Consider the following 57,671-nt stretch of genomic DNA (forward strand, 5'->3'; position numbering starts at 1 on the left):
CAGAGGCCCATCCTCGCGGCACCGGCCGGCCCGGCCCACCGCCCAACCGCGGCACGAGACGAACGACTGGAGCCCTCTGCATGAGCGTGCGGACACCTGCCGACATCGGCGTCATCGGACTCGCCGTCATGGGTCGCAACCTGGCCCGCAACTTCGCCCGGCACGGCCACCGGGTGGCCCTCTACAACCGGACGCCGACCCGGACCCGCGCCCTGGTCGAGGAGTTCGGCCAGGAGGGCGACTTCGTCCCGGCCGAGACCCCGCAGGACCTGGTCGCCAGCCTCGCCCGCCCCCGACGGATCGTCATCATGGTCAAGGCCGGCGCCCCCACCGACGCGGTGATCGACGAGTTCGTGCCGCTGCTGGAACCCGGCGACATCGTGGTCGACGGCGGCAACGCCCACTTCCAGGACACCCGGCGGCGCGAGGCCGCCCTGCGCGAGCGCGGCCTGCACTTCGTCGGCACCGGCATCTCCGGCGGCGAGGAGGGCGCGCTCAACGGCCCGAGCATCATGCCCGGCGGCACCGCCGAGGCCTACCAGAGCCTCGGCCCGCTGCTCGAGTCGATCGCCGCCCAGGTCGACGGCCGCCCCTGCTGCACCCACGTCGGCCCCGACGGCGCCGGGCACTTCGTCAAGATGGTGCACAACGGCATCGAGTACGCCGACATGCAGCTGATCGCCGAGGCCTACGACCTGCTGCGGCACGGCGCCGGCCGCCAGCCCGCCGAGATCGCCAAGATCTTCCAGGGCTGGAACGCCGGCCGGCTGGAGTCCTACCTCATCGAGATCACCGCCGAGGTGCTCAACCACACCGACGCCGAGACCGGCCGGCCGTTCGTCGACATCGTCCAGGACCGGGCCGAGCAGAAGGGCACCGGACGCTGGACCGTGCAGACCGCACTCGACCTCGGCGTGCCGGTCAACGGCATCGCCGAAGCCGTCTTCGCCCGCTCCCTCTCCGGGAGCGTCGCACTGCGCGAGGCGGCCCGCGACCTGCCCGGCCCCACCGAGACCTGGCTGGACAGCGCCGCCTCCGACCGGTTCGCCGAGGACGTCGAACAGGCCCTCTACGCCTCCAAGATCGTCGCCTATGCGCAGGGCTTCCACGAGATCCAGGCCGGCAGCGCCGAATACGGCTGGAACGTCAACCTCGGTGACATGGCCGCCATCTGGCGCGGCGGCTGCATCATCCGGGCCCGCTTCCTCAACCGGATCACCGCCGCCTACCAGGCCGATCCCCAGCTGCCCACGCTGCTCGCCGACGAGTACTTCACCAAGGCGCTCGGCGAGGCCCAGTCCGCCTGGCGACGAGTCGTCACCACCGCGGCCCAGCTCGGCATCCCCACCCCCGGCTTCGCCACCGCCCTCGCCTACTACGACTCGCTGCGCGCCACCCGCCTGCCGGCCGCCCTGATCCAGGCCCAGCGCGACTTCTTCGGCGCCCACACCTACCAGCGCGTCGACCGCGAAGGCACCTTCCACACCCTCTGGGCCGGCGACCGCAGCGAGCAGCGGCAGTGACCGACGCCAGACCCCAGACGGTCAGCACCCCGCTCACCAGCGCCGCGCGGTTCCTGGTGCTGACCGTCCGGCCCGGCGGCGAGGGCGCGGTCCGCGAGCTGCTCCCCGAGCTCGCCGGGCTGCGCCGCGCCGTCGGGTTCCGGGTGCCCGACGGCCGGCTCAGCTGCGTCACCGGGATCGGCTCCGCACTCTGGGACCGGCTCTTCGGCGGACCGCGCCCAGCCGAACTGCACCCCTTCCCCGAACTGCACGGCCCCCGGCACACCGCCCCCGCCACCCCCGGCGACCTGCTGCTCCACCTGCGCGCCGAACGCGCCGACGTCTGCTTCGAACTGGCCGGGCAGATCATGGCCCGCCTGGGCGACGCCGTACGGGTGGCCGACGAGACCGCCGGCTTCCAGTACTTCGACCGGCGCGACCTGCTCGGATTCGTCGACGGCACCGAGAACCCGGAGGACGCGGAAGCCGACGCCGCCGCCCTGATCGGCGCCGAGGACCCGGCGTTCGCGGGCGGCAGCTATGTCATCGTCCAGAAGTACCTGCACGATCTGACGGCCTGGCAGCAACTCGGCACCGACGACCAGGAACGGGCCATCGGCCGCACCAAGCTCGCCGACATCGAGCTGCCCGACGAGCTCAAGCCCGCCGACTCGCATGTCGCGTTGACCAGCCTGGACCCGGCGCCGGACGGCACCGAACGGCAGATCCTGCGCGCCAACATGCCGTTCGGCAGCTTCGCGGACGGGGAGTTCGGCACCTACTTCATCGGCTACTGCCGCACTCCGGCCGTCACCGAGGAGATGCTGCGCAACATGTTCCTCGGCCGCGGCACGGCCGGCCACGACCGCATCCTGGACTTCTCCACCGCGGTCACCGGCAGCCTGTTCTTCGTGCCGCCCGCCGACCTGCTGGACGACCCGCCGCCCGCCGGCGGCGCTTCGGACGGCACGGCGCCGACCGCCGTCGTGCCCGGCGCAGCCGCTGCTGCCACCGCCGAGCCGGCCACCGCACCACCCAGCTCCCGCGCCGACGGATCCCTCGGCATCGGCAGCCTCAGAAGGAGCCCGCACCGATGAACAACCTGCACCGCGAACTGGCCCCGATCTCCAGCGAAGCCTGGGCCGAGATCGAGGAGGAGGCCCGCCGCACCTTCACCCTGCACCTGGCGGGCCGCCGGGTGGTCGACCTGTCCGGACCCGACGGCCCGGAGCTGGCCGCCGTCGGCTCCGGCCACCAGCGGCCGATCGACCCGCTGGTGCCCGGCACCGAGGCCAGGGCCCGTGAATCCCGCCCGGTGGTCGAGCTGCGGGTGCCGTTCACCCTCTCCCGCCAGGAGATCGACAACGTCGAACGCGGCAGCAAGGACTCCGACTGGCAGCCCGTCAAGGACGCCGCCCGCAGCATCGCCCAGGCCGAGGACACCGCCGTCTTCGAGGGCTGGCCGGCCGCCGGCATCACCGGCGTGCGCAGCGGTGCCCAGAGCGGCCCGATCACCCTGCCGCACGACGTCGCCGACTACCCCGACGCGGTCAGCCGGGCGCTCACCACGCTGCGCCTGGCCGGTGTCGACGGGCCGTACTCGCTGCTGCTCGGCGCCGACGCCTACACCGCCGTCAACGAGACCTCCAACCACGGCTACCCGGTGCGCCAGCACCTGGCCCGGGTGGTGACCGGCGAGATCATCTGGGCTCCGGCGCTGGCCGGCGCGGTGGTGCTCTCCACCCGCGGTGGGGACTTCGAGCTCCACCTCGGCCAGGACCTGTCGATCGGCTACCTCTCGCACGACACCCGCGAGGTGCGGCTCTACCTCCAGGAGTCGCTGACTTTCTCGCTCTACTCGCCGGAGGCGGCGGTCGCGCTGACGGCCGCCGGGGCGGTCGAGCTCTGACCGCTTCCGGGGCGGTGGAGCTCTGAAGGGCAGGCCGTCGTCAGGCCGCGGGCGTCCGTAGGCGGTTGAGCGCCAGCTCCAGGGTGGGCGCCAGCTGGGAGTGCAGCGGGGCCGGCAGGGTGTCCGGGGTGAACCAGTCGAGCCGGTCGAACTTGTGCGGCTCGCCGATCGCCGTCTGCGCCGGGTCCACCAGCACCGCGCAGACCACGGCCACCCAGTGCGAGTCGACCGGCTCGCCGCGCAGCACATTGCGCACGCCCAGCACCTCGATCGCCAGCGCGTCGGCGCGGTACTCCTCCCACACCTCGCGGGCCACCGCCGCCTCGAAGCTCTCGCCGAACTCCAGCGCCCCCGCGCCGCAGTCCCAGCGGCCCGGCTCGTCCCGCGCCGCCGCACCCCGGCGGGCCAGCAGCACGCGCCCCGCGCCGTCATGGCACACGAAGACGCAGGAGACCGACGGAGTCAGCTGACGGGCCATCAGAAGTGCTCTCCCAGCTCGGCGAAGGCGTCGAGGTGCAGGACCCCGGTGTCCGCCGGGTCCAGCTCGGCGTGGTCCAGCACCCAGGTGTGCGGGTTGGGGATGAACACGGCGTTCAGCCCGGCGCCGCGAGCCGGCAGGATGTCCGACTTCGGCGAGTTGCCGATCATCCAGGTCTGCCCGGGGAGCAGTCCGTGCTGGTCGATCAGCTGCCGGTAGGTCGCGAGGTTCTTCTCGGCGACGATGTGCACGGACTCGAAGTGGCCGGCCAGTCCGGAGGCGTCCACCTTGGCCTGCTGCTCGGCGGTGTCGCCCTTGGTGAGCAGCATCAGGTGGTGCCGATCGGCCAGGGCGGCGAGGGTGTCGGCCACGCCCGGGATCAGCTCCACCTCGGCGCTGGTGACCGAGGCGGCCAGCTCCGCCAGCCGGGCCGCCTCCCGCGGGACCAGCGACCGCTGGTGCAGCAGCTCGAAGCACTCGCCCATGCTGCGCTGGAAGACCTTGGAGCCGTAGCCCAGCGTCCTGGCGTTGGCCGCCTCGATCCGGTTCAGCTCGGCTTGAGCGGCCTCCCGGCTCGCCGCGGGCGGGACCACCAGGTCCAGGAACAGCTCGGTCGCCCGCTCGAAGCGGACGTTGTTCTCCCACAGCGTGTCGTCCGCGTCGAAGACCAGGACCTGCTTGTCATGTCGCATCCGGTCACCCTATGTGGTGGCCTCGGGCAGCGTCATGTCGTTTTGGTGGAAGCCGGTCCTCGGACGCCGATCTGATGGCACGTCAGGTCAGGCGGGCGCGCAGCGCGGCGATCCGCTCGGCTGCGGCGGTGAACTCGGGGCGGTTCAGGTGCCCGGTGGTGAGGGCATCGGAGAGCGCGGCCGTGGCATCGGCCCCCTGGTTCGCGTCCTGGGCCGAGCAGAGCAGTAGATCCATGCCGGCACCCGCGGCGGCGACGGCCCGGGCGCCGACGTCGCCGAAGCCCGACAGTGCGCCGGCCTCCAGCGCGTCGGTCACCGTCACCCCGGTGAAGCCCAGCCGACCGCGCAGCTCGCCCTGGACCACCGCCGGGGAAAGGCCGGCCGGATGCGCCGGGTCCAGCGCCGGATAGACCGCCCAGGACACCATCACCAAGTCCACCCCGGCCTCGATCGCCGCCGGATAGGGTGCCTCGTCCACCTGGTTGAGTCGGCTCGGCGAGACCGGCAGGGTGACCGGCAGGTTGTCCGTGTTGGCGTCGCCCGCGGCGGTGCCCAGCCCCGGGAAGTGCTTGGCGGTGGCGGCCACTTGGTGCTGCTGCTGCGCCGTGATGAACGCCTGGCCGAGCCTGGCCACGGCCGCCGGGTCCGGCCCGTAGGAGCGTTGGGTCCGGTCGGTGAAGTCGCCGTGCTGGTGCGAGACGTCCAGCACCGGGGCGAGGTTCACGTTCAGCCCGTAGGAGGTGAGGTTGGCGGCGGCCCCGGCGCCGGCGTCCGCCGCGGCCGTGACCGGATCGGGCTGCGCGCCCACCGCCTTCTGGGACAGCTCCGGTGCGCCGGGCAACCTCCGTACCAGGCCGCCTTCTTGGTCGGTCATCAGCAGCAGCGGCAGATGGACCGGGCTCTCCTGCTGGGCCTGCCGCAGCTGGGCCACCGCCTGGCGGAACCGGTCGGGGTCCGCGGTGTTGCCGTGGAAGAAGATCACACCGGCGGCCCGCCCGGCGCGGATCGCGGTGAGCAGCGGCTCCGGCGGGGTCAGGCCCTGGTAGGAGTAGATCACCCGCTGGCCGGCCAGCTGATCGGGCGTCAGCTGGGTGGCGGGGGCTGCCGAAGCCGCGTTGGCGGTCAACCTCGACGGAGGGGAGGCGCTGGCCCCGCTGTCGTCGGGGTGCGGTGCGGCGGAGCTGCAGGAGGTGGCCAGCAGCAGACCGAGGCAGCCGATCAGCCGGCGGGCGGTGGACGGCATGGGGCTGCTCCTTCGATGGCGGCGCCGCGACGCTGACCGGGGGGATCTGCTACACGATGTGATGGATTGCCCTCTTATCGTAGCGCTGCGCGCTGCCGTGCACAGGCTGCTGCCCGGTGACCGAGGGTGTCGGTCGCCGGGCAGCGAGGGGTGAGGGTGTCACCCCACGGGGGAGCCGGTGCGCGGCAGGGGTACTGCGTGCAGGCACTGGTGCTGGTGGCCGTCGTCGGCGTCCAGGCGGCTCGCCACGCAATCAGCGTTGATCGAGACCTGGAATTCACCGGTCTCGTCCGTGTAGACGGAGTTACCGTCGACGGATCTGGGTGTCCAGTGCACCACGACCACGGTCGCGGGCCGGTGCCCGCAGACTGGGCCGGGGAGGGAGACGGCATAGCGCTGGACAGGATCCACGATCCGACCTCCTCGGGGGCTGGGGCCCGGAGCTCGGCCGGGCCGATCTCCTTGCGTGTGCCCGGTTCGCGTTCGCTCAATCATCCGATGGCAAGATCAACTCTTGAAGTTGCCGATCTTGGAGTACCGCCGTGCGGCTTGCCGTGTGGCGGACAGTGCCCTACGCAGGGAAGGCATAGACGGCACTCGCATGCGCGGCCGGGTCGGTGGCGTCGCCGGCGGTGAGATCCACCTCGATGAACGCGAGCTGCCGCCCTAGTTTGGTCACCCGTGCCGTGATCATCACATCGGCCCCCGCCATCGGCCGCTGGAAGCTGGTCGACTGCTGCACGGTGGTCATCGGCCCGAACCCGCCGCGCGCCGAGGTGATTGCCACGGCGCAGGCCGTGTCGGCGGCCGCCATCAGCGCCTGCCCGCAGATCCCGCCGCCCTCCCGGGCCAGCCGGTCCGACCAGGGCATCCGCAGGACCGCGTGCCGCTCGCCGGTCTCGGTGACGGTCAGGCCCAATTCCAGCACCCACGGGGCGAAGTTCTCGGCGAGGATCTTCTCGGCCGCGACGACAGTGATCGGCATGCTCGCCATTGTGCCGCCGGGCCGGGCCGCAAGCCAGAGCGCGACGCGGGGTCGGCCTGGCCGGCAAGGGAACTGACGCGGATTCGGCTGACCTTCGAACCCCAACGGTTCTAGACTGCGGCCTCGATGACATTACCGGTCGGTAGGGATGGGGTTCGCATGGCTCGTACCGCGGAGCAGCGGGTGCACGCATTCGGCGACGACGCGTTGGGTGACCACGACGCGGTGGCGCTGGCCCGGCTGGTGCGAAACGGCGAGGTCAGCCCCGGCGAACTGGCCGAAGCCGCCGCTCAGCGCGCCCGAAAGGTGGAGGACGCGCTGGCCCCGGTCGCGTTCGCGTCCTACCGGACACCGCGAGTCGGGCGGCACAGCCCCGACGCGCTGCTGCACGGCGTGCCCACGTTCCTCAAGGACAACGTCGACCTGCGCGGCATGCCCACCGGGCACGGCAGCGCGGCGTTCCACCCCCGCCCCGCGCGCTACACCTCGGGCTTCGCCGCCCAACTGCTCGCCACCGGCGTGACCGTGCTCGGCAAGACCCGGCTGCCCGAGTTCGGCCTCAACGCCTCCACCGAATTCGGCACCGCCGAGCCGGTGCGCAACCCCTGGCAGACCTCGCACTCGCCCGGCGCCTCCTCCGGCGGAGCGGCCGCGCTGGTCGCCGCCGGCGTCGTGCCGATCGCGCACGCCAACGACGGCGGCGGCTCGATCCGGATCCCGGCCGCCTGCTGCGGGCTGGTCGGCCTCAAGCCGACCCGCGGCCGGCTGGTGCTGAACGACCAGGGCCGGCGCCTGCCGATCGACCTGGTGACGGACGGTGTGCTGACCCGGTCGGTGCGCGACACCGCCGCCTTCTTCGCCGCCGCCGAGCAGCACCACCGCCCGGCCGCGCTGCCCCCGCTGGGCCTGGTCGAGGGGCCGGGCAGCCGGCGGCTGCGGGTGGGACTGGTGGTGGACTCGCCGGTGGCGGCCACCGACGCGCAGACCCGCCAGGCCGTCGAGCGCACCGCCGCCCGCCTGGCCGACCTCGGCCACCACGTCGAGCCCACCACCCTGCCCTTCGACCGGCAGTTCCAGCGCGACTTCACCCTCTACTGGGGCTTCATCGCCTTCCTGATCGCCGCCACCGGAAAGCTGCTGCTGGACCGCAGCTTCCAGCCCCGCCGGCTCGACGGCCTGACCCTGGGCCTGCGCCGCACCTTCCACCGCGAATTCCTGCGCACCCCTGGCGTGTTGCGCCGCCTGCGGGCCACCGAGCATGCCTATGCGTCGGTGTTCGATGGCTACGACGTGATCCTGTCGCCGGTGCTGGCCCACACCACCCCGCTGCTCGGGCACCTGAGCCCCAACGTGCCGTTCGAGGAGCTGATCGAGCGGCTGCAGCGGTACGTGGCGTTCACCCCCGTCAACAACGTCACCGGCGGGCCGGGGATTTCGCTGCCCGCGGGTCAGACGGCGGAGGGTCTGCCCATCGGGGTGCACCTGTCGGCGGCGCACGGGCAGGAGCGGGTGCTGCTGGAGCTGGGGTACGCGCTGGAGGGGGAGGCGGGGTGGCGGCGGATCCAGGGGTGAGGCCCCGGCCCCGGTCGGGACCGGGGCCGGGGGTCCTTGCGCGGCGTCAGCCGACGGTCAGGGGGAACGGCCCGGCCAGCACCGAGTAGCCGTCATTGGCCAGGTAGTACACGTCGTACTTGCCCGCGCCGTTCAGCTTGCCCGTGGCGAGGGTGACCGCGCCGCTCTGGTTCGGCGTGTAGGCCCAGGCGAGCGAGGACTGCGAGCCCGGGGTGACGCCCGCCGGGTAGATGCCGACCCAGTTCTTCGCGCTGACCTGCGAGGTGTCCGGCAGGGCGTAGCGCAGGGTGACGTTGCCGCCGTTCGCCACCGCGTTCAGGTCGCCGGTCAGCGTCGGTGCGGCCGCCGCGGACGGTGCGAAGGCGGCGTTGAGCGGCGTGGCGTAGGTGTCGTTGGCGGTCAGCCCAGGCAGGCCGAGGGCCGACTCGATGGTGCGGCCGATGCTGTAGTGGTCGTAGTGCAGCGGGCTGCTGGTGCCGGCCGGGACGGTGCCCTGCGAGCCGAGGACCACGGTGGCGACGTGGTTGTAGCCCTCGCTCTCGCTCTCGTCCCAGGTCAGGACGAGCAGCGAGCGCTGCTGGGTCCACGCGGGGGAGGACAGCACCGGGGCGAGGGTCTGCTTCAGCCAACCGTCCTGCGTCTGGAGGCTGGTGGAGCTGCCGTTGCCGGAGGCCTCGCCGTCGTAGTAGTCGTCAGCGGCGATCCAGGAGAAGTTGGGTGTGGTGGCTGCCGACCGCAGATCCGTGGTCAGCTGCGAGGTGTCGAACAGGTGGGCCGCGCAGCGGGCCGGATTGCCGCTGATGTCCGTGTAGTTGATGAACGGCGCGTCGTCGGGCATGTACTTGGCGTCGTACTGGGTGGTGGTGTTGCAGGGCGTGCCCATGCCCTGCTCGTACGCCTTCCAGCTCTTGCCGGCCGCCTCGATGGTGTCACCGAGGTTGCGCTGCGGGGAGTTGATGTTGGGCCAGTAGGTGGCGCCCTTGGTGTAGGTGTCGCCGCCGGCGATGGCCAGGTAGTTCTCGTCGCTCGGGTGGTAGACGCCGTGGGCGTCGGTGAGCGTGGCGCCCTGGGACATCAGGCTGTGGATGAACGGCGTGTCCGTCGGGTCGTTCATGATCTCGGAGTAGTCGGTGTTCTCCATCATGACCGTGAACACGTGGTCGTATCCCGGCACGCTCGACGCGGGCGGGGCCACCGGAGCCGGCGCGGCGACCGGGGTGTTGAGGGTGAGCGAGAGGTTGTCCAGGTAGCCGGTCTCGTTCGAGGTGGACAGGAACTGCACCTCGACCTGGATCGACCTCGTGCCGGCCGGGACGGAACCGGTGGTGCTGCGGGAGAGGAACTCGGTGCTCAGGCCCCGGTCGGTCGCGGAGACGGTCGGCAGCTTGGGGGTCGCACCGATCGGCTGGCCGTTGGTGTCCTTGAAGTGCAGGCTGACGGCGACGTAGCCACCGTAGACGGTCCAACCGCCCAGCCAGCCGGAGAGGTTGTAGCTCACCCCGCCGCCGTCGATCGCCGTGGCCGCCGAGGAGACGTCGACGGTCTGCGTCATCGCGCCGTCCCCGAAGTTGCCCGGGCCGAAGAAGGCCTTGCCGGGGGTGTGGCCGTCGTTCGGCAGGCCGAACGAACCGGCCGTGGAGCACATGGCGTTGATGCCGCCGGCCTCGACGGTCCAGCCGGGCACGGTGGTGGCCGCACTCCAGTCGTTGGTGCAGGAGCCGCCGGCCTCCGCGTCTCCGTTGACGATCAGGTTGCCGCTGCCGGCCGCCGCCTGGGCGGGGGTGGCGACGACCAGCGCGCCGAGGAGGGGCAGAGCGGTGAGCAGGCCGCCGAGGGAACTCGAGCGCAGTCGCATGGGGATACCTCGTCCCGTTGGTGGGGGTGATGGCTTGGCAGTGCGTCACTAACGGGACATAGATACCGGTCGGCGCCATCCGGCGGAAGAACGTCGGCCAAACATGATCAGACAACTTCAGGCCTGGTCCTTCCGCCGGCGGGTGGGTGCTACACCTCCAGGTGGGCGGTGATGATCCGGGCGATCTCGGCGATCGGGCCCGCGTTCATCAATCCGTGGTGGGTGGCGTCGATCTCGTGGTCGGCCACGCGGCCGGCGAGGTACCGCTGCCAGCTGGCGGAGCCGGGCGTGCCCTCGGGGCGCTCGCGGAGCGCGGTGAAGAACAGCGCGTCGCCGCGGTAGGGAGCGGGCTGGTACGCCCGCATCATCCCGACGTGGCGCTCCCAGGCCTCGCCCATCGCGAGCAGGTCGTCCGCTGAGAAGGCGGCGGCGGAGCTGTCCACCAGGGCCTGGACCACCTGGTCGCGGGTGAGCGGGGTGCCCTCGGGGGCCGGACGCTCGGCGTTGAACATCTGCAGGAAGACGGCCAGCGTCTCCTGCTCGTCCCGCTCGGTGCCGGAGACGGTGTAGTCGGCGTAGGCGTAGGAGTCCATGATGCCCAGCAGCGCCACCTCCTCGCCGAGCCCCTGGAGGTGCTCGGCCATGGCATAGACCACCAGGCCGCCGAAGGAGTGGCCCAGCAGGTGGTACGGACCGCTCGGCTGGACCGCGCGGATCAGCGCCACGTAGTCGGCGGCCATCTGCTCCACGGTCTCCGGCAGCCCCTCGCTCCGGGTCAGGCTCGCGGCCTGCAGGGCGTAGACCGGGCGGCCGGCCAGATGCGGCAGCAGCCGGCTGTAGCCGAGGCCGACGCCATACCCCGCGTGGACGCAGAACAGCGGCGGCAGTTCGCCGTCCCGGCGCAGCGGCATCAGTTCGGCGAACTTGTCGCTAAGCTCCGCACCGCCGCCGAGCCGTGCGGCCAACCCGGCAGCGGTGGGCGCCTCGAACAGGTCGCGCAGTGCCAACTCCACACCCAGCGAGGTCCGGACCCGGCCCACCAGGCGGGCGGCGAGCAGCGAGTGGCCGCCGAGGTCGAAGAAGTCGTCGTCGACGCCGACCTGGGGGAGGCCCAGGGTCTCGGCGAACAGGACGGCGATCACCTCCTCCTGCGGGGTGCGTGCCGCACGGGTCGAGACCGGGGTGGGGGTGGGGGCGGGGAGAGCATTCCGGTCGAGCTTGCCGTTGACGGTGAGGGGGAGGGCGTCGAGGACGACGATGGCGGAGGGGACCATGTACGCGGGCAGCATCGCGGCGAGGTCGGTGCGTAGCGCGGCCTGGTCGAGGTCGCCGGTGGGAACCAGGTAGGCGACCAGCTTCTCGCCCTGGACCAGCACGGCGGCCTGGGTGACATTCGGGTGGGTGGTCAGGATGTGCTCGATCTCGGGGAGTTCGATGCGGAAGCCGCGGAGTTTGATTTGGCGGTCGGCGCGGCCGGTGTATTCGAGTTCGCCGTTGTGGTTCCAGCGGGCGAGGTCGCCGGTGCGGTACATGCGGGTGCCGGCGGGGCCGTGGGGGTCGGCGGTGAAGCGTTCGGCGGTGAGGTCGGGGCGGTTGAGGTAGCCGCGGGCTTGGCCGGTGCCGGCGATGTAGAGCTCGCCGATGCTGCCGGTGGGGACGGGACGGAGGCCCGAATCCAGCACGTAGAGGCGTGTGTTGTCGAGTGGGCGGCCGATGGGGAGGGGGCCGGTGGGGTTCTCGGTGAGGGTGTGGGTGGCGGCGAAGGTGGTGGTTTCGGTGGGGCCGTAGCCGTTGACGATCACCGTGCCGGGGCAGGCTTCGAGCACGCGGGTGGTGGCGGTGGGGGAGACGATGTCGCCGCCGGTCCAGACTTCGCGGACGCCGGTGAAGGCGTCGGGGTGTTCGTCGGCGACGAGGCTGAAGAGGCCTGCGGTGAGCCAGAGTCCGGTGATCTGGTGCTGCTTGATGAGGTGGGCGAGTACGTCGGTGGTGAGGTCACCGGTGGGGGCCACCACGACCTGACGGCCGGTCAGCAGCGGGACCCAGAGTTCCATGGTGGAGGCGTCGAAGGAGTGGGGGGAGTGCAGGAGGACGCGTTCCATGGCGGTGCTGGTGAAGCGGTGGTCGGTGGCGAGGGTGGTGATGTCGGTGTGGGTGATGGCGACGCCCTTGGGGTGGCCGGTGGAGCCGGAGGTGTACATCACGTAGGCGAGTTGCTCGGGGTGGGCCTGGGCTGGGAAGTCGGCCCCGTCGACGTCCGTGTCCAGGTCGACGTGGTTGGTGAGGAGGACGGTGGCGGGAAGGTGCTCTGCTTCGGCCTGGAGTGCGGTGTCGGTGAGGAGGAGCTTGGTGCCGGTTTCGGTGAGGATCAGCTCGCGGTGGGCTTGCGGGTAGCGGGAGTCCAGTGGCACGTAGAAGCCGCCGGCCTTGACCACGGCGAGGAGGGCGACGACTAGGTCGGCGGAGCGTTCCATCAGCACCGCGACACCGGTCTCCGCGCCGACGCCGTGCGCCACGAGGGCGCGGGCCAGGCGGCCTGCCTGCTCGTCCAGCTCCCGGTAGGTGAGCGTGCTTTCGCCGGCTACGACGGCGACCGCGTCCGGGGTGCGGGCGGCCTGTGTGGCGAACAGCTCGGGCAGGGTGCCCTCGGGTACCACGGTCGCGGTGTCGTTCCACTCGATGAGGATCCGGGCGCGCTCAGCCTCGTCCAGCACCTCGACCTCCCCCACCCGCCGCCCCGGCTCGGCGACCAGCGCCCGCAGCACCCGCACGAAGCGCTCGCCGATCCGTGCGGCGGTCGCGGCGTCGAACAGGTCCAGGGCGTAGGTGAGACTGCCCCATATGCCGTCCGGCGTCTCGCCGAACGTGAAGTTGAGGTCGAACTTGGCAGGCGCCTGCCCACCGGCCAGCGGCGCGGCCGTCAGCCCCGGCAGCTCCAGCACCGGCTGGGCGTTGTTCTGCAGCGAGAGCATCACCTGGAAGAGCGGGTGCCTGGCCATCGAGCGGGCCGGGGCCAGATCCTCGACCAGGCGCTCGAACGGGACGTCCTGGTGCGCGAACGCCCCCAGGCCCGCCTGGCGCACCCGCCCGAGCAGCTGACGGAACGTCGGGTTGCCGGACAGGTCGGTGCGCAGCACCAGGGTGTTGACGAAGAAGCCGACCAGCTCCTCCAGCGCCTCGTCTATCCGTCCGGCGACGGCGGTGCCGATCGGGATGTCGGTCCCGGCGCCCAGGCGCGAGAGCAGCACGGCCACGGCGGCCTGCAGCACCATGAACACCGTGCCGTTCTCCGCTCGGGCCAGCTCCGCCACACCGCGGTGCAGCTCGGCCGGCACGGTGAACTCGACGGTGCCGCCGCGGTGGCTGGCGACGGCCGGGCGCGGCTGCGTGGCGGGCAGCGCCAGCTCTTCCGGCAGCTCGGCCAACGCCTGGCGCCAGTAGGCCAGTTGCTGGGAGAGGACGCTCTGCGGGTCGCTCTCCTCGCCGAGCAGTTCGCGCTGCCAGAGCGCGTAGTCGGCGTACTGGCCCGGCAGTTCCTCCCAGTCGGGGGCCGCACCGGCCAGCCGGGCCGCGTAGGCGGTCGACACGTCCCGGGCGAGCGGGCCCATCGACCAGCCGTCGCCCGCGATGTGGTGCACCACCAGGAGCAGCACGTGCTCGGTCGGCGCGAGGGCGTACAGCCAGGCGCGCAGCGGGAGTTCGCCGGCCAGGTCGAAGGTGTGCCGCGAGGTCTCGGCCACGGCCGCGTGCAGGGCGGCCTCGTCGAGCCCGTCCGCCGGGACCACGGTCAGCAGTGAGCCGACCGTGTCAGCCTCGCGGATCTCCTGCCAGGGCTGCCCGTCGACGGCGGGGAACACGGTGCGCAGCACCTCGTGCCGCCCGACCACGTCCCGCAGCGCGGCGTCCAGTGCCGTGATGTCCAACTCGCCCGTCAGGCGCAGGCAGAGCGGAATGTTGTAGGTGGCGTTCGGACCGTCCAGCTCGCCCAGGAACCACAGCCGCTGCTGCGCGAAAGAAACCGGAAACATCAGAACTCCTACTTCCTACGCATCGGCCGGAAGGCGGGCCGAGCCTTGTGCAGAGAATCGAGTCGCGCGGCCACGCCGGCGACCGTGGGTGCCTCGAAGAGGGCTTGGATCGGCAGTTCGACACTCAGTGCCGTACGGATCCGGCTGACCAGTCGGGTGGCGAGCAGTGAGTGCCCGCCGAGGGTGAAGAAGTCGTCGTCCAGGCCGACCCTGTCCACTCCCAGGACCTGTGCGAACGTCTCGCACAGCAGTTCCTCGCGTGGTGTGGTCGGGGGCCGGTGGGCCACCGTCGCGGTGAGCTCGGGGGCCGGCAGGGCCTTGCGGTCCAGCTTGTTGTTGGCGGTGAGCGGGAGCTTCTCCAGCAGCACGATCGCCGAGGGCACCATGTAGTCGGGCAGCGCGTCGGCCAGGTGGCGGCGCAGCGCCTCGGCCGTGACCGTGGTGTCCGCCGGGTCCGCCAGGACCGCGTAGCCGACCAGGCGCTTGTCGCCGGGGCGGTCCTCGCGGGCCAGGACGGCGGCGTGGGAGAGCGCAGGATGCGCGCTCAACGCGGCCTCCACCTCCCCCAGTTCGATCCGGAAGCCGCGGATCTTGACCTGGTCGTCGGCCCGCCCGGCGAACTCCAGCAGGCCCTCGGCGGTCCACCGGGCCAGGTCGCCGGTGCGGTACATCCGGGTGCCGGCCGGGCCGTACGGGTCGGCGGTGAAGCGCTCGGCGGTCAGCTCCGGGCGGCCGAGGTAGCCGCGGGCCAGGCCGGTCCCGGCGAGGTAGAGCTCGCCCGTGGTGCCCGGCGGGACCGGGCGCAGCGCGGCGTCCAGCACGTAGGCGCGGGTGTTGTCCATCGGCCGGCCGATCGGGAGCACCGCGGGCACCGAGTCGCTGCTCACCAGCGGGATCTGGGTGGCGCACAGGGTGCTCTCGGTCGGCCCGTAGGTGTTGCGCACCACGATGCCCGGGCAGGCGTCGAGCACCCGCCGCGCGGCGGTCGCGGGGACCACGTCACCGCCGGTGCCTACCTCGTGGACGCCTGCGAACGCGGCCGGGTCGTCCTCCGCGAGCACCCTGAACAGGCCTGCCGTGAGGTGGAGTTGGGTCAGCGCATGGTTTGCCACCAGGGTGCGGATCGCCGCCGCGTCCAACCGGCCCTCCGGCGCCACCACGACCGTGCCGCCGGCCGTCAGCGGGACCCACAGCTCGTAGGTGGAGGCGTCGAAGGCGTGCGGCGACTGGAAGAGCACCCGCCGCGGCTCGGTCTCACGCCAGCAGCCGGCCAGCACCAGGTCCACCACACCGCGATGAGTGTTGGCGATGCCCTTCGGAACGCCGGTGGAGCCCGAGGTGTACATCACGTAGGCGCGCTGGTCGGGCAGCGTGCGCACCGCGAGGTTCTCGGCACCGCCGGTCCCGGTGGCCGCGTCGACCAGCAGCAGGTCCGCGCCCGCCGCGTCGGCCCGCTGGACGAAGGGGTGCTCGCGGGTGCCTGCGTCGACCAGCAGCAGGCCGGCGCCGGCCGCCTCGAAGACGGTGCTCATCCGGGCCTCGGGAGCCCGGGCGTCGATCGGCACGTATGCGCTGCCGGCCTTGAGCACGGCGAGCAGCGTGACGACCAGGTCGGCCGAGCGGCGCATCAGCACGCCGACCAGCGAGTCCGGGCGGACGCCGCGCTCGACGAGCAGGCGGGCCAGGTGGTTGGCGCGGGCGTTGAGTTCCGCGTAGCTGAGGCTGGTCTGATCGTGGGCGACGGCGATCGCGTCCGGGGTGCGGGCGGCCTGTGCCTCGAACAGCTCGACCAGGCTGGCGTCGGGCGTGTCGGCGGCGGTGTCGTTCCACTCGCTGAGCAGGGTGTGGCGCCGGTCCTCGGTGAGGACGTCGATCCGGTCGAGCGGCGTCTCCGGGGCGCTCTCCAGCGCAGTGACCAGGCCGCGGACCGCGGTGTCGAACAGTGCGCAGACCAGCTCCGGGTCGATGGGGCCGGCGGCCTGAACCGTGAGCAGGAAGTCGGCACCGAGGTCGTCGACCGAGACGGTCAGCGGATAGTTGGTCCGGTCGTGTCCGTGTTCGGCCTCGACTCCCACCAGGGCACCGCCGTTGCCGTCCTCCCTCGGCTTGCTGTGGCGGAAGTTGAACAGCGCGGTGAACAGCGGCGCCGGGGCGGCGATCCCGCTCGCCTGCTGGGCGAGGGCCAGTGGTGCGTGTTCGTGGACCAGCAGGTCGGCGAGGCGGCGGCGCATGGCGTCGACTGCTTGGGTGACGCTCAGGCCTGCGGTGCGCAGGCGGGCGGGCAGGGTGTTGATGAAGAGGCCGGGGACGCGGTCGGCGCCGGTGCCGGCGTTCATGCGGCCGAACAGCAGGGTGCCGAAGACGATGTCGTCCCGGTTGGCGGTGGCCGCCACCACGCGCGCCCAGGCGACATGGAAGAGCGTGGCCGCGCTGACGCCGAGCCGGCGGGCCTGTTCGCGCAGGCGGGCCGCCAGTTCGGGGGCCAGCGTACGGTCGGCGTCGGTGATCCGGGTGCCGTCGCCGCGTACGTCCAGCATGCCGAACGGTGCGGTGGGCTCGGTGATGTCGCCGAGCAGTTCGGCGAAGAACCGCTCGTGCTCCTCGCGGGAGACGCCGAGACGGGCCTGCGCGACGAACTCGCGGAACGGCAGCGGAGTCGGCAGCTCGTCCTCGCGGTCGGCCAGGATCGCCTGGATCTCGCCCAGCAGGATGTCCAGCGCGGTGTGGTCCATCACCAGGTGGTGCCGCTGGAGCAGCAACAGCCAGCGCTCGCTGCCCGGTTCGGCCGCGACCGTCGCACGGAGCAGCGGCGCGGCGGTGAGGTCGAGCGTCGGGCGGCAGGTGGCCGCCAGCTCGGCGAACGGCTCGGCGGTGCCGGTGAGTTCGATGGTGACCACTGGGAGTTCGGCGTGCCGGGCGACCACCTGGACCGGCTCGGGCAGGCCCTGCCAGTGGACGGCGGTGCGCAGGATGTCGTGGCGGTCCACCACCCGCTGCAGCGCGGCGAGGAAGGCGTCGAGCCGCTCGCGCGAGTCGAAGGTCAACGAGGTGGGCAGCACATAGAGGTCGTCACCGCCCTCTCCATCCGCCATCAGGTGGTGGAAGAAGATGCCTTCCTGGAGCGGGGCGAGCGGGTAGATGTCGGCGATGTTCGCTGCGCCGCCGGGGAACGCCTCGGTGATGGTGGCGAGTTGGCCGGCGGTCAGCTCCACCAGAGGCAGCATCTCCGGGGTGAGCTTCTCGGCACCGGCCGGGACCAGGTTCGGCGGCACCGTGAACCCGTCGCCGCCCGTCGCCGCGGCCAGGGCGGCCACGGTCGGCGCGGAGAACAGCGCCCGGACGTCCACCTGCACACCGCGGGCCCGCAGCCGCTCGACCAGGGCGACGGCGAGCAGGGAGTGGCCGCCGAGTTCGAAGAAGTCGTCGTCCAGGCCGACTCGGTCCAGGCCGAGCACCTCGGCGAAGGCCGCGCAGACGATCTCCTCGCGCGGCGTCGCCGGCGCGCGGTAGGTGGCGTCGGTGGTGAACTCTGGGGCGGGCAGGGCCTTGCGGTCCAGCTTGCCGTTCACGGTGCGCGGCAGCTCGTCGAGGACGACGAGGGCGGCCGGGACCATGTAGTCGGGCAGCGTGGCGGCGAGGTGCTCGCGCAGCTGGGCCTGGTCGAGCTCGCCGCGCGGGACGACATAGCCGACCAGTCGGTCATCCCGGACCAACACGGCAGCCTGGGCGATCTGCTGATGATCCGTCAGCGCATGTTCGATCTCACCGAGTTCGATCCGGAACCCGCGGATCTTCACCTGGTCGTCGGCCCGGCCCAGGTATTCGAGGGCGCCGTCAGCCCGCCAGCGGACCAGGTCGCCGGTGCGGTACATCCGGGTACCGGCGGGGCCGTAGGGGTCGGCGGTGAAGCGCTCGGCGGTCAGACCGGGGCGGCCGAGGTAGCCGCGAGCCAACTGGGCTCCCGCGATGTACAGTTCGCCGGCCACACCGACCGGCAGCGGGTGCAGCGCGGCATCCAGTACGTAGGCGCGGGTGTTCCACATCGGGCGGCCGATCGGCACCACCGACGTTTCGGCGGAGCCGTCGGCCTCCGGCTCGAAGAGGAAGTCGGTGCAGCCCACGGTGGCCTCGGTCGGGCCGTAGTGGTTCACCACTGCGACACCAGGGTTGCGGCGGCGCCACTCGTCGAGCTGGGCGCCGCGCACCGCCTCGCCGCCGACCATCAGCCGGCCGGACGGAATGTGGCGGTCCGTCATGGCATCCAGATAGGCCAGGCCGCTCGGCGTCGCCTTCAGGAAGGTCAGCCGGTCCGCACCGAGTGCGTCCGGCAGTTGCTCGTCCAGCGCGGCGACGTGTACCCGGCCGCCGGAGGCGAGCGCACCGTAGAGCGCGGTCACCCCGGCGTCGAAGGAGATCGAGGCGTGCAGCAGCGTGCTGCCGGCCACCTCGGGATATGCGGTGACCGCACGGGAGACGTAGTTGACCAGACCCGCGTGCGGGAGCACCACGCCCTTGGGCCGGCCGGTGGAGCCGGAGGTGTAGATCACGTACGCCGGGTGCTGCGGCAGCACGGCCACCCCGGGGTCACCCGCCTCCTGCCCGGCCACCGCCGGGTCGTCGACCGTCAGGCGCAGCACATCCGCCGGCACCTCCACCGGCTGCTCCGAGGTGGTCAGCAGCACGGCCGGGTGGGCGTCGCCGATCATGTAGGCGATCCGGTCCGCCGGATAGTCGGGGTCGATCGGCAGATAGGCGCCACCGCTCTTGAGTACGGCGAGCAGCGCGACGACCAGATCGACCGAACGCTCCAGCAGCACGGCGACCAGCGACTCCGGGCCGACGCCCTGGGCAGCAAGGTGGCGCGCCAGCCGGTTGGCCCGAGCGTTGAGTTCGGCGTAGCTCATCTCAACACCCCGGGACAGCACGGCGATTGCCTCGGGGGAGCGGGCGACCTGGGCCTCGACCAGCGCGGTCAGGGTTCCGGCGGGCACGTCGTGTGCGGTGTCGTTCCAGTCGACCAGGAGGCGGTGGCGCTCGGCCTCGGCCAGCACCTCCACGCTCGCGATGGCGCGGTCCGGCTCGGCCAGCACGGCGGCCAGCAGCCGCTGGAAGCGCTCGGCGAGGGTGGCGGCGGCCTCGGCGTCGAACAGGTCGCGGGCGAAGGTGAGGGTGCCGCGCAGGCCCGCCGGGGTGCCGTCGGCGTCGAAGGCCTCGGCCAGCGTGAACGCCAGGTCGAAGCGTGCCGCGCCCTGGCTCGCCGGCAGCGCGGTCACCGCGACACCCGGAAGCTCGACGACCGCCTCGGCGTTGTTCTGCAGCGTCAGCATCACCTGGAAGAGCGGGTGCCGGGCCATCGAACGGGTCGGCGCGAGTTCCTCGACGAGGCGTTCGAAGGGGATGTCCTGGTGGGCGAAGGCGGCCAGGCTCGTTTCGCGGACGCGGGCGAGCAGGTCGGTGAAGGTGGGGTTGCCGGTGAGGTCGGTGCGCAGGACGAGGGTGTTGACGAAGAAGCCGACCAGGTCGTCCAGGGCGTCGTCGGTGCGGCCGGCGATCGGGGTGCCGATCGGGATGTCGGTGCCGGCACCCAGGCGGGAGAGCAGCGCGGCCAGTGCGGCCTGGAGCACCATGAACGGGGTCACGCCCTGGGCGCGGGCCAACTCGGCGAGCTGTGCGTGCAGTTCGGCGGGGATGGTGAGGTCGACGGTGCCGCCGTGGTGGCTGGCTACTGCCGGGCGCTGGCGCGTGGTGGGGAGCGCGAGCTCTTCGGGGAGCTCGGCCAGGGCTTGGCGCCAGTAGGTGAGTTGCTGGGTCAGGACGCTGTTGGTGTCGTTCGCTGAGCCGAGGAGGTCGCGCTGCCAGAGGGCGTAGTCGGCGTACTGCACGGGCAGCGGCTGCCACTCGGGCGCCCGACCGGTGAGGCGGGCGGTGTAGGCGGTGGACACGTCGCGTGCGAGCGGGCCCAGCGACCAGCCGTCGCCCGCGATGTGGTGCACCACCAGGACCAGCACGTGTTCGGTCGCATCGCTGCTGAACAGCCAGGCGTGCATCGGGAGTTCGCTGCGCAGGTCAAAGGCGTGGCGGGCCGCCGCGGTGATGGCCTGCTCGTCGCACCCGTCGACCACCGTCAGCAGCGCACCGAACGCGCCCTCCGGCAGGATCTGCTGGTGCGGCCGGCCGTCGACGGCCGGGAAGACCGTCCGCAGCACCTCGTGCCGCCCGGCAACGTCGTGCAGCGCGGCCTCCAGCGCCTTCAGGTCCAGTTCGCCGGTCAGGCGCAGGCTCAGCGGGATGTTGTAGGTGGCGCTCGGCCCCTCCAACTCGCCCAGGAACCACAGGCGCTGCTGCGCGAAGGAGACCGGCAGCCGCTCCGGGCGGACGCCGGCGGCCAGCGCGGGGCGCCGCTGCCCGGCACCGTCCAGCCGCTCGTCCAGCCGCTCGTCCAGCCGCTTGTCCAGGCGCTCGGCCAACTGCTCTGCCAGCGCGGCGACGGTCGGAGCCTCGAAGAGCGTTCGGATCGGCAGCTCGACACCCAGCACGGTGCGGAGGCGGCTGGCCAGCCGGGTGGCGAGGAGGGAGTGGCCGCCGAGGTCGAAGAAGCTGTCGTCGATGCCGACCACCGGCACCCCGAGCACCTCGGCGAAGACCGCGACCAGCACCTCCTCGCGCGGGGTGCGCGCCGCACGGGCGCTGACCGGCGCGAACACCGGGACGGGAAGGGCCTTGCGGTCCAGCTTGCCGTTGACCGTCAGCGGCATCGCGTCGAGGAGGACGATCGCCGAGGGCACCATGTAGGCGGGCAGCGTCGCGGCCAGGTCGGCGCGCAGCACCGCCGGATCCAACTCGGCACCGTCCGCGGCCACCACGTAGCCGACCAGGCTCCTGCTGCCGGAGGTGTCCTCCCGGACCACCGCGTGCGCCCGGGCCACGGCCGGCTGTGCCAGCAGCGCCGCCTCGACCTCGCCGAGCTCGATCCGGAAACCGCGGAGCTTGACCTGCTGGTCGGCGCGGCCGACGAAGTCGAGCTCGCCGTCGCGGGTCCATCGGACCAGGTCACCCGTGCGGTACAGCCGGCCGCCGGCCGGGCCGTACGGGTCGGCCACGAAACGCTCCGCCGTGAGCCCCGGGCGGCCCAGGTAGCCGCGGGCCAGGCCGGTGCCCGCGAGGTACAGCTCACCCGTGCTGCCCGGCGCGACCGGGCGCAGCGCGGCGTCCAGCACGTAGGCGCGCAGGTTGTCGAGCGGACCGCCGATCGGCAGCGAACCCTGGCCGTCGGTCACGGTGCGCGCGGTGGCGAAGGTCGTCGTCTCGGTCGGACCGTAGACGTTGACGACGCTGGTGCCGGGGCAGGCCGCGAGCACCCGGGCCACGGCGGCCCGCGGCACGATGTCACCACCGGTCCACACCTCGCGGACACCGGTGAAGCAGGCCGGGTCCTCGTCCGCGGCGAGCAGGAACAGGCCGATGGTCAGGAAGATCCCGGTGACCTGGTGCTCGGCGACCAGACGGCCCAGGATCTCCGGCGTGAGGTCGTCCGAGGGCGCGACGACCACCTGACCGCCGTTCAGCAGCGGCACCCAGAGCTCGAAGGTGGAGGCGTCGAAGGAGTGCGGCGAGTGCAGCAGCACCCGCTCCATCGGGCCGCTGAAGCGCCGCTCCGAGGCCAGCGCGGCCACGTCACGGTGGGTGATCGCCACACCCTTGGGGCGGCCGGTGGAACCGGAGGTGTACATCACGTAGACCAGCTGCGCGGGGTCGGCCTCGGCCTCCTCGACCTCCTGGACCAGGAAGTCGGCCTGGTCGACGTCCGCGTCCTCGATCAGGAGGACCGTGGCCGGCAACTGCTCCGCCTCGGCTCGCTGCGCGCCGTCGGTGAGGACCAGCTGCGCGCCGGTCTCCGCGACGATCAGCTCGCGGTGGGCCAGCGGATACCGCGCGTCGAGCGGCACGTAGTAGCCGCCCGCCTTGACCACCGCGAGCAAGGCGATGACCAGATCGGCGGAGCGGTCCATCAGCACCGCCACGGCCGTCTCGGGGCGCACACCCCGCGCCACCAGACGGCCGGCCAGCGCGGTCGCCCGCTCGTCGAGCTCGCGGTAGGTCAGCGCGCGGGCCCCGGCGACCACGGCGACCGCGTCCGGGGTGCGGGCGGCCTGGGCCGCGAACAGCTCGGGCAGGGTGCCCTCGGGAAGCGCGGTCGCGGTGTCGTTCCACTCGACGAGGATCCGGTGGCGCTCGGCCTCGGTCAGCACCTCGACACTCGCGACCGGCAGCTCGGGAGCGGAGACAACCGCGTTGAGGAGCCGGGTGAAGCGCTCGGCGAGGGTGGCGGCGCCCTCGGCGTCGAACAGGTCGCGGGCGAAGGTGAGCATGCCGCGCAGGCCGGCCGGGGCACCGTCGGCGTCGAAGGCCTCGTCCAGCGCGAAGGCCAGGTCGAACTTGGCCGGCAGGTCGGCGATGGGCAGCAGATCACTGCTCACGCCGGGCAGGTCAAGAGTGGCCTCGGCGTTGTTCTGCAGCGTCAGCATCACCTGGAAGAGCGGGTGCCGGGCCATCGAACGGGTCGGCGCGAGTTCCTCGACGAGGCGTTCGAAGGGGATGTCCTGGTGGGCGAAGGCGGCCAGGCTCGTTTCCCGGACGCGGGCGAGCAGGTCGGTGAAGGTGGGGTTGCCGGTGACGTCGGTGCGCAGGACGAGGGTGTTGACGAAGAAGCCGACCAGGTCGTCCAGGGCGTCGTCGGTGCGGCCGGCGATCGGGGTGCCGATCGGGATGTCGGTGCCGGCACCGAGGCGGGAGAGCAGCGCGGCCAGTGCGGCCTGGAGCACCATGAACGGGGTGACGCCCTGAGCGCGGGCCAACTCGGCGAGCCGTGCGTGCAGTTCGGCGGAGATGGCGAGGTCGACGGTGCCGCCGTGGTGGCTGGCTATCGCCGGGCGCTGGCGCGTGGTGGGGAGCGCGAGCTCTTCGGGGAGGTCGGCCAGGGCTTGGCGCCAGTAGGTGAGTTGCTGGGTCAGGACGCTGTTGGTGTCGTTCGCTGAGCCGAGGAGGTCGCGCTGCCAGAGGGCGTAGTCGGCGTACTGGACAGGCAGCGGCTGCCAGGTGGGTTCCTGCTGGTTGAGGTGGGCGGTGTAGGCGGTGGAGAGGTCGCGGGCGAGCGGGTTCAGCGACCAGCCGTCGCCGGCGATGTGGTGCAGGACCACGACGAGCACGTGCTCGTCCGGCCCGTCCTTGAACAGCCAGGTGCGCATGGGGAGTTCGGTGCTCAGGTCGAACGGGTGCCCAGCGGCGCGGATGACCGCCTGCTCGTCGAAGCCGTCGACCACGGTCAGCAGCGAGTCGAGGGTCTCGGCTGCCAGCACCTGCTGGCGGGGCTCGCCGTCGACTGCGGGGAAGACGGTGCGCAGCACCTCATGGCGGGTCAGGACGTCGTGGAGCGCGGCCTTCAGGGCGGGGACGTCCAGGGCGCCGGTGAGGCGAAGTGCCATCGGGATGTTGTAGGTGGCGCTCGGGCCGTCCAACTCGCCCAGGAACCAGAGACGCTGCTGCGCGAAGGACACCGGCAGCAGCTCGGGACGCGGCCCGGCGGTCAGCGCCGGACGCCCCCGCTCGGAGCCGTCCAGCCGCTCGGCCAGGCCGGCGACCGTGGGGGCCTCGAAGAGCGCCCGGATCGGCAGCTCGACACCCAACACCGTTCGGATCCGGCTGATCAGGCGGGTGGCCAGCAGGGAGTGGCCGCCCAGCTCGAAGAAGCCGTCGTCGATGCCGAGTTGCGGCACGCCGAGCACCTCGGCGAAGAGCGCGGCGAGCACTTCTTCACGTGGAGTGCGCGGGGCGCGGGTTGAGGTGGTGGTGAATTCGGGGTCGGGGAGGGCGTTGCGGTCGAGTTTGCCGTTGGCTGTGACGGGGAGTGCGTTGAGGGTGATGTAGGCGGCGGGGAGCATGTAGTCGGGCAGTGTGGTGGCGAGGTGGTCGCGCAACTCGGCTTGGTTGAGGTCGCCTTCGGGGATGAGGTAGGCGACCAGGTGGTCCTGGCGGACGAGGACGGTGGCTTGGTTGATGTTGGGGTGTGTGGTGAGTGCGTGCTCGATTTCGCCGAGTTCGATGCGCAGTCCGCGGATCTTGACCTGGAAGTCGGTGCGGCCGAGGTATTCGAGGGCGCCGTCTGCGTTCCAGCGGGCGAGGTCGCCGGTGCGGTACATGCGGGTGCCGGTGGGGCCGTGGGGGTCGGCGGTGAAGCGTTCGGCGGTGAGGTCGGGGCGGTTGAGGTAGCCGCGTGCCAGCTGGATGCCTGCGAGGTAGAGCTCGCCGGGTACGCCGACCGGGGTCGGCTGGAGGGCGGCGTCGAGCACGAAGAGCTGGGTGTTCCAGACCGGGCGGCCGATGGGGACGGTGGTGCTGTGGTGTCGGCAGTTCCAGGAGGTGACGTCGACGGAGGCCTCGGTGGGTCCGTAGAGGTTGTGCAGTGGGACGTCGAGGGTCGTGAAGAAGCGGTCGCGCAGTTCGGCGGGTAGTGCTTCGCCGGAGCAGAGTACGGCGCGTAGGCCGGTGCAGCCGGCTGCGGTGGGCTCCTGGATGAAGGCTTGGAGCATGGACGGGACGAAGTGCGCGACGGTGATCTGCTCCTGCTGGATCAGCTCGGCCAGGTAGGCGGGGTCGCGGTGTCCGCCGGGGCGGGCGACGACGAGGGTGGCGCCTTCCAGTAGGGGCCAGAAGAACTCCCAGACGGAGACGTCGAATCCGAACGGGGTCTTCTGCAATACCCGGTCGGTGGTGGTGAGTTCGTACTCGTGTTGCATCCAGGCGAGTCGGTTGGCGATGCCGCGGTGCGGCACGGCGACGCCCTTGGGGCGGCCGGTGGAGCCGGAGGTGTAGATGACGTAGGCGGGGTGGTCGGGCAGGATCTCCCGCGGGAGGTTGTCGGCCACCTCGTCGTCGCCCACCGCCAACTGCGGTACCTCGGTGGCCAGTTGGGTGTCCGTCAGTACCAGTGCGGGCGCGCAGTCCGCCAGCACGTAGGCGATGCGCTCCGCCGGGTACTCCGGGTCCACCGGCACGTACGCACCACCGGCCTTGACTACCGCCAGCAACGAGACGACCAGTTCCACCGAACGCGGCAGGCAGACCGCCACCCGTGACTCCGGCCCCACCCCGCGCTCAACCAGCGTGCGTGCCAAGCCATTCGCCCGCGCGTTCAGCTCCGCGTACGAGACCTCCACGCCTTCGAACACCACCGCCACCGCGTCGGGCGTCCGCGCGACCTGCGCCTCGAACCGCTCAGGCAGCGTCGCGGCGGGCACCTCCGCCGCCGTGTCGTTCCACTCGGCCAGGATGCGGCGGCGCTCGGCCGGATCCAGCACCTCGATGGCGTGGACCGGGCGGGTCGGCTCAGCGGCTACGGCGCCCAGGACGCGCACCAGCCGCTCGGCAAGCAGTTCGGCGTCCGTCGTGTCGAACAGGTCGCGGGCGAAGGTCAGCGTGCCGCGCAGGCCGGCCGGGGCACCGTCGGCGTCGACAGCCTCGCCCAGCTCCACGGCCAGGTCGAACTTCGCCGCCGGCTCGCCCGTCGGCAGGACGGCGGTGTCCAGGCCGGGGAGGTCCAGCGCCGCCTGGGCGTTGTTCTGCATCGCGAGCATGACCTGGAAGAGCGGGTGCCGGGCCATCGAACGGGACGGCGCCAGCTCCTCGACCAGCCGCTCGAACGGCACGTCCTGGTGCGCGGACGCGGCCAGGTTGGCCTCCCGCACCCGGCCGAGCAGGTCGGCGAAGGTGGGGTTGCCGGAGAGGTCGGTGCGCAGGACGAGGGTGTTGACGAAGAAGCCGACCAGGTCGTCCAGCGCCTCATCGGTACGACCCGCGATCGGCGTACCGATCGGGATGTCGGTACCGGCGCCGAGCCGGGAGAGCGTGGTGGCCAGCGCCGCCTGGAGCACCATGTGCAGCGTGACGCCCTCGGTGCGCGCCAACTTCGCCAGCTGCTGCTGCAGTTCGGCGGGGATGGTGAGGTCGACGGTGCCGCCGTCATGGCTGGCGACCACCGGGCGGGGCCGCGAGGTCGGCAGTGTGAGCTCCTCCGGCAGCTCGGCCAGGGCCTGGCGCCAGTAGGCGAGTTGCTGTGACAGCACGCTGTCGGTGTCGTCCGCTGAGCCGAGCAGGCCGCGCTGCCAGAGGGCGTAGTCGGCGTACTGCACGGGCAGCGGCTGCCAGGCGGGCGCTTGGTCGTCGAGGCGGGCGGTGTAGGCAGCGGACAGGTCGCGGGCGAGCGGGTTCAGTGACCAACCGTCGCCGGCGATGTGGTGCAGTACCACGACGAGCACGTGCTCGTCCGGGGCGGCCATGAACAGCCACGCTCGCAAGGGGAGTTCGGTGCTCAGGTCGAAGGAGTGCTCGGCGGCGCGGGCGATCGCCTTCTCGTCGAACCCGTCGACCACGGTCAGCAGCGAGCCGACGGTCTCGGCCGCCAGCACTCGCTGGTACGGCTCACCGTCGACCGTGGGAACGATCGTACGCAGCGCCTCGTGGCGGGCCACCACATCGCTCAGCGCGGCCTCCAGCGCGGCGACGTCCAGGGCGCCGGTGAGGCGAACCGCCAGCGGGATGTTGTAGGTGGCGCTCGGCCCGTCCAACTCGCCCAGGAACCACAGGCGCTGCTGCGCGAAGGACACCGGCAGCAGCTCGGGACGCGTGGTGGCGGTCAGCGCCGGGCGCCCCTGGCCGGCGCCGTCCAGCCGCTCGGCCAGACCGGCGACCGTCGGCGCCTCGAAGAGTGCGCGGATCGGCAGCTCGACGCCCAGCACGGTACGGATCCGGCTGATCAGGCGGGTGGCCAGCAGCGAGTGGCCGCCCAGGTCGAAGAAGCCGTCGTCGACGCCGACCTGCGGCACGCCCAGCACCTCGGCGAAGACCTCGCAGAGGACCTCCTCGCGTGCGGTGGACGGGCCGCGGTGGGTGACGGCGGTGGTGAAGTCAGGGGCGGGCAGGGCGCGGCGGTCCAGCTTGCCGTTGACGGTCAGCGGCAGCACGTCGAGCACCACGACCGCCGACGGGACCATGTAGTCCGGCAGGTACTGCTTGGTGTGCCGGCGCAGCTCGCCCGAGTCGGGCAGTTCGACCGTGCCGGACGGCACGACGTAGCCGACGATCCGGCTGTCGCCGGGGGTGTTCTCGCGGACGATCGCGGTTGCCTGGGCGACGGCCGGGTGCGCCATGAGGGCGGACTCGACCTCGCCGAGCTCGATCCGGAAGCCGCGGATCTTCACCTGGTCGTCGGCGCGGCCGACGAACTCCAGTTCACCGTCCCGGTTCCAGCGCGCCACGTCACCGCTGCGGTACATCCGACTGCCCGGGGCGCCGAACGGGTCCGCCACGAAACGCTCCGAACTCAGGCCGGGACGGCCGAGGTAGCCGCGGGCCAGGCCGGCGCCGGCCACGTAGATCTCGCCGGCGGTGCCGGGCGGGCAGAGTCGCAGGCCGTCGTCGAGCACGTGGACGCGCAGGTCGGGGATGGCACGGCCGATCACGCTGCCGGTGGCGCCGGAGCCCACCAGTGCGGCGTCCAGCGCCTTGTAGCTGACGTGCACGGTGGTCTCGGTGATGCCGTACATGTTGACCAGCACGGGCGCGTCCTCGCGGTGCCGGGCGTACCAGGAACGCAGTCGCGGCAGGTCGAGCGCCTCGCCGCCGAAGACCACCGCGCGCAGCGTCAGCTCGGCACCCAGCTCGGGGTGCTGCGCGTCCGCCTGCATCAGCTGGTAGAACGCGGACGGGGTCTGGTTGAGCACCGTGACCCGCTCGCGGACCAGCAGGGCCAGGAAGTCGGCGGGCGAGCGGGAGACATCGGAGGTGACGACCACCAGCCGGCCGCCGTGCAGCAGCGCGCCCCACAGCTCCCACACCGAGAAGTCGAAAGCGAAGGAGTGAAACCAGGTCCACACGTCCTCGGCGCCGAAGCCGAACCAGTGGTCGGTGGCCGCCATCAGCCGGCCGACATTGCCGTGCGGGATCAGCACGCCCTTGGGCCGGCCGGTGGAACCGGAGGTGTAGATGACGTAGGCCGGGTGTTCGGGCAGCAGCTCCGCACCCCGCTCGGTGGCGGTCAGGTCGGTACCGGACAGCTCGGCCAGCCGGGTCGCGGTCCGCGGATCGTCCAGCGCCAACTCGGCGGCGCCGTCCACCGTGCCACCGTCGGTGATGGTCAGCAGCGGGCCGGCGTCCGCCAGCACGTAGGCGATCCGGTCGGCCGGGTAGTCCGGGTCGATCGGAAGGTAGGCGCCGCCCGCCTTGAGCACCGCGAGCAGGGCGACCACCAGCTCGGCGGAGCGGTGCATCCGGACCGCCACCAGGGTCTCCGGACGCACACCCCGCTCGACCAGCAGGCGGGCCAGGCGGTTGGCCCGCGCGTTCAGCTCCGCATAACTCAGGCTGGTCTGCTCGTCGTTGACGGCGATCGCTGCTGGGGTGCGGGCGGCCTGCGCCTCGAACAGCCCGGGCAGGGTGGTCGGCACGGTCTCCACCGGTGTGCCGTGCCACTCGGTCAGGATGCGGTGCCGCTCGGCCGGGTCCATCACCTCGATCGCGCTGACCGGTCGGCCTGGCTCGGCAACCACGGCATCCAGGACGCGCACCAGCCGCTCGGCGAGCAGTTCGGCGTCCGCCGTGTCGAACAGGTCGCGGGCGAAGGTGAGCATGCCGCGCAGGCCGGCCGGAGCGCCGTCGGCGCCGACGGCCTCGCCCAGCTCCACGGCCAGGTCGAACTTCGCCGCCGGCTCGCCCGCCGGCAGGACGGAAGCGGCCAGACCGGGCAGGTCCAGCGCCGCCTGGGCGTTGTTCTGCACCGCGAGCATGACCTGGAAGAGCGGATGCCGAGCCATCGAACGGGACGGCGCCAGCTCCTCCACCAGCCGCTCGAACGGCACGTCCTGGTGAGCGAACGCACCCAGACCGGCCTCGCGAACGCGACCAAGCAGGTCGGTGAACGTCGGGTCCCCGGACAGATCGGTCCGCAGCACCAGGGTGTTGACGAAGAAGCCGACGAGCTCGTCCAGCGCCTCATCCGTACGACCCGCGATCGGCGTACCGATCGCAACGTCCGTGCCGGCGCCCAGGCGGGTGAGCAGCACGGCCAGGGCCGCCTGCAGCACCATGAACAAGGTCACACCCTCGGCGCGGGCCAACTCCGCCAGGCGCTCGTGCAGTTCGGCTGAGATGGCGAGGTCGACCGTGCCACCCTGGTGGCTGGCCACCGCCGGGCGGGGCCGCGAGGTCGGCAGTGCCAGCTCCTCCGGCAACTCGGCCAGCGCCTGGCGCCAGTAGGCGAGTTGCTGTGACAGCACGCTCTCGGCGTCGTCCGCCGAACCGAGCAGCTCACGCTGCCAGAGAGCGTAGTCGGCGTACTGGACCGCCAGCGCCTGCCATTCGGGCGCACGGCCGTCCAGGCGGGATGCGTAGGCGGTGGACAGGTCGCGGGCCAGCGGGTTCAGCGACCAACCGTCACCCGCGATGTGATGCAGCGTCAGAAGCAGCAGGTGCTCCTCGGGCGCTTCGGCGAACAGCCAGGCCCGGACCGGAAGCTCGGTGGCGAGGTCGAAGGCGTGCTTCGCCGCGCGGGCAACCGCCTGCTCGTCGAAACCGTCGACCACGGTCAGCAGCGAACCGACGGCGTCAACCGCCAGCACCTGCTGGCGCGGCTCGCCGTCGACCGCCGGGAAGACGGTGCGCAGCACCTCGTGGCGGGCCACCACATCGCCCAGCGCGGCCTCCAGCGCGGCAACGTCCAGGGCGCCGGTGAGGCGAACCGCCATCGGGATGTTGTAGGTCGCGCTCGGCCCCTCCAGCTCGCCCAGGAACCACAGGCGCTGCTGCGCGAACGAGACCGGCACCCGCTCCGGGCGGGCGGCGGCGACCAGCGCCGGACGCCCCTGGCCGGCGCCGTCCAGCCGCTCGGCCAGACCGGCGACCGTCGGCGCCTCGAAGAGCGCCCGGATCGGCAGCTCGACGCCCAGCACCGTACGGATCCGGCTGACCAGGCGGGTGGCCAGCAGTGAGTGGCCGCCCAGGTCGAAGAAGTTGTCGTCGATACCGAGCTTCGCCACGCCGAGCACCTCGGCGAAGACCGAGACCAGCACCTCCTCGCGCAGGGTGCGCGGCGCCCGCCCCGCGACCGGCGCCAGGTCCGGGGCGGGCAGGGCGTTGCGGTCCAGCTTGCCGTTGGCGGTCAGCGGCAGCGCGTCCAGCAGCACCACGGCGGACGGGACCATGTACTCGGGCAGCGCCGCGGCCACGTGCGCGCGCAGCTCGGCGGCGGCCACCCCATCGGCGACGGCATAGCCGACCAGACGCCGATCCTCTGGCGAGTCCTCGCGCACGACCACCGCGACCTGGGCCACCGCGGGGTGGGCGGCCAACACCACCTCGATCTCACCGAGTTCGATCCGGAAGCCCCGGACCTTGACCTGGTCGTCGACCCGGCCGGCGTACTCCATGACACCGTCCGCCGCCCTTCGCACCAGGTCGCCGGTGCGGTACATGCGGTCACCGGGCTCGCCGAACGGACAGGCCACGAACCGCTCGGCGGTCAGCCCCGGGCGGTCGAGGTAGCCGCGGGCCAACTGGACGCCGGCGATGTACAGCTCGCCGGTCACCCCGGCCGGCACCGGGCACAGCGCCGAATCCAGCACGTAGATCCGGGTGTTGGCGATCGGTCGGCCGATCGGAACGGCCCCGGCCGACGGCGGGTCGGCGGGAGTGACCCGGTGCACGACGCACCCGACAGTGGCCTCGGTGGGCCCGTACTCGTTGACCACGGTCGCCCCGGGATGAGCCGCACGCCAGGGCTCCAGGGCCTCGCCGAGGAGCTGCTCGCCGCCCAGCACGAGATCCCCGCTCGGCGAGCAGCCCGCGGGCAGCGTCGCCAGCAAGGCCAGGTGACCCGGCGTCCCCTTCAGGAAGGTGACCTCGGCGGACCCGTCCCGAGCCCCGGCCTCCAGGCCGCCGACCTCGATGCTGCCCCCGCTGATCAAGGGCGCGTACAGCGAGGTCACCGCCAGGTCGAAGGCAGTGGACGAGTGCAGCATGGTGTGCCCCGACACCGACGGGTACGCCTCGACGCTCCACCGCAGGTAGTGCGCGAGCGCCCGGTGCTCGACCACCACGCCCTTGGGGCGGCCGGTGGAGCCGGAGGTGTAGATGACGTAGGCGGGATGCCCTGGCAGCGGCCGGGTACCGGGGTCGGCCGGGTCGAGGGCACTCAGGGCCTCGCTCGTCTCGGCGGCGTCGAGTACCAGCAGCGGACCCGCCACGTCGACGCCAGTGCCGGAGCCGGCGATGACCAGGCACGGCCGGGCGTCGGTGAGCGTCTGGGTGATGCGCTCGGCCGGGTAACTCGGGTCGATCGGCAGGTAGGCGGCGCCGGCCTTGAGGACGGCGAGCAGCGTGACCACCAGGTCGGCGGAACGTTCCAGCAACACCGCGACCAGCTGCTCCGCGCCGATGCCGCGGTTCTGCAGCAGGCGGGCCAGTCGGTTGGCGCGGGCGTTGAGCTCCGCATAGCCGAGCTCGCTGCCCTCGAAGAGCACGGCGGTGGCCTCGGGAGTGCGGGCCACCTGGGCGGCGAACAGCTCCGGCACGGTGGCGTCCGGCATCTCGGCCGCCGTGTCGTTCCACTCGGCCAGGATGCGGTGACGCTCGGCCGGGTCCAGCACCTCGACGCGGTCGAGCGCGGCCTCAGGCTGGGTCTCCAGCGCGGTGACCAGGCCGTCGAGCGTGGTGCGGGCGAGCGCGCAGAGCTGCGCGGGGTCGATCGGCGTGACCGTCTGGGCGGTGAGGTGGAAGCCGGTGCCGAGGTCGTCGACCGACAGGGTCAGCGGGTAGTTGGTGCGCTCGTGCACGTGCAGGATCTCGACGCCGTGCAGCCCGAGCTCCGCTGCGGCGTCGGCGGCAACGCCTTGACCGTGACGGTAGTTGAGCAGCGCGGTGAACAGCGGTGCGCCGCCGCCGATGCCGCTGGCCTGCTGCGCGAGGGCGAGTGGCGCGTGCTCGTGCACCAGCAGGTCGGCCAGCTGCCCGCGCATCGCGAGCGTGGCGTCCAGGGCGCTCACGTCGGCCGTGGCAACCCGCACCGGCAGGGTGTTGATGAACAGGCCCGGCACCCGGTCGGAGCCGCTGCCCGCATTCATCCGGCCGAACAGCACGGTGCCGAACACCACGTCGTCGCGGCCCGAGGTCGCCGCCACCACGCGCGCCCACGCCACGTGGAACAGCGTCGCGGCACTCACACCGAGCTCGCGCGCCCGCTCGCGCAGCCGAGCGGCGAGGTCGCCGTCCAGCCGCAGCTGGGCCTCCGCCACGGCGGAGGCGTCGCCGCGCACGTCCAGCCGGCCGAACGGCGCCGTTGGCTCGTCCACATCGCCCAGCAGCCCGGCGAAGAAGCGCTCATGCTCCTCGCGCGAGACCGCGAGTCGGGCCTGCGCGACGAAGTCGCGGAACGGCAGCGGCGCGGGCAGCTCGCCCTGGCGGCCGGCGGTGATGTCGCGGATCTCCGCGAGCATCACCTCGATCGCGGTGTGGTCGGTCACCAGGTGGTGGCACTGGAGCAGCAGCAGCCAGCGGTCGGTGCCGGGCTCGGCGGCGATGTAGGCACGCAGCAGGGGTGCCCGGCGGACGTCGATCGCGGCCGCGCCGGCGACGGCCAGTTGGCCCACCACGTCGGTGGCCGAGGCGAGTTCGACCTGCTGGACGGGCAGCTCGGCCTGGCGGGCGACGACCTGGACCGGCTCGCGCAGACCCTCCCAGAGCAGGGCGGTGCGCAGGATGTCGTGCCGGTCCACGACCTGCTGCAGCGCGCCGAGGAAGCCGTCCAGGCGCTCGCGCGAGTCGAAGGACAGCGTGCTCGGCAGGATGTAGATGTCGCTGCCGCCGTCCTCCGCGTCCATCAGGTGGTGGAAGAGGATGCCTTCCTGGAGCGGGGCGAGCGGGTAGATGTCGGCGATGTTGGCCGCACCGCCGGGGAAGGCGGCGGTGATCGCGCCGAGCTCCTCGATGCTGAGGTCGACCAGCGGCAGCATGTCCGGGGTGATGGCCTCGGCACCGGCGGGTATCCGGTTCGGCGGCACGACGAGCCCGGCCGTGGTGGCGGCGACGGCCAGCCCGGCGACGGTCGGCGCGGCGAAGAGCGTCCGCACGTCGATCGGCACGCCGCGCGCCCGCACCCGCTCCACCAGCGTCATGGCGAGCAGCGAATGGCCGCCCAGCTCGAAGAAGTTGTCGTCCACGCCGACCTGCGGGACACCGAGGACGTCCGCGAAGACCTCGCAGAGCAGCTCTTCGCGCGGGGTGGAGGGTGCGCGGTAGCCGCCGGTGGTGGTGAACTCGGGGTCGGGGAGGGCGTTGCGGTCGAGTTTGCCGTTGGCTGTGACGGGGAGTGCGTTGAGGGTGATGTAGGCGGCCGGGAGCATGTAGTCGGGCAGTGTGGTGGCGAGGTGGTTGCGTAGCTCGGTCTGGTTGAGGTCGCCTTCGGGGATGAGGTAGGCGACCAGGTGGTCCTGGCGGACGAGGACGGTGGCCTGGTTGATGGTGGGGTGTGCGGTCAGTGCGTGCTCGATTTCGCCGAGTTCGATGCGCAGTCCGCGGATCTTGACCTGGAAGTCGGTGCGGCCGAGGTATTCGAGGGCGCCGTCTGCGTTCCAGCGGACCAGGTCGCCGGTGCGGTACATGCGGGTGCCGACGGGGCCGTGGGGGTCGGCGGTGAAGCGTTCGGCGGTGAGGTCGGGGCGGTTGAGGTAGCCGCGTGCCAGCTGGACACCCGCGAGGTACAGCTCACCCGGCACACCGACCGGGGTCGGCTGGAGGGCGGCGTCGAGCACGTAGAGCTGGGTGTTCCAGACCGGGCGGCCGATCGGCACGCCGGCGCGCTCGGCGCCCTCACGGCAGTTCCAGGAGGTCACGTCGACGGACGCCTCGGTGGGCCCGTAGAGGTTGTGCAGCGGCACGTCGAGGGTCGAGAAGAAGCGGTCGCGCAGTTCGGCGGGTAGTGCTTCGCCGGAGCAGAGTACGGCCCGCAGGCCGGTGCACTCGGCCGCACCCGGCTCCTGCACGAACACCTGGAGCATGGACGGGACGAAGTGCGCGACGGTGATCTGCTCTCGCTGGATCAGCTCGGCCAGGTAGGCGGGGTCGCGGTGTCCGCCGGGGCGGGCGACGACGAGGGTGGCGCCTTCCAGTAGGGGCCAGAAGAACTCCCAGACGGAGACGTCGAATCCGAACGGGGTCTTCTGCAAGACCCGGTCGGTGGTGGTGAGTTCGTACTCGTGTTGCATCCAGGCGAGTCGGTTGGCGATGCCGCGGTGCGGCACGGCGACGCCCTTGGGGCGGCCGGTGGAGCCGGAGGTGTAGATGACGTAGGCGGGGTGGTCGGGCAGTATCTCCCGCGGGAGGTTGTCGGCTACCTCGTCGTCGCCCACCGCCAACTGCGGTACATCGGTGGCCAGTTCGGTGTCCGTCAGTACCAGTGCGGGCGCGCAGTCCGCCAGCACGTAGGCGATGCGCTCCGCCGGGTACTCCGGGTCCACCGGCACGTACGCACCACCGGCCTTGACCACCGCCAGCAACGAGACGACCAGTTCCACCGAACGCGGCAGGCAGACCGCCACCCGTGACTCCGGCCCCACCCCGCGCTCAACCAGCGTGCGTGCCATGCCATTCGCTCGCGCGTTCAGCTCCGCGTACGAGACCTCCACGCCCTCGAACACCACCGCCACCGCGTCGGGCGTCCGCGCGACCTGCGCCTCGAACCGCTCAGGCAGCGTTCCAGGCCCCGCCACTTCAGCCGCCGTATCGTTCCACTCCCGCAGCACCCGCTGCCGCTCCGCCGAACCGAGCAGGCCGACCCGCCCCAGCGGCGCGGCGACGTCGTCGAGCTGCGCCAGGCCCTCCAGCAGCCGGGCGAACCGCCGCGCGTGCTCGGCGACTTCCGCCGCCTCGTAGACCGCCGGGTTGGCGTCCACCACCAGTTGCAGGCCGGCCCCGCCCTGGCGGTCGTAGAGCACGAACGCCAGGTCGTCGACCGAGCCGTTGGAGAGGTTGTGCGCGGTGACCGGGTTCCCGGCGAACCGCAGGTCGTAGTCGAAGGCCATCACATTGACGGTCGGCCCGAACAGCCGGCCGCCCCCGACCAGGTTGAGCTCGCGCTGCAACTCCTCGTAGCGGTACCGCTGGTGGCGCAGCCCCTCGCGCATGGCGCGGCTGGCCTGGCGGGCCAGTTCGGCGAGGCCGGTCTCCGGGCGAACGGTCAGGCGGATGGGCAGCACGTTGGCGAGCATGCCGGGGGTGCTGCGCTGCAGCGGGGTGGCGCGCCCGGTGACGGGCAGGCCGAGGACGATGTCGGTGGCGCCGGTCAGGCGGTGGGTGTAGAGCGCGCCGGCGGCCGTCAGCAGGACGGGCAGGCTGGTCCGCAGGCCGCGCGCGGCCGCCCGCAGCCGCTCCGCGGTATCGGCGGAGAGGTCGACGGAGTGCCGGAGGTGGGTGTGCGAGGCGGGCGCGAAGCGGCCGGCGAGGCTGACCGCCTCGGGACGGTCGGCGAAGCGCTCGGTCCAGTACCGGCGGTCGGCGGCGTACTGCTCACCGGCTCGGTAGGCCTCCTCCTCGGCGAGCAGCTCCGAGTGGGGGGCGAACGGGGTGCCGGTCGGGCGGCCCTCGACCAGGGCCGTGTAGATCTCGGCGGCGCGGCCGGCCAGCAGGGCGCCGCTGTAGCCGTCGCCGGCGAGGTGGTGGGCGCGCTGGTACCAGAAGAGGCGGTCCGGGCCGGCCGGGAACATCGCCACCACACTGGTGCGGCCGTGCGCCAGGTCGTCCAGGCGGGCCAGGTCCTCCTCGATCCAGGCTCGCACGGCGGCCCACGGGTCGGCCTGGTCGCTCACGTCGTGCACCAGCACGGGCGTCTCGGCGAGCGGGGCGACGGTCTGGCGGACCTGGCCGTCCTGCTCCGGGAAGCGCAGCCGGAGCATCTCGGTCTCCACCAGCAACTGCCGCAGCGCGGCCTCGAACAGCACCGGATCGACCGGGCCGTGGATCTCCAGGCACTCGGCGATCCGGTGGGCGGGATTCGACGGGTCCAACTGCTGGGCGAACCACACCCCGGACTGACCGGTCGTCAGGGGCCAGGTGACGGCTTGGGTGTCCGACATGGTGTGCTCCGGTTCGTTCGGCAGCGGCCGCGCATGGAGGCGACGACGCAAGGGGGGATCGCGCTCGGACGCGTAGGGTCCGAGGACGTTTGACGGGGGTGGAGGATCCGCCGGCGATGCGGATCATGCTCGGGCGTCACGCTGCCTGAGGCAATGTCACTTCGAGGGCCGAGCAGGTGGACTCCGGGTAAAGCATGGAACAACTCACGTCTTCGCCGCTCCGGCACGGGGTTGCAAACCCGGAGGTCAGCGGGTTGCGACGTTGCTCGGCGCCAACGCAAGCGGCATGCGAAGCGCAGCCTGGCCGGCAGGCCACCGGTTGCGGCCCCGCCATGCTGACGCGGCCTCGCCATGCTGACGCGGCCTCGCCGTGCTGACGCGGCCCCGCCATGCTGACGCGGCGTCGCCACTGTGATCCGGCGTCGCCACACCGATGGGGGGCCGCAACGCCGCTCCGGCGCCGCCACACCGCTCCGGCGTCAGTGCCCCTGCCAGCGCGGCTCGCGCTTCTCGACGAAGGCGCGTGGCCCTTCCAGCGCATCCGCACTGTGCATCCGCCGCTCCTCCCAGGGGAACCGGGTGGCGAACGCCTGCTCCAGGGGCATGGTCGCCGCGGCGGCCGCGGCCTGCTTGACGGCGCGGACCGAGAGCGGGGCGCAGCGCAGGATGTCCGCGACCCAGGCGGCCACGCAGGCGTCCAACTCGGCCGCCGGGACGACCTCGTTGACCAGGCCCAGCTCGTAGGCCCGGGCGGCGGTCATCGGCCGACCGCTGATCAGGTGACCGAGCGCGACCCGGTAGGGCGCCTGCCGGGTCAGCCGGAAGACTCCGCCGGCGCCGGCGATCAGTCCGAGCTTGGCCTCGGGCAGGGCGAAGGTGGCGGTGTCGGCGGCCACGATCACATCGCAGGCGAGGGCGAGTTCGAAGCCGCCGCCGAACGCGTGGCCGTTGACCCGGGCGATCACCGGCTTGGCAAGCTGGAAGCGCTCGGTGAGCCGGGGCCAGCCGGGCTTGCCGCGGCTGCCGAAGGTCGAGGGAGCCGCGGTGCCGTCCTCGATCCGGGCGGCCAGCTCCCTGAGGTCCTGGCCGGCGGAGAAGGCGCGGTCGCCGGCACCGGTGAGGACGGCCAGCCACAGGTCGTCGTCGGCCTCGAAGTCGTCCCACACGTAGGCGAGTTCCTCGTGCATGCGCAGGTCCATGGCGTTGCGGCGCTCGGGCCGGTCGAGGGTCACGTGGGCGACCCGGTCCCGCTTCTCGTAGCGGATCCTGGTGAGCTCCATGGTCGAAGTTCCGTTCGGCTCGGGCGTGATCGGGGTGCGATCGGGGCGCGGTGGCGCTGCTGTCGGGTGAGGCTGAGAGTGCGGGTGAGCACACGGTCAGGCGGTGGGCGCGCCCGTCACCGACCACGGGCGCACCCACCGGTCAGGCGTGCGAGCGGGCGGCGGCCGTGAACCGGCCGACCTTGCCGATGACGTCCTCGCTGTACAGCCGCAGCGACTGCTGCATCGCGAACTCGGCCATGTACTGCTGGAACAGCTGCGGCGGCTCCTCGGCCAGGTTGACCATCCGGCGGTTGGTCACCACGGCCGGGCTGTCGAGGCGCTCCAGCGACTCCGCCACCGCGCCGTCCAGCCGGTCGGGCTCGACGACCTCGTCGAGCAGGTACCCGGCGTCCGGCTCGGTGGCGTGGATCCGACGGCCCCAGAGCACCACCTGACGCGAGATCCGCCCACCGGCCAGCCGGCCGAGCCGCAGGTTCCCCGCGCCGGGCACGATGCCCTCCTGGGCGGCGGGCAGGCTGACGTAGGAGTCGGTGGCGGCCAGCACCCGGTCGAAGACCATCAGCAGCTGGGCGCCGCCGCCGATCGCGAAGGTGTCGACCGCCGCCACCCAGGGCTTCTCGATCACCGGGGTGTGCCAGGCCCCGGCGTGGTCGACCCGCAGGCCGCGCAGCAGCTTGTTGATGTAGCCGAGCTCGCGCCGCAGCAAGAAGTCGATCAGTGAGATCTTCCCGGCGTGCAGGCTCTTCAGGTTGATGCCCGCGCTGAAGACGCGTCGGCCCCGGTAGCGCGGGTGGGTCATCTCGCCGCCGCGCAGCAGGCCCACCGACACGGCCGGGTCGAGCAGCGCGAGGTCGACGGCGGTCTCCATGTCCTCGACGTGCCGGTTGTCCTCGGCGTTGAGGCAGTCGGTGCGGACGATGGTCAGGTGGGCGGCGCTGCCGCGGCGCTCCAGGCGCACCGAGCCGAGGTCCAGCCGGCCGGTGCGGCGGAACTCCGGCAGCAGGCCGAGCGCGCGCTCGGTGGGCAGGGCCATCGCGTCGATCAGGTGGCGGCCCGCGGTGGGGGAGCGCAGCACCTCGCGCAGGAAGATGCCCTGGTCGATCTCCAGGCCCTCCTTGTCGGCCTGCGACCGGGCCTGCTCGACGACCAGTTGTTCGGCGGACGGGACCAGCCCGGGGTAGTTGACGGCGGCGCCGGCGACCAGCTCGGGCAGCCGCAGGTCGAGGCTGTGATTGGCGGTCAGCTCCCGGTAGACGGCTTCGCCGTGCAGGCTCATGAAGCGGCTGCGCACGGAACGGGCGAGGTTCTTCGCCTCGGTGGCGCGTTCGCGCTGCTCGGGGTTGCGGTGGGCCGGCTCGGGCAGTGCGGCGAGCAGGTCCGCGACCCGCTCGGCGGTGTCGGTCACCACCCGGCCGGCGGCGGCGAGGTCCGGGCCGACGGTGGCCGGCGCGTCCTGCGCCGGAGCGGTCACCGGGCCACCTCGCGCAGGGTCCGGTCGCAGGCGGCCAGGTGGCGGCCGAGTGCCTCCTCGAAGCTGGTGGTGGTCGCGTCCAGCAGCAGCTGACGGCGGATCGCGGGGCCGTCGGCCGCCAGGGCCGCCAGCGTGTCGGCGAGGCCGGCCAGCGCGGCGGCCGGATCCGCGGCGAGCTCGTGCAGCAGGCCCAGCGCCACGGCCCGCTCGGCCGTGAGCGGGGTGCCGAGCAGCACGGTGCGGCGGATCGCGGCGACACCGATCTGGTTGGCCAGCCGGTACAGGGCCATGCCGGGCCAGACGCCCGCGGGGCCGGCCGCGGGGAGCAGCCGGGTGCCGGGCCGGGCGATCCGCAGGTCGGTGGCGAGCAGGGCCTCCAGCGCCACCCCGCCGCAGTCGCCGCCGGCCAGGGCCACGGTGGGCAGGTCGACGCGCTCCAGACGGCGCAGCGCCCGCTCCCACTTGTTCACCAGCGGGAGCGGTCCGGCGGGGGCGGTGGCAGGGGTGCCGGTGACGGTCAGCACGACCGGGCCGCGGGCATCGGCGTCCTCGGCGCGGTCGCACAGCGCGTTGAGGGCCGCGACGGTGTCGGGCGACAGCGGCCGGCTGCCGTCGAGGTCGAGCAGCAGTTCGGGGGAGTGGTTCACGGTGGTGTCGCCTTACTCGCTGGCCTGGTACTGGCAGACGGCTTGGTGTGGCATGCGGTGGACGGTTCGGGTCGACGCTCGGCGGCGGTCGGCCGCGGTCACCAGCGGACCAGGGCGGTCTCGATGGTGGACCCCGGGCCCATCGTCATCAGCACGCCGTGGTCGCCCGGTTCGGCCACCCGCTCGGCCAGCAGCCGCTGGTAGGAGAAGAGGAACGAGCCGCTGGACAGGTTGCCGTAGTCGCGCAGCACGCTGGTGGTGTGGCGGACGTCGTGCCGGGTCAGGCCGAGGTTGACGCCGACCGCGTCGATCACCTTCTTGCCGCCGGAGTGCACCAGCCAGTGGCTGATGTCGCTGCGCCGCAGCCCGGTGCCGGCCAGCAGCCGGTCGACCACCCGCTCGGCGTGCGCGCCGACCACGTAGGGCACCTGCGGGTCGAGGAAGAAGCTGAACCGCTCCTGGTCGCCGTCCCAGTCGTACCGCATCGCGTCGATCGCGTCGGTGATGATGTAGCTGGCGAACTTCAGCAGGCTCGGGCCGCTCGCCTGCGGCAGCGGGAGCTCCGGCTCGCCGGCCAGCACCGCGAGCGCGGCGGAGCCGTCCCCGAAGAGGCTGTTGACGACCGAGGTGCGCATGGTGCCGTCGAAGACGTAGGCGGCGGAGCAGGCCTCCGCGCACACCATCACGGCCAGCCGGCCCGGGTGGGCGTGTGCCCAACCGGTCACCGCGTTAAGGGCGTTGAGGCCAGCATTGCACCCCATGCCGACCACGTCGAGCCGGCTGGTGTGCGGGTCGATGCCCAACTCGCGGATGATCAGGGCGCTCAGGCCCGGGGTGAGGAAGCCGGTGGTGGTGACGCAGCAGAGGTAGCCGATGTCGGACAGGTCGGCGCCGGTCGCCTTCAGGCACTCCTGGACGGCGCGCACGCCCATGTCGACGGCCTGCGCCTTGTGCTTGGCCAGGAGTTCGCCCTGGACCTCCATCACCCGGGTGCCGTCCGGTCCCTGCGGCGGCAGGGTGAGGAAGCGCCGCTCGATGGCGCTGTTGAGAAAGACGGACCGGACCCGCGGGTCCCGTATTTCGAAGATGTCCAGCAGTTCCTGCTGGGAATAGGAGTTCTCGGGAACGGCGGTGCCGACTCCCATCACCCGGGCGAGCGGGGCGGTGGCCATTGTCATCGGTAGGTCCATCCCCAACTTCTGGGCTTGCTCCGCAGCAGCGGGGTGCAGGCGTCCATGGATCGGTTGGCCTTTCTTCTCGAAGCGGGCCGGTAACGTTTCTTCAATTTCCGGCAGATTGCGCGCGGATGAACTCCGCAAGGCGATCGAGTCCGTCCTCGATCTCTGCCGGGAGCAGATGGCTGAAGGAGAGCCGCAGCACGTTGCGCGGCGTCGCGTCGGCGTAGAAGTGGTGGATCGGCGTCCAGAGCACCCGGTGCACGGCGGCGCAGTGCGCCAACAGGTCGTCACCGGCCGTGAACGGCACGGTGAGCAGCAGGAAGAACCCGCCCTCCGGCACGTTCCAGCTGACCGAGGGCAGGTCGGTGAACCGCTTCTCCAGCCCGGCCAGCACCTGGGCCAGGTTGCCCCGGTAGGTCTCGGTCTCCCGGGCGTTGGCGGCCCGCAGGCTGTGGCCGTGCGCCAGCAGCTTGCCGCCGATCACGGCCTGCGCGATCGGCGAGGTGTTCACCGTCAGCATGCTCTTGAGCTTGGCCAACTGGTCGGCGAGCAGGGGCTGGCCGGCCGGCGCGCCCGTCACCTCCTGGTCCGCCAGCACGTAGCCGACCCGGGCGCCCGGCAGGCCGGTCTTGGCGAAGGAGCCCAGGTAGACGACCTGGCCGTGGCGGTCCAGGGCCTTCAGGGTGGGCGGGCCCGCCGGGTCGCCGAACAGCCCGTAGGGGTTGTCCTCCAGCAGCAGCAGGTCCTCGGCGGCGGCGATGCCGAGCAGCCGCTCACGCTTCGCGCGGTCCAGTCGGACCCCGCTCGGGTTGGCGAAGTCGGGGATGACGTAGCAGGCCCGCGGGTTGCGGCCGGCGGCCCTGGCCCGGCGCACCACGGCCACCAGATCGTCCAGGTCGATCCCGTCGGCCGCCTCGCGCACCGGCAGCACCGGCATGTCCACCATCATGGCCGCGCCGTGCACGCCGACGTAGCTCGGCGTCACGGCGAGCAGCACGTCGCGCTCGTCGCGGCGCAACGCGCGTAGCGTCAGCCATAGCGCCTCCTGGCAGCCGACGGTGACCACCAGGGCGTCCGGGGCCGCGGTGATGCCCTCGTCCACCCGCAGGTGCTCGGCGATCAGCTCGTGGATGATGCCCTTGGTCCGCCCGTACTGCAGCAGGGTGCGGCGCACCGCGGCCTCGTCGCCGTCCAGGCGGTCCGTCAGGTAACGGCGGTAGATGTCGAAATACCGTGGTACATCGGCCGGATCGAAGAATCCCTCGAAGGGCCGGCCGGCCGCCAGGGAAATGGCGTCGGGAAATCTGTGGGCAATCTCGTTGAGGAAGTTCATCGATTCACTGACCGGTGCGGTCAACGCCTCGTGAAGATCTGTCAGCTCAAGTTTCATGATCTCGCGCTCTCTTGGTCGTGCGGGAAGCAGATAACCACACCGCATCGCCGCAAGACAACTGACGTCCGGTCAAACCGGGAATGCGCGGAATTCCCACCGGGATGTACGGCGAGTTCATCTTCGGTTCGCCTCTTGGCGATCTTGTGTTCCGGCCCGCGAGTCACTCTCTGACCGGCGAGTGCAGCCCCGCGGACCGGCACGCCGGTCGCAGGCGGGGCCGACCGGGTGCGCCGCGCCCCGCCGCCCGCCACCGCTGTGACGCCGGATCAGGCAGGACCGGGCGGCGGCAGCCACCAGTGCGCCCCGGGCCGCAGTCCGCCGCCAGATTTCCAGAAACCCCTTGCATCAAAAGCAAGTTGAGAGAGGACCAGATCGATGACGAACCCGTTCGACGATGCCGAAGGCACGTTCCTGGTGCTGGTGAACGACGAGGGGCAGCACTCGCTGTGGCCCGCCTTCGCCGAGGTGCCCCAGGGCTGGACCATCACCCACGGCCCGGCGGGCCGCCAGGAGTGCCTGGACCACGTGACCGCCACCTGGACCGACATGCGCCCGGCGAGCCTCGCCCGCGCGATGGCCTGACCCTCCCTCTCCTGACCCCCCGGGACGCAACTGATGCACCACGCCGAGCGCCGCCCCTCCCACTACCGCCTGCGCTGCACCGTCTGCGGGCAGCGCCGACCCGACGACGGGCTGGCGCTCGGCTGCCCCGAGCCGCACGCGCCGGGCCTGCTGCGCACCGAGTACCAGGCCACCGCGTTCACACCGGATCCCGCGTTCCAGGGTGTCTACCGCTACCACTCCTGGCTGCCGGTGCGCCGCACACTGCCCGACACCGGCCGCACCGCCGTCTACCGCAGCCGGCGGCTGGCAGCCTCGCTCGGCCTGACCGAGCTGTGGATCGCCTTCAACGGCTACTGGCCGGAACGCGGCGGCGAGTTGACCACCGGAAGCTTCAAGGAACTGGAGGCCGCCACCGTCCTCGGCCGCATCCCCCAGGACGCCGGAACCCTGGTGGTCACCTCGGCGGGCAACACCGCCACCGCCTTCGCCGAACTCTGCGCCCGCCACCGGGTCCCGGTGGTGATCGTTGTCCCGGCCGGCGCCCTGCCGCGGCTGCGCACCCGCACCCCCGGCGGCGAACTCGTCCAGGTGGTCGCGGTCGAGGACGCCGACTACGCCGACGCCATCGCCCTCGGCGACGCACTGGCCCAGCAGCCCGGCTTCACACCCGAGGGCGGCACCCGCAACGTCGGCCGGCGCGACGGGCTCGCCACCGTCCTGCTCGCCGCCGTCGAGGCGATGGGCACCGCGCCCGACCACTACGTCCAGGCCATCGGCAGCGGCGCCGGCGCGCTCGCCGTGCACGAGGCCGCGCTGCGGCTGCGATGTCGCCCCGGCCACGACACCGACCCGCTGCCCCGCCTGCTGCTCGCCCAGAACGCCTGCTACGCCCCCGTCCACCAGGCCTGGCAGACCGGCGAGCGCCCCTGGCTGACCGACGGCGAACAAGACCAACGAGCCGCCGCCGAGCGGGCGTTCGCCCCCGAGCTGACCAACCGGCGCCCGCCCTACGACCTAAGCGGCGGCCTGCACGAGGTGCTCACCGAAAGCGCGGGCCACGTCCGGATCGCCGACGCCGCAGCCGCCCGAGCCGCCATGGACGCCTTCCGCGAGCTGGAGGGCATCGACATCGAACCGGCCGCCGGCATCGCCCTCGCCGCCCTGCGCGACGCCGTGCGCGACGGCGAGGTGGCCGCCGACGCCCGCGTGCTGCTCAACATCACCGGCGGCGGCCGGGCCCGCCTGGCGCTGGAGCACGAGCTGACCGGCCACCAGCCCACCATGCTGGTCCCGCGCGAAACCGCCCACCGGCCCGGCGAGATCGCCGAACTCGCCGCCCGCCTCGCCGACACCCGCGAGCTGCACCCGGCGGTCGTCTGAGCCATGACGACACCCACCGCACTCACCGCGCGAACCGCGCACGCCGCATCCAGCGGCACGCCCCGGCTCACCGAGCTGACCGCAGCCATCCGCAAGCTGCACCCGGCGGTCGTCTGAGCCATGACGACACCCACCGCACCCACCGCGCGAACCGCGCACGCCGCATCCAGCGGCACGCCCCGGCTCACCGAGCTGACCGCAGCCATCCGCACCGAACTGCGCCCCACCCGCACCGAGGACTCCGACGGCCCGGTGGCCGCGCGGGTCGCCGCCGTCCTCGCGTCCTTCCTCCGCCACCCGGACCTGCTCACCCCCGCGCAGTTGGAGCCCGACCCGCACGCGTACCGCCAGCACCTGCTGCACGTCGAGCCGGACGGCTCGTTCTCGGTGGTGGCCCTGGTCTGGCTGCCCGGCCAGGCCACCCGGATCCACGACCACACCGCCTGGTGCGTGGTCGGCACCTACCTCGGCGCCGAGGAGGAGACCGCCTTCCGACTCGCCGAGCAGGACGGCCGCGCCGTGCTGGAACCGGTCGCCACCACGGTCTTCCCGACCGGAGCCGTCGCCCACCTGACCCCGCCCGGTGACATCCACCTGGTGCGCAACGCCACCAGCGGCAAGGTCGTCTCGCTGCACGTCTACGGCGCCGACGTGAGTGTGCGCGGCAGCAGCATCCGGCGCGTCTACGACCTGCCGATCCACCCGGGTGCAGGCGATGCGGGGAGGGCCTGAGCCCGCAACCCCGCCGCGACCGGCGGCCCTTGTGCGCTCAGGCGTGGGCGTGGGCGCGGCGCAGCAGGTAGCCGCCGGAGGCGGCGGCGAGTACGGCCATGCAGGCGGTGAACACCAGGCCGGCGTGGGCAAGACCGAGTGGCTCGCTGAGCAGGCCCACGCCGATGACCGGGATCGAGATGCCGAAGTAGGCGACCACGAAGAGCGCCGAGAGGACGCCGGCGCGGTGCTCGGCGGGAGCGGCGGCGGCGACTTCGCCCACGGCACCGCGCAGGCCCATGCCCTGGCCCGCGCCGCCCACGAGGGCGCTGAGCACCAGCGGTGGCAGGGCGGTCCACGCGAGCGAGGCGGCGAGCAGGGCCAGGCCGGCGATCAGGACCAGGCAGCCCAGCGGGACGGCCCGCGCGGTGCCGAGCCGGGGCACCAGGAGCTGGCCGAGGGTGGAGGCGAAGAAGGCCGCGAAGACGATGAGGCCGACGACCGCGTGGTTGTGGACACCCAGGTTCTGGGCGAGGAACGCCGGGCTGACCGAAGTGAAGACACCCAGCAGTGCGAACCCGGCGAAGACGGCGACCCCCGCCGGAACGAACACCCCGCGCACCTCGGGCGGCAGGGCGGGTCGCTGCGGGCGGGCGGTGCGCAGCGGGCGGGCTCCGGGGACCGTCTCCGGCAGGAACCACAGGACGGTGAACGACGCGGCGAGCAGCACCAGGTGCACGACGAACGGCAGGACCAGCGGGCCGGGCGCGTACTCGGCGAGCAGGCCGGACAGCAGCGGTCCGCAGCCCAGGCCGCCCATGTTGGCGGCGGTCGCGACGAAGCCGGCGCGGGCCCGGTGTCCGGGCGGGGCGAGCTCCAGGACGTACGCGGTGGCGGTGCCGGTGAACAGGCCGGCCGAGAAGCCGGACAGCAGGCGACCCACCCAGAGCAGCGGCAGGCCCTGCTCGGCGAGGAAGGCGACGGCGCTTCCGGCCGCGAGTGCCAGCCCGCACAGCAGCACGGGCCGGCGTCCGACGGAGTCGGAGACATCGCCGACGAGCAGCAGGACACCGATCACGCCGAAGGCGTAGACGGCGAACACGACCGTCACCATCAGCTCGGAGAAGCCGATCTGCTGCTGGTACAGGCCGTAGAGCGGGGTGGGCAGGGTGGTGCCCGCCATGCAGACGGCGAAGGCGGCCGCGGCCCCGAGGTAGGCCGTGGGGCCCGCGGCAGGCCCACCCGTCGGGCGATCCGTCATCCACCCACGGTAGAGGGTCCGGCTCCGGCGGGATCCGACCCGGCAGGGCCGGATGCGCCGGATGGCCTCCGTGGCCCGCCCACCAGGTGAAGGGCGCCGGGGGAGGGCTCGGGCGGGAGGCGCGGTCCCTCGGCCGGCCGTGACCGGACCTGGCCCCCGCCCGGTCCGGTCACAGCGCCGGGATCAGCGCAGCCCGGCGAAGAGGTCGTTCTCGGGCACGGCCGCGCCGGTGGTGTCGTGGACTCGTACGAAGGTCTCCACGCCCATCAGGTCGGTGAACCGCTCCTTGCCCATCTTGAGGAAGAAGATGTTCTCGCCCTGGCTGGCGTGCGCCGCGAGCGCATCGAACTTCTGGCCGCCGAACTCGGTGGTGTCCACCCAGGTGGTGATCTCCTCGTCGGGGAGTCCGATCTCGGGCATCGCGGCGGCCTCCGCCGGATCCGGCTCCTCCCAGTCCGCGCCGAACTCGCGCATGACCTCCCCGAACCGCTGCATCATCGAGCGCGGCGCCGTCGTCCAGTACACCTTCGGCGTCATCCCGGTCATCGCCAGCGCGGCCATCGTGATGCGGTTCGCCTGGATGTGGTCGGGGTGGCCGTAGAACCCGTTCTCGTCGTAGGTCACGACCACATCGGGCCGGTAGTGCCGCAGGAGTTCGGCGAGGCGGGCGGCGCCCTCCTCAACGGGCGTCCGCCAGAAGGACCCGGGGGCGTCGTTGGCGGGCCAGCCCATCATCCCGGAGTCGCCGTACTCCAGGAGCTCGAGATGACTGACCTTCAGGACCTCGCAGCTCGCTTCGAGTTCCCGGCGGCGCATCGCGGCGACGGTGACCGGATCGTGCCCGGGCTCGCCCGGCTTGAGACCCCCCGGTCCGTCGCCGCAAGCGCCGTCAGTACAGGTGACGAGGACCGTGCGGATGCCCTCCGCCGCATACCGCGCGAGGACACCCCCTGTACCGGTGGCCTCGTCGTCGGGGTGCGCGTGCACCGCCAGCAGGGTCAAGGGCCGATCGACCATGGAACCATCCTCCCGTGTGAAAAGTGCTCGCTCCGAGTCTGCGGTACGCGGGCAGGTGGGCGCCCGCATTATCGGGATGACCTGGGCCACGGTCGGAGCCGGTCACTCCTCGCCGGAGCCGAGCGCGGGGGTGTCGAGGAGCCGCACGGTCGGGGCAGCGGGGGAGTGGAGTTCCAGGACCGTGACCTCGTTGCGGCCCGGCCTCAGGACCGGTGCGGGCACGTACAGGGTCTGCTGCGGGCCGCGCGACCAGTAACGCCCCAGCGCGAAGCCGTTGATCCAGGCCAGGCCCTTGGTCCAGCCGGACAGCGAGAGGAAGCAGTCGGCCGGCTCCGCGACGTCCAGGAAGCCGCGGTGGAAGGCCGGACCGACCGGAGGCGCGTCGTGCCGGGAGGCGGTGAAGGTCAGGTCGTCGAGGCCGTCCAGCGGGAGCGGGCGGCTGCACCAGTGGGCCGGCTCGCGCCCGTTGACGGTCACCTCGCCGAGCAGACCCTTGCGGTCGGGCAGCCGGGGGCCGTAGTTGACCCGCCCCTGGTTCTCCACCAGCACGGCGAGGTGCGCTCCCCGGACCGGCGAGTTGAAGGAGAGGGCGTGCTCGTGGTTCTCGCGTTCGAGCACGCCGACCGGCTGGCCGTCCACGAACACCTGGGCGCGGTCGCGGACCCGCTCGATCCGCAGCACGGTCGGCCCGGCGTCGGGAACGACGGTCTCGTACATCACGAACCCGAACGGCTGGCCGAGTTGCTCCATGGTGAGCGGGCGGTCGGCGAGCACGGCGCGGCCGAGCACGCAGGACTGGTCCAACAGGCTCGCGTGTTCGCCGAGTCGGACGGTCACCGGGGCCAGCCGGGCGGCCGGGGCGGGCAGCGGCTGGTCCGGAACCGGCGCGTGCTTGGCGATCACCTCGCGGAAGGCGGCGTACTTGGCGGTGGGCTCGCCGGCCTCGTCCAGCGGTGCGTCGTAGTCGTAGGAGGTGACGGTGGGCCGGTAGGTGCCCTTGTCGTTGGCGCCGTTGGTGAAGCCGAAGTTGGTGCCGCCGTGGAACATGTAGAGGTTGACGGAGGCGCCGGCGGCGAGCAGCCGGTCGAGGTCGGCGGCCGCGTCCTCGGCGCCGCGGGTGGTGTGGGCGCCGCCCCAGCGGTCGAACCAGCCGATCCAGAACTCGGAGCACATCAGCGGCCCGGTCGGCTGGTGCCCGCGCAGCTCCGCCAGCCCCGCCGCCACCCGGCTGCCGAAGTTGACGGTCCGCAGCACGCCGTCGAGGCCGCCGCGTGCCAGGTCGGCGGGCTGGTCGCAGGTGAACAGCGGCACGTCCACCCCGTGCTTGGCCAACAGCTCGGCCAGCTCGGTCAGATAGCCCGCGTCGCTGCCGTGGGCGCCGTACTCGTTCTCCAACTGCACGGCGAGGATCGGACCGCCACGGCTGCCGAGGCGGGGCAGCAGGGCGGGCCACAGGGCGCCGAAGTACTCGTCCACCGCCCGCAGGAAGCGTGGATCGCGGCTGCGCAGTTCGGTGTCCTCGTCGGCGAGCAGCCAGGACGGCAGGCCGCCGCCCTCCCACTCGGCGCAGATGTAAGGGCCCGGCCGGAGCAGCACGTGCAGGCCTTCGGCAGCGGCGAGGTCGAGGAAACCGGGGAGGTCGAGACCCGCGTCCATCCGGAACTCGCCGCGCCGGCGCGCGTGCAGGTTCCACGGGACGTAGGTCTCGACCGTGTTGAGTCCCATCAGCCGTGCCTTGCGCAGGCGGTCGGCCCACTGCTCCGGGTGGACCCGGAAGTAGTGCAGTCCGCCGGAGATGATGCGGAACGGTCGGTCGTCGAGACGGAAGCCGTCTGCGGCGATCTCCAGTCGAGGCATTGCGGTGGTGCTCCTTGCCGACGGGACTTGTGGGAGGGGCGGCTCAGCCCTTGAGGCCGCTGGTGGCGATGCCTTCGACTATGTACCGCTGGGCGACCAGGAACATGACCACCAAAGGGGTGATGGTCACGACGGCACCGGCGAACAGACCGGGCAGGTTGATGGTCTGCGAGGTGAGGAAGGTCGAGAGCGCGATCTGTGCCGTCCACGCGGACGGGTCCTGGCCGATGACCAGCGGCCACAGGAAGCCGTTCCAGCTGTCGATGAACGCCAGCGCACCCAGTGAGGCGAGCATGGCCCCCGAACTGGGCAGCGCGATCCGGCCGTAGAGGCCCAGCCAGCCGAGACCGTCCAGCCTACCGGCCTCCTCCAGTTCGGCGGGGAACCGCAGGTAGAAGTTGCGGAACAGCAGGACGGCGAACGGGTTGAACAGCCCGGGCGCGATGATGCCCCAGAGCGTGTTGACCCCGCCGAGCGAGCCCACCACGACGAAGGTGGGCACGAAGGTCGCCGAGCCAGGGATCATCAGCGTGCCGACCACCAGCGCGAGCAGGACTCCCTTGCCCGGCACCGGGATCCGCGCGAAGGCATAGCCGGCGGCCGAGGCCAGCAGGGTGGACACGGGGGCGGTGATCACCGCGATCAGCAGCGAGTTCCGCAGCGCGTCGCCCATGTGCACGCTGGGGTCGCTGAACAGCGCGGTGAAGTTCCCCCAGTGCATCGTCGACGGCCACCACGTCCAGTGCGGTGAGGTCAGACCCCGGCTGTCCATCAGGGCGTTGCGCAGCATCAGGTAGAACGGCGTCAGGAAGAGCACGGTCAGCAGACCGGCGACCAGGCCGCGGGCGGAGAGCCGCAGGGCCTGCGGGAGGCTTCTCATCGTCCGCTCACTCCTCGCCCTTGCCGAACCCGGTGATCCGTCCCTGCACCAGCGTGACCAGGACGATGAGTGCGGTGACCACGAAGGCACCGGCCGAACCGAGCCCGTAGTCCTGGTCGCCCATCGCGGTGTTGTACAGGTACATCAGCGGGGTCTGGACGGGCGCGGTGCTGCTCCCGGAGAGCCCGCTGTTGAAGAGGTTGTAGAACTCGTCGAACGCCTGGAAGGCGGCGATGAACTGCAGCATCAGTACCGCGACCGACGTGTTGCGCAGCATCGGCAGGGTGATCCGGCGCAGCAGTCGCCAGCCGGTCGCGCCGTCGAGCGCGGCCGCCTCGTGGACCTCGGCGGGGATGCCCTGCAGGCCGGCCAGGAAGAGCACCATGTAGAAGCCGACCTGGAGCCAGAGCCGCAGGGTGATGATGACGACCCAGTACAGCGGTGGCGAGGTGGTCAGCAGCCAGGGCACCGGTGCCATCCCGAACCAGTCGCGGACCATGTTCGCGATGCCCGCCGGCAGTCCGTTGAACAGGCACATCTTCCACAGCAGCGAGGCGGCGACGTAGGAGACGGCGGCCGGGAGCAGGAAAGCGGTGCGCAGCACGGCTCGGCCGCGCCGGATCCGGTGGACGAGGAGGGCGAGCCCCAGCGAAGCGGCGAAGGTCACCGGCACGATGAACAGGGTGAACAGCAGGATGTCGAGGAGCGAGCTGCGGAATGCGGCATCGCCCAGCAGCGTCCGGTAGTTGGCCAGACCGACCCAGTGGCCCAGGCCGATGGTGCCGTGGGCCGCGCTGAAGCTGAGCAGGAAACTCCAGCCGATGGCCAGGTACTTGAAGATGCCGAGGCCGATCAGCATCGGGGCGGTGAGCAGCGCGAACGCACCCCAGGCCCGCCGGTCCCGGTGGGACCGCCGAGCCGGGGCGGCGTCCGGCGGCGCGGCTGCGGAACGCCCGCCGCGCGCGGTGCGCGTCATGGAGGAAGGCGCGGGGTTCATCAGGTGCGCTGCTTGTCCACTGCGGCCTGCGCCTGCTTGGCCGCATCCGCCAGCAGCTGCGCGGGGTCGCCCTGACCACTGACGACCTTCGCCGCGGCGGCGGTGAACGGGGTGCTCACGGCGGGGTCCCAGATCCCGGGGTTGCGGCGGCCGAACTTGGCGGCGAGGTCCACGGTCTCCTTGGCCGTGCCCTGGGACAGCTTGTCGGCGGACGCGGCGACGGACTTGCGCGGCGGGATGTGGAAGCCGTAGCCCTCCGCCCAGTCCTTCTGCAGGTCGGTCTGTTCGATCCAGAGCCACTGGACGAACTTCTTCGCCGCGTCCACGTGCTTGCCCTTGGCGTTGACGCAGCTGGTCCAGCCGCCGACCCGCAGGGCGGGGGTACCGCCGGGCTTGAGGGCCGGCCAGGGCAGGACGCCGAAGTCGTCGCCGAGTGCGGTCTTGATGGCGGGCATCGACCACAGGCCGCCCCACTGCATCGGGACCACGTTCTGGACGAACGCGGACGGGTCCCACCAGTCGGTGGTGAAGCCGAGCAGCAGGGACTGGTCGTCGTGCAGCCGCTTGAGGGCCGACACGGCCTCGACGGCCTGCGGGGAGGCGTAGGACACCTTCCCGTCGGCGACCAGTTCGCCGCCGTTGGACCAGACGGCCAGCAGCGGGCTGTCGCCGACGCCGTCGTTGCCGAGGAACAGGCCCTTGGTGTCCTTGGTGGTCAGCGCCTTGGCCGCGGAGGCGAGGGCGTCGAAGGTGGTGGGCGGCGTGATGCCCGCCTTGGCGAGGGCGCCCTTGCGGTAGTAGAGCATCATCACGTCGTCGAGCGTCTTGACGCCGTAGAGCTTGCCGTCGACGGTCGCCTGGTCGAGGTCGCCCTGCTCGAAGTCGGACTTGGCGCTGCCGTACAGGTCGTCAAGTGCGGCTATCTGGCCGCGCCGGGCCAGGAACTCGTCGAAGTCGCCGATCTCGAACACGTCCGGGGCGCCGTCGGTGAGCAGGGTCGCGTTGAGCTTGCTCGCGTAGTCGCCGGGGATCCAGGTGACCTTGACCGCGATGTCGGGGTTGGCCTTGGTGAAGGCGCTCGCGTAGCGGGTGGCCGCCTGCTGGGTGCCGGCCTCTCCGTAGGCGTGGAACCAGACGTTCAGCGTCGTCTTGGCACCGGCGCCGCCGGTCGGACTGGTGCTGCAGGCCGCGGCGGCGCCGGCCACGAAGAGCAGGGATCCGCCGAGGAATCCGCGTCGGCTAAGCTCGGTTCCGTGTGCACTCATCTCGCATCCTCGGGTTGTGAGGGTGGGGGTGGGTTCGACCCGGCCGGCGTCCCTGATCATGTGCTGGCAGGCAGTGGCGGGGGACCGGCCGGGCGCGCTGTGATGTTGTGCGAAGGTCGGACGTGCGCTGGCTAGGGGAAGAGCGCCTGGATGCCCAGGGCGGCGGCACCTCTGGCCCACTCCTCCCAGGGGAGCGGACGGACTGTCAGCGGGCACTTCGCCGCCGCTTTGAAGCAGTGCGCGGCGTACGCGTCCTTGATGTGGATGCCGAACAGGTCGTAGGTGTCGAGTCCCTCCCCGGTGACGACGACGCGCTCCGGCCCCACCAGGTTCACCAGGGTCGCGATGCCCACGCCGATCGCGCGGCCGGCCCGGGCGAAGGCGTCCCGTGCGGCGGGGTCGCCGCCGCGTGCCAGGTCGACCACGGCGCCGAAGTCGAGCTCCGTTTGACCGGTGGCGCTGCGCACCGCGTCGCGGATGGCGTCGCTGGAGGCGACGGCCTCCACACAGCCGATCATGCCGCAGTGGCAGCGCGGGCCTGACGGGTCGATGCTGATGTGACCCATCTCGCCGGCCACGCCGTAGGCGCCGGCCAGCAGTTGGCCGTTGACGACGAGCCCCGAGCCGATACCGGCGCCGATGGTGACCAGCGCGAAGTACTCGGTCCCGATGCCGTCGCCGAACCAGTGCTCGGCGACGGTCAACGCCTTGACGTCGTTCTCCACGGTGACGCTCAGTCCGGTTGCCCGGGCCACCGTCTCGGCCAGCGGTACGTCGCGCCAGCCGGGCAGCACGGAGTACCGCACCCGGCCGCTGTCACGGTCCACGTCGCCGGAGACCGCGATCCCGAGGTACCGGGTGCGAGCCCGGAACTCGGGCTCGGAGTCGAGCAGTTCACCGACCAGCTCGGTCAGCAGGCGGCACACCGCCTCGGGGTCGCGGTCCCCCAGCGGCCGGCTGGCGGTCGCGCGCATCTCGGCGCTCAGGTCGCAGACGGCACCGAAGAGGGTGTCAGCGCTGATCTTCACTCCGACGAAGAACTCGCGGTCGGGGGTGACCGCGAGCGGGTTGACCGGGCGCCCGGCGCCCGGGGCGGTTCGTTCCGGGGGGAGTTCGTGCAGGTATCCGTCGTCGATGAGCGGCCTGGCGGCCTTGGTGACGGCCGTTCCGGACAGTCCGGTGCGGCGGGCCAGTTCGACCCGGCTGAGTGGACCCTCCGTCAACAGCAGGGCGAGGACTGCGGTTTCGGCTGGCGCGGTGACCAGCGGCTGCGCATGGTTCGGAAACACGGCTGGAACCTACGGCAAATAAATAACTTCGTCCAGTATTGATTTCCCTCTCGTTGCGCCCCTAGCCTTGGGCCACTTCCGTCGCCTGCCACGAGCCCTCCTCGATGGCCACCCGTCCCCGCACCCCTTGGGAAGCTCCCGTGCCTGCCACGCGTCCGACGGCGTTCTTCGATCCCGGTAGCGGTCTCGCCGTTCTCAGCACCCCCCACAGCTGCTACGCCGTGCGCATCGGCACCGACGGCAGCCCCCGGCACCACTATTGGGGCACCCCCCTCGACCTCGCCGAGCTGAGCGGGTTGCCGCCGGCGGTCTCACCCGCGGACAGCAGCTTCGAGGCGGATGCCGCCGCGGACGAACTCGCTCCGCAGACCGGAGCCCGGTTCGGACCGGCCGGCCTGCAGGTGCGGTTCGCGGACGGAACCCGCGGCGCCCAGTGGCGCTTCACCGGACACACCGTCGACGGCGGCGAGCTGCGGCTGCATCTGTCCGACCGCCACTACCCGTTGGCCGCCGACCTCTGCTACCGGGTGCGCGCCGGCAGCGACGTCATCGAGCGCTGGACCGAACTCACCCACACCGGCGGCCCGGCGGACGGACCGATCACCGTGGACCGGCTGGACTCCGCCTCCTGGACCGCCCCGCGACTCGCCGACTACCGGCTGAGCCACCTGGTGGGCGGCTGGAACAGCGAGTTCCAGCTCCAGCGCGACCGCCTTCCGATCGCCGAGACCGTGCTCACCAGCCGCCGCGGCATCACCAGCCACCACGCCAACCCCTGGCTCGCGGTCGACGACGGCACCGCTACCGAGGAGCACGGCGAGGTCTGGAGCACTGCCCTTGCCTGGAGCGGTAGTTGGCGGATCACCGTGCACCGCGACCCGGTCGGCCGGACCACCTGGACCGGTGGCTTCGGTCACGAGGGGCTGCACTGGACCCTGCGACCGGGCGAGGCCCTGACCACGCCGGTCTTCGCCGGCCTCTACACCCCGCACGGCTTCGGCGCGGCCAGCCGTGCCTGGCACGACCACATCCGCGGCCACGTACTGCCACAGCCCCGGCGCGACCGGCCCGTGGTCTACAACTCCTGGGAGGCCACGCACTTCGACATCGATCTGGCCGGCCAGTTCCGGCTGGCAGAGCTGGCCGCCCGACTGGGCACCGAACTCTTCGTGCTGGACGACGGCTGGTTCGGCGCGCGCAGCAGCGACCGGGCCGGTCTCGGCGACTGGTCGCCCCGCCGGGAGGCGTTCCCGGACGGCCTGCGCCCGCTCGCCGACCATGTGCACCGGCTGGGCATGGACTTCGGGGTCTGGGTGGAACCGGAGATGGTCAATGCCGACAGCGACCTGTTCCGCGCCCACCCCGAATGGGTGCTGCACGCCCCGACCAGGGAGGCGACCGAGCTCCGCAACCAGCTGGTCCTCAACTTCGCCCACCCCGAGGTCGAGGCCTGGGCGCAGCTGACGCTCGATCGGCTGGTGCGGGAGAACGGCGTCGACTGGCTCAAGTGGGATGCCAACCGGGCCTTCACCGACGTCGGGTGGGCCGGTCATCCAGACCCCGACCGGCTCTGGATCGACCACACCCGGGCCGTCCACCGGATCATGGACAGACTCCGGGACGACCATCCGAGCCTGCGGATCGAGGCCTGCGCGGGCGGCGGCGGCCGGGTGGACCTCGGCATGCTGGCCCGCACCGACCAGGCCTGGACCTCCGACAACACCGATCCGGTCGACCGGATCGGCATCCAGCACGGCTACAGCCAGCTCTTTCCGGCCCAGACCATGGCCGCATGGGTCACCGACTGCCCCAATGCCGCCACCGGCCGGACCACCCCGCTGCGGTTCCGCTTCCATGTCGCCATGGCAGGGGCCCTCGGCCTCGGTGGGGACCTGGCCCGGTGGTCCTCGGAGGAGCTGCGCGAAGCCGCCGACCTGGTCGCCCGGTACAAGGCGATCCGGCCGCTGGTCCAGCACGGCCACCAGCACCGCCTGACCGGCCAGGACGGTGTCAGTGCCGTCCACTACGCCGCCGATGACGACACCGCGCACGCCCTGCTCGTCTGGCGCCCCACCACCCGCTTCGGCCACCGGCCCGCCGCGCTCCGGTTGCCCGCCCTGGACCCCGACGCCCGCTACCTGGACGTGGACAGCGGCCGGACGCACAGCGGCACCACCCTGCGCCACTGCGGCATCGACCTGCCGCTGCCGGCGGGGGACTACGCCAGCTGCCTGATCCGGCTGGCCAGACTCGACTGAGCCGGATCAGGGTCGGCGGTTCGGGAGCTGCCTCAGGCCGCCTTCACCAGGTCCAGCCAGCCGCCGCGACGCGCGACGGGCAGCCGGGCCTCGGCGGGCACGACGGTCACGGCGCAGCGGGCGCGGGCCAAGCAGTGGCGGGCGACCTCGCCGTGCAGCAGGCGCTGGAGCCGGCCGCGGCGGCCGGAGCCGATCACCAGGAGGTCGTCGGGCCGGTCGGCGACCTGGAGCAGCGCGGGGCCGGCCTCGCCACGGATCACCACCGGGGTGATCAGCCGGTCGGCCGGGTAGCCGCCGAAGACCTCGGCGAAGACCTGGTCGAGGCGGCCGCGGGCGGCCTTCTCCCAGGCGGCGGCCAGCGAGGGGCAGGGCTGGGTGCGGTAGGCCGGCTCGCCGCCGACCGGGGTCCAGGCAATCACCGGGACGAGCTCGGCACCGCGTCGAGCCGCCTCCGCGGCGGCGCGCTGCAGGACCGCCGCGCTGCGCCGCGAACCGCTGACGCCGACGATGACCCGGGTGGACTCGCCCATGGTGTGCTGCACTTCCCTCAGTCGTGGATCCGCTCGCTGCGGTCCGTTGTTTTTCAGGTGAGACGATCATAGCGCCTTAAGATCGTAGGTCAAGTCGTCCAGGTATGGATGATGCATGGGCCACAGAAGCCATTGGACCTTGGATTTCCTTAACGATCTCTTGATGTCGTGCCGCCGCCCGCTCGGTCGCCGCGCCTCGGCAGCGGGCGCCGAGCCGAGCCGCGCCGCAGGTCAGGGCTAAGGTGTCCGCCATGACGCGCACCCGCCTGTACCGCAACGGCAACCTCGAACTGGAGGACTTCCCAGCTCAGGACATCTCCGACTACATAGGAGACCCCGACTGCACGGTATGGCTGGACGTCAGCGATCCGGAGTCCGCGGACTTCGAGATGATCACCGAGGAGTTCGGCCTGCACGCCCTCGCGGTCGAGGACGCCCGCCAGGAGCACCAGAGACCGAAGCTCGACCGCTACCGCACCCATCTGTTCCTGTCCGCCTACGCGGTCGCGCTCGACGAGGGCACCGGCGAGTTCAGGGCGGAGGAGATCGCCGCCTTCATCACCCACAACGCCCTGATCACCATCCGCAAGGGCACCCACTGCAACATGGACCGCGTCGTCGAACGCTGGGACAACGCCCCGGACCTGGCCAAGCAGGGCGTCGGCTTCCTGGTGCACGGGCTGCTGGACTACCTGGTCGACGGCCACTTCAGCGCCGTCCAGGTGCTGGACGACCGCATCGAGGCACTGGAGGACCTGCTCTTCGAGGACGGCCCCCAGCAGATCCAGGAGGTTCAGCGCACCTCCTTCGAGCTGCGCAAGAGCCTGGTCAAGCTGCGCCGCGTGGTGCTGCCGATGCGCGAGGTCGTCAACTCGCTGCTCCGCCGCGACATCCACCTGGTCAGCGACCAGATGATGCCGTACTACCAGGACGTCTACGACCACGTGCTGCGCGCCACCGAGTGGACCGAGTCGCTGCGTGACCTGGTCACGACGGTGATGGAGACCAACCTGACGGTGCAGGGCAACCGGATGAACATGATCATGAAGAAGGTCACCAGCTGGGCCGCGATCATCGCCGTGCCCACCGCCGTCACCGGCTTCTACGGTCAGAACGTCCCCTATCCCGGATTCGGCACCCAGGGCGGCTTCTGGGCCTCGACCATCATCATGATCGTCCTGTCGGTCCTGCTCTATTTCACCTTCAGGCGCCGGGACTGGATCTGACGGCAGCCGGGTGGGTCGGGCCCTGGCC

30 protein-coding genes are annotated in these 57,671 nt (G+C 72.1%); 9 read left to right on the forward strand and 21 right to left on the reverse strand.

Annotated elements, in window-relative coordinates; all coding sequences use genetic code 11:
• Positions 1-86: 86 nt before the first annotated feature.
• Genes gndA through P3T35_RS10990 form a run of 3 tightly spaced genes read left to right on the forward strand, consistent with a single transcriptional unit; the run spans position 87 to position 3,411 of the window.
• Complete coding sequence (gene gndA / locus P3T35_RS10980; RefSeq protein ID WP_218976843.1) at positions 87-1,523, forward strand: NADP-dependent phosphogluconate dehydrogenase; 1,437 nt, start codon at positions 87-89, stop codon at positions 1,521-1,523.
• Entirely contained in the window at positions 1,520-2,599 is a 1,080-nt protein-coding gene (locus tag P3T35_RS10985; protein WP_101384528.1) for a Dyp-type peroxidase, read from the forward strand. Before gndA ends, P3T35_RS10985 begins: the two co-directional genes overlap by 4 nt.
• Entirely contained in the window at positions 2,596-3,411 is an 816-nt protein-coding gene (locus P3T35_RS10990; RefSeq protein ID WP_101384529.1) for a family 1 encapsulin nanocompartment shell protein, read from the forward strand. Before P3T35_RS10985 ends, P3T35_RS10990 begins: the two co-directional genes overlap by 4 nt.
• Before the next feature lie 40 nt (positions 3,412-3,451).
• Here the strand turns inward: P3T35_RS10990 and P3T35_RS10995 are convergent, their stop codons facing one another.
• From P3T35_RS10995 to P3T35_RS11015, 5 genes are all read right to left on the reverse strand, one after another.
• Complete coding sequence (locus P3T35_RS10995) at positions 3,452-3,889, reverse strand: NUDIX domain-containing protein (RefSeq protein ID WP_101384530.1); 438 nt, start codon at positions 3,887-3,889, stop codon at positions 3,452-3,454.
• Positions 3,889-4,581, reverse strand: a complete 693-nt coding sequence (locus tag P3T35_RS11000; protein WP_101384531.1) for an HAD family hydrolase — start codon at positions 4,579-4,581, stop codon at positions 3,889-3,891. The genes P3T35_RS10995 and P3T35_RS11000 overlap by 1 nt, the downstream gene beginning before the upstream one ends.
• 82 nt (positions 4,582-4,663) lie before the next feature.
• Entirely contained in the window at positions 4,664-5,824 is a 1,161-nt protein-coding gene (locus P3T35_RS11005; protein WP_101384532.1) for a glycoside hydrolase family 3 N-terminal domain-containing protein, read from the reverse strand.
• A gap of 159 nt (positions 5,825-5,983) precedes the next feature.
• Positions 5,984-6,235 carry a DUF6296 family protein gene (locus P3T35_RS11010; protein ID WP_101384533.1) on the reverse strand — a complete coding sequence of 84 codons (252 nt, stop codon included), beginning with the start codon at positions 6,233-6,235 and terminating at the stop codon, positions 5,984-5,986.
• Positions 6,236-6,395: 160 nt separating this feature from the next.
• Positions 6,396-6,809, reverse strand: a complete 414-nt coding sequence (locus P3T35_RS11015) for a PaaI family thioesterase (protein WP_101384534.1) — start codon at positions 6,807-6,809, stop codon at positions 6,396-6,398.
• Between the two features lie 159 nt (positions 6,810-6,968).
• On the opposite strand from P3T35_RS11015, the gene P3T35_RS11020 reads away from it, so the two are divergent.
• A complete protein-coding gene (locus P3T35_RS11020; protein ID WP_101384535.1) occupies positions 6,969-8,381 on the forward strand; it encodes an amidase in 1,413 nt (470 codons plus the stop codon).
• 46 nt (positions 8,382-8,427) lie between these two features.
• On the opposite strand, the gene P3T35_RS11025 is transcribed toward P3T35_RS11020, so the two are convergent.
• From P3T35_RS11025 to P3T35_RS11060, 8 genes are all read right to left on the reverse strand, one after another.
• A complete protein-coding gene (locus P3T35_RS11025; protein WP_101384536.1) occupies positions 8,428-10,236 on the reverse strand; it encodes an alkaline phosphatase family protein in 1,809 nt (602 codons plus the stop codon).
• Between the two features lie 149 nt (positions 10,237-10,385).
• The gene (locus P3T35_RS11030; RefSeq protein ID WP_101384537.1) at positions 10,386-14,264 is read right to left on the reverse strand and encodes a non-ribosomal peptide synthetase; all 3,879 of its coding nucleotides are present in this window, start codon (positions 14,262-14,264) and stop codon (positions 10,386-10,388) included.
• An 8-nt stretch (positions 14,265-14,272) separates the two neighbouring features.
• Positions 14,273-36,436, reverse strand: coding sequence for a non-ribosomal peptide synthetase (locus tag P3T35_RS11035; RefSeq protein WP_101384538.1), 22,164 nt, complete (start codon positions 36,434-36,436; stop codon positions 14,273-14,275).
• 479 nt (positions 36,437-36,915) lie between these two features.
• The gene (gene dpgD / locus P3T35_RS11040) at positions 36,916-37,716 is read right to left on the reverse strand and encodes an enoyl-CoA-hydratase DpgD (RefSeq protein ID WP_101384539.1); all 801 of its coding nucleotides are present in this window, start codon (positions 37,714-37,716) and stop codon (positions 36,916-36,918) included.
• 142 nt (positions 37,717-37,858) lie between these two features.
• Positions 37,859-39,127 carry a (3,5-dihydroxyphenyl)acetyl-CoA 1,2-dioxygenase DpgC gene (gene dpgC / locus P3T35_RS11045; protein WP_101385576.1) on the reverse strand — a complete coding sequence of 423 codons (1,269 nt, stop codon included), beginning with the start codon at positions 39,125-39,127 and terminating at the stop codon, positions 37,859-37,861.
• Between the two features lie 59 nt (positions 39,128-39,186).
• Positions 39,187-39,837: an enoyl-CoA-hydratase DpgB gene (dpgB, locus tag P3T35_RS11050; protein ID WP_101384540.1), complete on the reverse strand. Its 651-nt coding sequence runs from the start codon at positions 39,835-39,837 to the stop codon at positions 39,187-39,189.
• Between the two features lie 98 nt (positions 39,838-39,935).
• Positions 39,936-41,015: a 3,5-dihydroxyphenylacetyl-CoA synthase DpgA gene (gene dpgA, locus P3T35_RS11055; protein WP_280705612.1), complete on the reverse strand. Its 1,080-nt coding sequence runs from the start codon at positions 41,013-41,015 to the stop codon at positions 39,936-39,938.
• A 103-nt stretch (positions 41,016-41,118) separates the two neighbouring features.
• A complete protein-coding gene (locus P3T35_RS11060) occupies positions 41,119-42,348 on the reverse strand; it encodes a PLP-dependent aminotransferase family protein (RefSeq protein WP_280705618.1) in 1,230 nt (409 codons plus the stop codon).
• Between the two features lie 435 nt (positions 42,349-42,783).
• On the opposite strand from P3T35_RS11060, the gene P3T35_RS11065 reads away from it, so the two are divergent.
• From P3T35_RS11065 to P3T35_RS11075, 3 genes are all read left to right on the forward strand, one after another.
• Positions 42,784-42,990, forward strand: coding sequence for an MbtH family protein (locus P3T35_RS11065; RefSeq protein ID WP_101384543.1), 207 nt, complete (start codon positions 42,784-42,786; stop codon positions 42,988-42,990).
• Between the two features lie 33 nt (positions 42,991-43,023).
• Positions 43,024-44,352, forward strand: a complete 1,329-nt coding sequence (locus P3T35_RS11070) for a cysteate synthase (RefSeq protein WP_101384544.1) — start codon at positions 43,024-43,026, stop codon at positions 44,350-44,352.
• A 120-nt stretch (positions 44,353-44,472) separates the two neighbouring features.
• Positions 44,473-45,084: a cysteine dioxygenase family protein gene (locus P3T35_RS11075; RefSeq protein WP_101384545.1), complete on the forward strand. Its 612-nt coding sequence runs from the start codon at positions 44,473-44,475 to the stop codon at positions 45,082-45,084.
• A gap of 37 nt (positions 45,085-45,121) precedes the next feature.
• On the opposite strand, the gene P3T35_RS11080 is transcribed toward P3T35_RS11075, so the two are convergent.
• The 7 genes from P3T35_RS11080 to P3T35_RS11110 form a co-directional block, all read right to left on the reverse strand.
• Positions 45,122-46,324, reverse strand: a complete 1,203-nt coding sequence (locus tag P3T35_RS11080) for an MFS transporter (RefSeq protein ID WP_101384546.1) — start codon at positions 46,322-46,324, stop codon at positions 45,122-45,124.
• A 183-nt stretch (positions 46,325-46,507) separates the two neighbouring features.
• Entirely contained in the window at positions 46,508-47,341 is an 834-nt protein-coding gene (locus tag P3T35_RS11085) for a PIG-L family deacetylase (protein ID WP_101384547.1), read from the reverse strand.
• Positions 47,342-47,443: 102 nt separating this feature from the next.
• A complete protein-coding gene (locus P3T35_RS11090) occupies positions 47,444-49,198 on the reverse strand; it encodes a beta-galactosidase (RefSeq protein WP_101384548.1) in 1,755 nt (584 codons plus the stop codon).
• Positions 49,199-49,241: 43 nt separating this feature from the next.
• On the reverse strand, positions 49,242-50,078 hold the full coding sequence (locus P3T35_RS11095) for a carbohydrate ABC transporter permease (protein ID WP_101384549.1): 837 nt from the start codon (positions 50,076-50,078) through the stop codon (positions 49,242-49,244).
• Positions 50,079-50,085: 7 nt separating this feature from the next.
• A complete protein-coding gene (locus tag P3T35_RS11100; protein WP_101384550.1) occupies positions 50,086-51,054 on the reverse strand; it encodes a sugar ABC transporter permease in 969 nt (322 codons plus the stop codon).
• Between the two features lie 20 nt (positions 51,055-51,074).
• Positions 51,075-52,340, reverse strand: coding sequence for an extracellular solute-binding protein (locus P3T35_RS11105; RefSeq protein WP_101384551.1), 1,266 nt, complete (start codon positions 52,338-52,340; stop codon positions 51,075-51,077).
• Positions 52,341-52,471: 131 nt separating this feature from the next.
• A complete protein-coding gene (locus tag P3T35_RS11110) occupies positions 52,472-53,629 on the reverse strand; it encodes an ROK family transcriptional regulator (RefSeq protein WP_101384552.1) in 1,158 nt (385 codons plus the stop codon).
• A gap of 140 nt (positions 53,630-53,769) precedes the next feature.
• On the opposite strand from P3T35_RS11110, the gene P3T35_RS11115 reads away from it, so the two are divergent.
• On the forward strand, positions 53,770-55,887 hold the full coding sequence (locus P3T35_RS11115; RefSeq protein ID WP_280705626.1) for an alpha-galactosidase: 2,118 nt from the start codon (positions 53,770-53,772) through the stop codon (positions 55,885-55,887).
• A 32-nt stretch (positions 55,888-55,919) separates the two neighbouring features.
• Here P3T35_RS11115 and P3T35_RS11120 read toward each other — a convergent pair whose 3' ends face one another.
• A complete protein-coding gene (locus P3T35_RS11120) occupies positions 55,920-56,417 on the reverse strand; it encodes a universal stress protein (RefSeq protein ID WP_101384554.1) in 498 nt (165 codons plus the stop codon).
• 251 nt (positions 56,418-56,668) lie between these two features.
• Here P3T35_RS11120 and P3T35_RS11125 point away from each other — a divergent pair, with 251 nt between their 5' ends.
• A complete protein-coding gene (locus P3T35_RS11125) occupies positions 56,669-57,643 on the forward strand; it encodes a magnesium transporter CorA family protein (RefSeq protein WP_101384555.1) in 975 nt (324 codons plus the stop codon).
• Positions 57,644-57,671: the final 28 nt, after the last annotated feature.

Source organism: Kitasatospora sp. GP30 (assembly GCF_029892145.1).
GTDB lineage: Bacteria > Actinomycetota > Actinomycetes > Streptomycetales > Streptomycetaceae > Kitasatospora > Kitasatospora acidiphila.

Excerpts from the sequence above, each read along its gene's own strand:
- P3T35_RS11005 (WP_101384532.1), bottom strand. The coding sequence starts at position 5,824 with ATGCCGTCCACCGCCCGCCGGCTGATCGGCTGCCTCGGTCTGCTGCTG.
- dpgD (WP_101384539.1), bottom strand. The coding sequence starts at position 37,716 with ATGGAGCTCACCAGGATCCGCTACGAGAAGCGGGACCGGGTCGCCCAC.
- P3T35_RS11120 (WP_101384554.1), bottom strand. The coding sequence starts at position 56,417 with ATGGGCGAGTCCACCCGGGTCATCGTCGGCGTCAGCGGTTCGCGGCGC.
- P3T35_RS11100 (WP_101384550.1), bottom strand. The coding sequence starts at position 51,054 with ATGACGCGCACCGCGCGCGGCGGGCGTTCCGCAGCCGCGCCGCCGGAC.
- P3T35_RS11090 (WP_101384548.1), bottom strand. The coding sequence starts at position 49,198 with ATGCCTCGACTGGAGATCGCCGCAGACGGCTTCCGTCTCGACGACCGA.
- P3T35_RS11070 (WP_101384544.1), top strand. The coding sequence starts at position 43,024 with ATGCACCACGCCGAGCGCCGCCCCTCCCACTACCGCCTGCGCTGCACC.
- P3T35_RS11065 (WP_101384543.1), top strand. The coding sequence starts at position 42,784 with ATGACGAACCCGTTCGACGATGCCGAAGGCACGTTCCTGGTGCTGGTG.
- P3T35_RS11030 (WP_101384537.1), bottom strand. The coding sequence starts at position 14,264 with ATGTTTCCGGTTTCTTTCGCGCAGCAGCGGCTGTGGTTCCTGGGCGAG.
- P3T35_RS11060 (WP_280705618.1), bottom strand. The coding sequence starts at position 42,348 with ATGAACTTCCTCAACGAGATTGCCCACAGATTTCCCGACGCCATTTCC.
- P3T35_RS10990 (WP_101384529.1), top strand. The coding sequence starts at position 2,596 with ATGAACAACCTGCACCGCGAACTGGCCCCGATCTCCAGCGAAGCCTGG.
- P3T35_RS11095 (WP_101384549.1), bottom strand. The coding sequence starts at position 50,078 with ATGAGAAGCCTCCCGCAGGCCCTGCGGCTCTCCGCCCGCGGCCTGGTC.
- P3T35_RS11105 (WP_101384551.1), bottom strand. The coding sequence starts at position 52,340 with ATGAGTGCACACGGAACCGAGCTTAGCCGACGCGGATTCCTCGGCGGA.
- P3T35_RS11080 (WP_101384546.1), bottom strand. The coding sequence starts at position 46,324 with ATGACGGATCGCCCGACGGGTGGGCCTGCCGCGGGCCCCACGGCCTAC.
- P3T35_RS11085 (WP_101384547.1), bottom strand. The coding sequence starts at position 47,341 with ATGGTCGATCGGCCCTTGACCCTGCTGGCGGTGCACGCGCACCCCGAC.
- P3T35_RS11075 (WP_101384545.1), top strand. The coding sequence starts at position 44,473 with ATGACGACACCCACCGCACCCACCGCGCGAACCGCGCACGCCGCATCC.
- P3T35_RS11000 (WP_101384531.1), bottom strand. The coding sequence starts at position 4,581 with ATGCGACATGACAAGCAGGTCCTGGTCTTCGACGCGGACGACACGCTG.
- P3T35_RS11025 (WP_101384536.1), bottom strand. The coding sequence starts at position 10,236 with ATGCGACTGCGCTCGAGTTCCCTCGGCGGCCTGCTCACCGCTCTGCCC.
- P3T35_RS10995 (WP_101384530.1), bottom strand. The coding sequence starts at position 3,889 with ATGGCCCGTCAGCTGACTCCGTCGGTCTCCTGCGTCTTCGTGTGCCAT.
- P3T35_RS11020 (WP_101384535.1), top strand. The coding sequence starts at position 6,969 with ATGGCTCGTACCGCGGAGCAGCGGGTGCACGCATTCGGCGACGACGCG.
- P3T35_RS11035 (WP_101384538.1), bottom strand. The coding sequence starts at position 36,436 with ATGTCGGACACCCAAGCCGTCACCTGGCCCCTGACGACCGGTCAGTCC.
- dpgA (WP_280705612.1), bottom strand. The coding sequence starts at position 41,015 with ATGACAATGGCCACCGCCCCGCTCGCCCGGGTGATGGGAGTCGGCACC.
- P3T35_RS11125 (WP_101384555.1), top strand. The coding sequence starts at position 56,669 with ATGACGCGCACCCGCCTGTACCGCAACGGCAACCTCGAACTGGAGGAC.
- P3T35_RS11015 (WP_101384534.1), bottom strand. The coding sequence starts at position 6,809 with ATGCCGATCACTGTCGTCGCGGCCGAGAAGATCCTCGCCGAGAACTTC.